Below are 49179 nucleotides of genomic sequence, written 5' to 3'. Positions count from 1 at the left end.
AAATGCAGGTCAAGAGATACGGAGGTCCAGGGTGCGCCAGGCGCCTTGGGTCGCCGCCAACTGGAGGCCGCAGCGCTTCCGCCTTCGGACTCGCGCCGGAGGATCGTCTAGCTAGCTTCCTGGCATCGGTTCGCGCGGTCGGCGAAATTGCGGTGAAAGTGTTGCCCTGGCGACACTTACGTAACCAACCGGCCTTGATATAACGGTACTGGGTCAATAGGCCGCAGCACCTAGGGCAACGAGAGGGCTCTGATTATGAAGTTGAAACTCCTGGCAGGAGCAGCACTGGCCGCGGTGTTCTCCGCGACTGGCGCGGCTGCGCAAGTCGGTTGGTACGGCGCTGTCGATCTCGGCTACCACTGGCCGGAAAGCATCGAGGCCACTTCGTCGAACAACGCGGCGAACGGCGCTCCCTATCAGTGGGACTTCAATCAGGAAAAAGACTGGGCCGGCTTCGCTCGCCTGGGCTATCAGCTGAATGACAACTGGCGCGTCGAGCTCGAGCTCGGCTACCGCGGCGGCGACATCGATTCGGTCCGTGGCGAAGCCGGCACGGGTACGATCACCGGCCTCTGCACCCCGGGCGTGACCCGCACCGCGACGGCTCCGGATTGCGGCTCGCCGGACGGCGACGCCACGTCCTGGACCGTGATGGGCAACGTCCTGTTCGACCTCGCGCCGAACGCGGCCATCAACCCGTTCATCGGCGTCGGCCTCGGCGTGAACCACGTCAAGCTTGAGACGATGGGCCAGTTCTCGAACGTTCCGGGCGCCTTCACGGCGGCCAACCCGGCGATCCAGAACCTGACCATCGACGACAGCGACACGGTCTTCGCCTATCAGGGCATCGCCGGTCTCGCCTGGCGCGCGACCGATCGCCTGAACGTCGACCTGACCTACCGCTACCTGGCGGGTTCGGACCTCGACTTCGCCTCGGAAGGCAGCAACGCCGGCATCCAACCCGGCGTGTTCAGCGGCGAATACCGCGACCAGTCGGTGACGCTCGGCCTGCGCTACTCGTTCGCGCCGCCGCCGCCCCCGCCGCCGCCGCCCCCGCCGCCCCCGCCGCCTCCGCCCCCGCCGCCTCCCCCGCCGCCGCCGCCTCCGCCGGCTCCGGCGTTCGAGGCCCGGCAGTTCATCGTGTACTTCCCGTTCGACCAGTACATCCTGACGCCGGAAGCCCAGCAGGTGGTTTCGGAAGCTGCGAACTACGCCCGCGGCGGCAACGCCACCCGCGTCGTGGTCGTCGGTCACGCCGACACCTCCGGTTCGCTGGCCTACAACGTCCGCCTGTCGGAACGCCGCGCCAAGGCGGTGGCCGATGCGCTGGTCGGCGCCGGCATCAACCAGACCTCGCTCTCCGTCGACTGGAAGGGCGAAACCCAACCCGCGGTCGCCACCGGCGACGGCGTGAAGGAACCGCTGAACCGTCGTTCCACGATCGACATCAATCCCTGATCTCGATCGCCGACGGTTTAAGTCGGAACGTTAGCGGGAGCCCGGCCGAAAGGCCGGGCTCTTTGCTTTTGGGCCTTCGGGGTCTGCACGCTGCCCCGGCCGGCCCCTCCGCGCGTTGAGACGGCAAGGAAGCGTCATGTCGTTCGACCGGCTGGATGATCTGAAATTCGCCGACGAGCGCGCGGCGGTCGCCGCCGCCCTCCAGGCTGCGCCGCTCGGCGTGGATGAGCGCGCGGCGGTCCAGCGTGAGGCCGAGGCCCTGGTCGGGGCCGCCCGCAAGGATGCCCATCGCCAGGGCGTCGTCGAAAGCTTCCTGCAGGAATTCAGCCTCTCGACCCGCGAGGGCCTGGCCCTGATGTGCCTGGCCGAGGCCCTGTTGCGCACGCCGGACGAGGAGACCCGCGACAAGCTGATCGCCGAGAAGATCTCGTCGGCCGACTGGGCCAGCCACGCCGGCCGGTCCGGCTCCCTGCTGGTCAACGCCTCGACCTGGAGCCTGATGCTGACCGGCAAGCTGATCGAGCCGGACGACGAGGCGCGCCGCGACCTGCCCGGCTTCGTCCGGCGCCTGGCCGGTCGACTGGGCGAGCCGGTGATCCGCAAGGCGGTCGGCGCGGCGGTGCGGATCATGGGCGAGCAGTTCGTCCTCGGCGCGACGATCGACAGGGCCCTGCGCCGCGCCGCGCAGGAAGGATTCGTGTGCTCCTTCGACATGCTGGGCGAGGGGGCGCGGACCGACGCCGACGCCGAGCGCTACGAGGCCGCCTACGCCGCCGCCATAGCCGCCCTGGCGCGGCAGGCCGCGGGGCAGGGCCCGGAGGCCGGCCACGGCATATCGGTCAAGCTCTCGGCCCTGTCGCCGCGCTACGAGGCGCGGCGGGGCCCGGCGGCGCTCGCCGATCTCTACCCCCGCGTCCTGCGTCTCGCGGTCCAGGCGGCGCAGGCCGATATCAACTTCACGCTCGACGCCGAGGAGGCCGACCGGCTGGTGGTCTCGCTGCAGCTGCTGGCGCGCCTGGCAGAGGCGCCGGAGCTCGGGGCCTGGCGCGGCCTCGGCCTGGCGGTGCAGGCCTACCAGACGCGCGGCCCGCAGGTGATCGAGGCCGTGGCCGGAATCGCCCGCGCCTGCGGCCGGCGGCTGATGGTGCGGCTGGTCAAGGGCGCCTACTGGGACACCGAGATCAAGCGGGCGCAGGTCGCGGGTCTTCCGGCCTATCCGGTCTACACGACCAAGGCGGCGACCGACCTTTCCTATCTGGTCTGCGCGCGCGCCCTGCTTAACGCCGCGCCCCACCTCTACGCCCAGTTCGCGACCCATAACGCCCACACCCTGGCGGCGGTGCGGCTGATGGCCCGGCAGGCCGGCCTGTCGCCGGAATTCCAGCGCCTGCATGGCATGGGCGAGGCGCTCTACGACGCCGCCCGCGTCCGCTACGGCGACTTCCCGTTGCGGGTCTATGCGCCGGTCGGCAGCCATGAGGACCTGCTGCCCTATCTTGTCCGCCGGTTGCTGGAGAACGGCGCCAACACCTCCTTCGTCCACGCGCTGCTCGATGAGCGGACGCCGGTCGCCAAGGTGGTCGCCGACCCCATCGCCGCGGTCGAAGCCGCCGGCGGCGCGCCGCATCCCAAGATCCCTCGCCCGCTCGACCTCTACGGCCCCGCCCGTCGGAACTCGCGCGGCCGCGACCTGTCGATCGCCGCCGAGCGCAACGCCCTGGCCGACGCTGTCGCCGCGCTGCCGGCGATCGACGCCGGCCCGATCCTCGGCGGTCGGCTGTCGCCCGGCGGCCCGGCCTCGGACCGCCTCTCTCCCTCCGACCTGTCGCGCTCCGTCGGCCGGGTCTCCGACGCGGTCCCGGCCCAGGTCGACGCCGCCTTTGCCGCCGCGCGCGCGGCGCAGTCTGCCTGGGACAGCCGCGGCGGGGCCGAACGGGCGCAGATCCTGCGGGCGATGGGCGAGGCGCTGGAGACCAACGCCGATCACCTGATCGCCCTGTGCGTCCGCGAAGCCGGCAAGACCCTCATCGATGCGATCGCCGAGGTTCGCGAGGCCACTGACTTCTGCCGCTACTACGCGACCCTCGCCGAGACCCAATTCACCCACCCCGAGACCCTCAAGGGTCCGGTCGGCGAGACCAACCGCCTGTCCTTGCGCGGCCGCGGGGTCTTCGCCTGCATCAGCCCGTGGAACTTCCCGCTGGCGATCTTCACGGGCCAGATCGCCGCGGCGCTCGCCGCCGGCAACGCCGTGCTCGCCAAACCGGCCGAGCAGACCCCGATCGTCGCCGCCGAGGCGGTGCGGCTGTTCCACGTGGCAGGCCTGCCGCCGGACCTGCTGCACCTGCTGCCCGGCGATGGGGCGACCATCGGCCAGGCCCTGGTGACGCATCCAGGCTGCGACGGCGTCGCTTTCACCGGCGGTACCGAGACCGCCTGGGCGATCAACCGGGCCCTGGCCGCGCGCCAGGGCCCCATCGTGCCCTTCATCGCCGAGACCGGCGGACTGAACGCCATGTTCGTCGACACCACCGCCCTGCGCGAACAGGTGATCGACGACGTCCTGCTCTCCGGCTACGGCTCTGCCGGCCAGAGGTGCTCGGCGCTGCGCCTGCTGTTCCTGCCGCGCGATACCGCCGATTCCCTCATCGAGGGGCTGATCGGGGCCATGGACATCCTTCAGGTCGGCGATCCCGCCGATCCCGCCACCGACGTCGGCCCGGTCATCGACGCCGAGGCGCTCGCGGCCCTGGAGGCGCACGTCCAACGCCTGTCGCGCGAAGCCCGGGTCCTGCACCGGATCGCCGCCCCGACGGGCGGCCACTTCTTCGCCCCGACCCTGGCCGAGATCCCCGACGGCGGCTTCCTGGCCAGCGAGGTGTTCGGGCCGATTCTGCACGTCGTCCGCTACGACCCCGCCGACCTCCCGGCTGCGGCCGTTCCGGTGGCGAACGCGCGCTATGGACTGACGCTCGGCGTCCACAGCCGCCTCGAATCGTTCGCGCAGGCGGTGCAGCGCGCCGTCCCGGCCGGCAACGTCTATGTAAACCGCTCGATGACCGGCGCTGTCGTCGGGGTGCAGCCGTTCGGCGGCGAGGGGCTGTCCGGCACCGGGCCCAAGGCCGGCGGCCCCCACGCCCTGCTTCGCTATGCGGTCGAACGGGCCGTCAGCGTCAACATCGCGGCCCAGGGCGGCGACCCCGGCCTGCTGAACCTCGACGTCTGAACGGTGGATCACGGTCGCGTGAGCTGTGGATAGGCCGGCAAGCCCTGTACCTCGGCGCGGCGAGGCGCGTTAACTTCTGATTAGCGAAAAACCTTGGGGACGAGCCGGCGTCCTCATTGACGATTCAGTAGGACAAGTGTCCCCATATGTGGGTCGTCCGGGCTGTGACGGCACAATATATAGGGGCTGAGGCGGTGAGGGAGAGCCACCGTCTCAAGAGCATGGGTTCAGGGACATGAGTGAAGCGGCGAAGGTTGAGACGGCTCAGGCCGAGGCGGCCCAGAGCGCCGAGCGGAGCGGATTGCGCCCTGAGCGGCCGCAGCTCCAGCTGGTTCGGAAGGTCGAGGTCGACCGGTCCCGCGACGCCCTGCTGACCGATTTCGGCAAGACCACGCTCGAAGACCGCTACCTGCTGCCCGGCGAAAGCTACCAGGACATGTTCGCCCGCGTGGCGACGGCGTTCGCCGACGACGCCGAGCACGCCCAGCGGATCTACGATTACATCTCGAACCTGTGGTTCATGCCCTCGACGCCGGTGCTGTCGAACGGCGGCGCGGCCCGCGGCCTGCCCATTTCGTGCTTCCTCAACGCGGTGCCGGACAACCTCGAAGGCATCGTCAACGTCTGGAACGAGAACGTCGCCCTGGCGTCCAACGGCGGCGGCATCGGCACCTACTGGGGCGGCGTGCGCTCGATCGGCGAGAAGGTGAAGGGCGCCGGCCAGACCAGCGGCATCATCCCGTTCATCCGCGTCATGGACAGCCTGACGCTGGCCATTTCGCAGGGCTCCCTGCGTCGCGGCTCGGCGGCCGTCTACCTCGACATCCACCACCCGGAGATCGAGGAGTTTCTCGAGATCCGGAAGCCGTCGGGCGACTTCAACCGAAAGTCCCTGAACCTGCACCATGGTCTATCGATCACCGACGAGTTCATGGAAGCGGTCCGCGACGGCGCCATGTTCGGCCTGCGCTCGCCCAAGACCGGCGAGGTGATCCGCGAGGTCGACGCCCGCTCGCTCTGGCAGAAGATTCTCGAGATCCGGCTGCAGACCGGCGAGCCCTACCTGATCTTCTCCGACACCGTGAACCGGGCCATGCCGCAGCACCAGCGCGAGCTCGGCCTGTCGGTCCGTCAGTCGAACCTGTGCTCGGAGATCATGCTGCACACCGGCAAGGACCACCTGGGCGCCGAGCGCACGGCGGTCTGCTGCCTGTCGAGCGTCAACGCCGAGAAGTTCCTCGAGTGGCGGGACCACCCGACCTTCATCGAGGACGTCATGCGCTTCCTCGACAATGTGCTCGAGGACTTCATCCAGCGCGCGCCGCCCGAAATGAAGAACGCCGTCTACGCCGCCAAGCGCGAGCGGTCGGTGGGCCTGGGCCTGATGGGCTTCCACTCGTTCCTGCAGGCCCAGAACGTGCCGTTCGAGAGCGCCCTGGCCAAGTCCTGGAACATGCGGCTGTTCAAGACCCTGCGCCGCCAGTGCGACGCCGCCTCCCGCACCCTCGCCGCCGAGCGCGGCCCGTGCCCTGACGCCGCCGAGCGCGGCGCCATGGAGCGCTTCTCGCACAAGCTGGCGATCGCCCCGACCGCCTCGATCTCGATCATCTGCGGCGGCACCAGCGCCGGTATCGAGCCGATCCCGGCCAACATCTACACCCACAAGACCCTGTCGGGCTCCTTTGCGGTCAAGAACCCCTACCTGGAGCGAATTCTCGACGAGAAGGGCCAGAACACCGCCCAGGTGTGGGACACCATCCTGGAGAAGGAAGGCTCGGTTCAGCACCTCGACTTCCTCAGCCAGGACGAGAAGGACGTGTTCAAGACCGCCTTCGAGATCGACCAGCGCTGGGTGGTGGAACTGTCGGCCGACCGTACGCCGGACATCTGCCAGTCGCAGTCGGTGAACCTCTTCCTGCCCGGCGATATCGACAAGTGGGACCTGCACATGCTGCACTGGTCGGCGTGGGAGCGCGGCTGCAAGTCGCTCTACTACCTGCGCTCCAAGTCAGTGCAGCGGGCCGCCCACGCCGGCGGCGACGCCCCGGCCGCGGTCGTCGAAATGTCCACCGCCGGCAAGACTGACTACGAGGAATGCCTCGCCTGCCAATAATAGCTAAGGGCTTAACTACATTAAGCTCTTGCGCCCGGCGGCCGCGTCAGCCAGCCTCATCCCAAGGAACCCATTTCCTGTTTGCGGCTTAGCTTGTCCGTGGAACAGTAGGGCTTGAAACCACGCGCTACGACGTGGTGTGGGAGAGACGAGGATGCGGTCGCTGGCTGGGCTGGCCATCGTCCTGACTTGTGGCCTGGCCACGACTGCCGCGGCGCAGGCCCGGCCTGCCGACCGCGTGCATCACGAACTCACCCGCGCCGCCTTCGCCCCCGGCGCCGACGCTCCGGCGCTCGACCGGATGCTGGAACGTGACGAGTTCCTCGACGGCCACGCCATCCGCTGGAGTTCCAGCGAAGTCCGTCTCTCCGACCTTGGCCGCGGCGGCGCCGTCGACTCGCTGCGGGTCAGCATCGCCGGCGTCGTCGACGCCCCCGGCGCCCTGCGCCCCGACCGCGCCGAGTTCGACGCCCGGGCCTACGACGTGACCCTGATCCGCAGCTGGCCCGGCGCGGTCAGCTTCGGCGGCAAGAAGTTCGCCCTCGACGTCTCGCCCCACGCCGGCGTCGGCGTCGGCAACCGCGGCGGCTCGGCCGAGGCCGGAGCCGAGGTCCGCCTGGCGCCCAAGAGCCGCGAGGAACGCGCCGTCGAGCAGCTCAAGGACCTTGGCGTCGGCGACGGGGCGGCGTTCGGCGACCGCGGCCGCTGGTACCTGTTCGCCGCCGCCAGCGGGCGGGCGGTCGGTCTCAACATGCTGCGCAACGACAGCGGCTGGGACCGGGCCGGTTGGACCACTGACGCCACCTCCTCCCTGATCGGCGACGCTCATATCGGGGTCGGCTGGCGCAAAGGTTCGGTTCAGACCTCCTTGGGCGTCGTCCACCGCGAGGTGCGCGGCGAGAACATGATCTTCGGCCAGAAGACCCAGGACGACACCGTCGCCGCCTTCTCTTTCTCGATCCGCCCGGGCCGTTAAGCCGGCAGCCGATCCCAGCCGTCGACGAACGGGTAGCGCTCCGCCCACAGCGCGGCGAGCCGCGGGTCCGAATCGACGCGCCGCGCGACCTCGGCCAGCCGCGGCGCCGCCTCGCCGAACCGCTGCCGCCGCGGCCGGAACCGCGAGACCACCGTCACATACAGGTCCAGCATGGTCAGCTCGTCCCCGAGGATGTAGCGGCCCGGGCGCGTCTGCGCCTCCATCGCCCGCCAGCAGTCGGCGATCCGATCTTCGATGTTCTGGTTGATGGCGGCATGCTGCCCGGCGTCTGGGACAAGCCGAAAGGGGTCGTCTTTCAGCCAGTAGTGGGCGTAGATCGCGCTGGAGACATAGGCCATCCAGCGCAGGAAGGCGCTGCGCCGCGGGTCGTCCGGCCCCGGCGCCAGACCAGCCCTGGGATGCAACTCGCCCAGCCGGATCAGGATCGCCGCGCTCTCGGTCATCACCTCGCCCGAGGCAAGCACCAGCGCCGGCACCTGGCGCATGGGATTGACCTTGGCGACCGCCTCGCCGTCCGGCGGCGCGTCATCCTCGAAGCTCACCGCCTCGATCACCTCGAAGGGCGCGCCGATCAGCGTCAGCGCCGCCTCGACCGCGACGCCGCCCGACCCTTCGGCGCTGTAGAGGCGGTATCCGTCGGCCATATTTCCGTCCCCAATCTAATTCACAACATGTTGGGCGAATGCGCCAACTTGGCGCTAGATGTTGTCCTAAATCGGCGCCTATCCTGCGGCTCGCTAACGAAACCCGCGCGTAGGGAATTCCGCTCCGTGACCACGTCCAAGACAAGAGCCCTGCCAGGCCTGCTCACGCCGTCCTACGCCTACAAGCCGTTCCGGTATCCCTGGGCCTACGACTTCTGGAAGAAGCAGCAGCAGGTCCACTGGATGCCCGAGGAGGTTCCGCTCGGCGAGGATCTCAAGGACTGGGCCTCCAAGCTCAACGACCGGGAACGCAATCTGCTCACCCAGATCTTCCGATTCTTCACGCAGTCGGACGTCGAGGTGAACGACAACTACATGGAGCGCTACAGCCGCGTCTTCAAACCCACCGAGGTGAAGATGATGCTGGCGTCGTTCTCCAACATGGAGACGATCCACATCGCCGCCTACGCCCTGCTGCTCGAAACCATCGGCATGCCGGACTCGGAGTTCACCGCCTTCCTCGACTACCAGGCGATGCGGGACAAGCACGACTACATGCAGGCGTTCGGCGTCGACACCGACGCCGATATCTGCCGGACGCTGGCGATGTTCGGGGGCTTCACCGAGGGCCTGCAACTGTTCGCCAGCTTCGCCATGCTGATGAACTTCCCGCGCCACAATAAGATGAAGGGCATGGGCCAGATCGTGAGCTGGTCGGTGCGCGACGAGAGCCTGCACTGCGAAGGCATCATCAAGCTCTACCACGCCTTCAACAAGGAAACCGGCGCGGTCACCAAGTCGGTCGCCGACGACATCGTCGACTGCTGCAAGACGGTGGTCGGCCTCGAGGACAAGTTCATCGACCTGGCCTTTGAGGCCGGGGAGATCCAGGGCATGACCCCCGACGACATCAAGCGCTACATCCGCTTCATCGCCGACTGGCGCCTGAAGCAACTCGGTCTGCCGCAGGTCTATGAGATCGGCGCCGAGAACCCGCTGCCATGGCTGCAGAGCCTGCTGTCGGGTGTCGAGCACGCCAACTTCTTCGAGGCGCGGGCGACCGAGTACTCGAAGGCGGCGACCAAGGGTCAGTGGCACGGCCAGGACGGCGTTTGGGCCAGCTTCGATTCTATGCTGGCCAAGCGCGAAACCCCGAGCCTGCCAGCGGAGTAGGGGCGATGACGCGGCTGGCGCAGCGGCCGGAGGGCTATTTCGAGATCGAGCCCCGGCCGACGCCGGACGAACTCGCGGCCTACTATCGCGACAAGTACTTCGGCGCCGACCACGGCGGCACGCCCTACGCCCACGGCTATACGCCCGAAGAACTGGAGCATAAGCAGCTCCAGCCGGCGGAGACCGAGCATGTCTGGGGCGCCCGCGCGCCGGGCCGGATGCTGGAGGTCGGGGTGGGCGAAGGCTTTACCCTGGCCTATTTCGCCGCCCGTGGCTGGGACGCGACCGGCCTGGATTTCACCGACGACGGGATCCGCGAATTCTTCCCGCAGATGGCGGAGAAGCTGACCGTCGGCGACGCCTTCGCCCTGCTGGATCAGGCGATCGAGGCGGGCCGGACCTACGACCTGCTGGTCTGCAACAACGTGCTCGAGCACGTCATCGACCCGATGGGCCTGCTCGACCGGCTACGGGCCATCGTCGCGCCGGGCGGCCTGCTGCGGATCGCCGCCCCCAACGACGGCTCCTGGCTTCAGGGCGAGATCGTCAGCCGCGGCCACGGAGCGCCCGAGTTCTGGCTCGCGCCGCCGGACCACCTCAACTACTTCAACACCGACACCCTGCCGCGCGCGCTGCAGGCGCACGGCTGGGAGGTGGTCGAGCACCTCGGCGAGTTTCCGGTCGACATCTTCCTGCTCAATCCAGACACCAACTACCTGCGCGAGAAATCGCTCGGCCGGAACTGCCACTTCACGCGCGTCGCCTTCGAGATGGGGCTTTGGCGCGAGCGGTCGCTGGGGGCGGTGATCGAGTTCCGCCGCGGCTGCGCCCGGGCCGGCGTCGGCCGCAACCAGACCATCTACGCCCGGCCGGCCGGCTGAGGCCGATGGCCGTCCTGATCCTCAGCGCCGCGGCCAAGGTCCTGCTGGTCCGGGCCTTCCGCGACGCCGCCGCGGTGCGGGGCTGGCCGGTGATCGCCGCCGACATCGCCGTCGACAGCGCCGCGCTGTTCGAGGCCGACCAGGCCCTGATCCTGCCGCGCAGCGACGATCCGGCCTTTGCGCCGGCGCTCCTCGACGTCTGCCGCCGGCATGCGATCCGGCTCGTCGTTCCGTCCCGCGACGGAGAACTGGCGGTCCTCGCCGACCTCAAGCCACAGCTCGCGCAGCTCAGCGGGGTGGTGCTCGTCCCCTCCGCCGAGGCGCTGGCCATCTGCCGGGACAAGCGTCGCTTCGTGGAGTTCTGCCGCGCCCAGGGCTTTGAGACGCCGCGGACCTTCGCCGACGGGGAGCCGCCGCAATTCCCGGTCTTCGTGCGGCCCGCCGAGGGCTCCGGCGGCGCAGGCGCGCGGCGGGTCGACCGACCGCAGGATCTGCCGGATCGGACAGGCCTGCTGGTCCAGGCGCTGGAGACCGCGCCGGAGTTCACCGTCGATGTCCTCTGCAGCCTCGACGGCCGCCCGCTGCAGGCCGTCGCCCGGCGCCGCATCGCGGTGCGGACCGGCGAGGCGGTGAAGTCGCAGGTGGTGGATGCGCCCGACCTGACCAACCCCGCTCTGCGCCTCGCCTCGGCGCTCGGCCTCATCGGCCACAATGTCGTGCAGGCGTTCTGGGAAACGGGACGCCCGCCGCGCTTCATCGAGGTCAATCCGCGATTCGGCGGCGCGTCGAACCTCGCGATCCGCGCTGGCCTCGCTTCGCCCGAGCGGATCCTCGCCATGCTCGCCGGCGAGGCGGACCGTCCGCGGGACATCGCCTACGGCCTGACCATGCTGCGCTATGCCGAGGACCGTCTGGTGACGGAGGCCGAGCTCGCGGCGATCGGCCGATGAGCCCGCGCGCCCTGCTGATCGATCTCGACGACACGCTCTACGACGAGCGGAGCTACGTCCTCTCCGGCTTTCGCGCCGTCGCCGCGGCCATCGCCGAGGCGTTCCCGCACGTCTCCGCCGACGGAATGTCCGCCGATCTCGCGGCCCGCCTCGACGCCGAGGGGCGCGGCAAGCTGTTCGACGGCGCCCTGGCCGCCGCCCGCATCGACCCGACGCCGGACCTCATCGCCCATCTCGTCGGCACCTACCGCGACCATCACCCAGATATCGCGCTCTGGCCCGGCGTCGCGGCGACCCTGGCCGAGCTGCGCCAGCGCCACCGACTCGCCATCGTCACCGACGGCCTGCACCTGATGCAGCGGCGCAAGGCGGAGGCGCTGGGGCTCGCGGGCCTGGTCGACGCCCTCGTCTTCTGCTGGGAGCACGAGGCGCCCAAGCCGCATCCGACCGGCTACCGCATGGCCCTGAAGAAACTCGAGGCGGCAGCCGGCGACGCCGTGGTGATCGGCGACAATCCGCTGCACGACATGGCCGGCGCCCAAGCGATCGGTGCGAAGTCGATCCGCGTGCGCACCGGAAAGTTCGCCAAGGTGGACCCGGGCCGATTCCCGCCGGATGCTGAGGCGCCAAGCTTCAACGACGTCCCTGCCGCGCTTGCGCGGCTGGCGACCGGAGACCCGTCGTGACCCCGCCCGCCGTCGCCATCGCCGGCCGCCCGATCGGCCCCGGCCATCCGCCCTATGTCGTCGCCGAGATGTCGGGCAACCACAATGGCGACATCGGCCGGGCCCTCGCCCTGATCGACGCCGCCAAGACGGCCGGCGCGAATGCGGTGAAGCTTCAGACCTACACCGCCGACACCATCACGATCGACCACGACGGCCCGGCCTTCCGCGTTCACGGCGGCCTGTGGGACGGCCGGCGGCTGTACGAGCTCTACCAGGAGGCTCACACCCCCTGGGACTGGCACCCGCGCCTGTTCGAGCATGCCCGCGCCATCGGCATCGACATCTTCTCCTCGCCATTCGACCCTACCGCGGTGGCGTTTCTGGACGGGCTCGGTGCGCCGGCCTTCAAGATCGCCTCCTTCGAGTTGATCGACCTTCCGTTGATCGAGCTCTGCGCCCGGACCGGCAAGCCGCTGATCATGTCGACCGGCCTGGCCGCGCCGACCGAGATCGCCGAGGCGGTGGCCGCGGCGCGCGGCGCGGGATGTGACCAGATCATCCTGCTCCACTGCACCAGCGGCTATCCGACCCCCGCTTCACAGATGCACCTGAAGACGCTGCCGCATCTGGCCGAGCAGCACGGCGTCGTCGCCGGCCTGTCCGATCACACGATGGGCGTCGCCGTATCGGTGGCCGCGGTGGCGTTGGGAGCGTGCTTCATCGAGAAGCACTTCACCCTCGACCGGGCGGAGGGCGGGGTCGATTCCGACTTCTCACTGGAGCCGCCGGAACTCGCCCGGCTGGTCGCGGACGCCCGCACCGCCTGGGAGGCCCTGGGCGAGGTCCGCTATGACGAGGCGGCCTGCGAAGCATCGAGCCGCGACCACCGGCGCTCGCTTTACGTGGTCGCCGACGTGGCGGCCGGCGAAGTGCTGACGGCGCAGAACGTGCGCTCGATCCGCCCAGGTTTTGGCCTGCCGCCCAAGCACCTTCCTGAGATCCTGGGTCGTCGCGCGGCCCGCGCGCTCAAGCGTGGCGAGCCACTCGACCTGTCCATGTTGGCGCCAGCGGTCCCCTAGGCGGAGTTCCCGCCCGGCTAGGGAGGGGGCTCAGGCATCGGCCTCCAGCCGGCGGAAGGGCAGGGCGCGGATGTCGTCCGAGGTGAAGGCGGGCTTCAGCGGATAGAGCTCGGCGTAGACCCGTTCGACAAAGGCGTAGTCTTCCGGCGTGTCCACCGTCCAGCGCAGGGCGCTCTCGTCATAGAGCTGCACCAGCTCCGCCTGGGTGAAACGGCTGCCGGGCGCGTAGAGGTAGGGGGTGACGTGCTCCCGGTCGTAGGGCGCGTCGGCCTCGGCCGCGGCGGCCAGCAGCGCCTTGCGGGTGAAGGCCTCGACGTCCAGGCCTCGGGGATAAGACCGCCGTCGCCCGTTCGAGGCGTAGTCGACGCCGAGCCGGGCCCGCAGCCGCACGCAGGCGTCGATCACCTCCGGATCGGCCAGCGGACAATCGGCGGTGAGCCGCACGACGTCGCCGTCGATCCCCAGGGCGGCGATGCAGCCGGCGTAACGTCCGAGCACATCGTGGAGGGGGCCGCGGTAGACCTCCACGCCGACCGCCGCGAGGTGCGCCGCCAGGGGATCGTCGGAGACTTCCTCGCTGGTCGCGACCACCAGACGGTCGAGGGTGGCGCAGCGGCGCAGGCGCTCGATCTGCCGCTCGACCATCGGCCGGCCGGCGAGCGGCTTCATCACCTTGCCAGGCAGGCGGGTGGAACTCATCCGCGCCTGCAGGATCGCCGTCGCCATGCCGCTTCCTCCGAGCCGGGAAGCATCCGCCGATTCTCTAGCCCTCGAAGATCCAGCCGCCGCCGAGATCGCCGAGGTTGACGCCGGAGAGCACCATCCGGGCTTCGTCCATCTCGATGACCACGTCGGCGCCGGCCTGCGAGACCGAGTGCCGCGTCCCCGCCGCCAGCATCACCCGGTCGCCTTCCCAGGCGTGGAAATCGGTGACCCGGTCCAGCCCTGCGCCCGCGAAGGCGTGGAAGATGTCGGCTCCGCCGCCGCCGGTGACGACGTCGTCGCCGCGGTCGCCGGACAGCCAGTCGGCGCCTTCGCCGCCGCTGACCAGGTCGTCGCCCTGACCGCCGCGCACGATGTCGGCGCCGTCGCCGCCCTCCAGCGTGTCCTGGCCGAGGTTGCCGTAGACGATGTCGTCGCCCGTGCCGCCGTCCAGGCGATCCTGGTCCTTGCCGCCCACGACCCAGTCGTCGCCGGCGGCGCCCGTCAGGGTGTCGTCGCCGACGCGGCCGGTCAGCCGGTCGATCCCGGCGCCGCCGTTGATGGCGTCATTGCCGGCATGTTCGAAGGTAAAGGGGGTGTCGTAGTCGTGAAACAGGCTGATGTATTCGGTGATCGGCGTGCCCATGAAGTCATGGAAGACGTCGGAGCCGCCCGTTTCCAGCCACGACTTGAGCGCCCAGACCCCGGCCAGGTGGGCGCCGGTCATCAGGCCGGAGGCGCTGAGCTCGACGCCGGCGATGGTCTGGCCCTCGTACTTGTCGAGCCCGAGGTCCGCGAGGTCCTGGCGGATGTGGCCGTACCAGTCGCGGACCGCCTGCTCCTGGGCCGAGGTCGAGGCGAGGAATTCCGCCTTGCTGTGGACGCCGAAGCCCGCGGCCTTGGCGGTCCAGCCGCCCGCGAAGTCGATCGCCCCGCTGCCGTCGTGGCCGCTGTAGAACCCGACTGCGCTCAACGCCTCTTCGCCGAACTGGTAGCGGCCGAGGTATCCCGGATGGCTGACCCATCCGTAATCGCCGCCGGACTCGCGTTGGCCAAGCGCCTGGAACAGGTTGTCGTACGTGCCTCTGGTCACGCCGCTCTCCTTGCAAATTGTCAGTGCGGCGTGCTGGCCGCCCCCGGGACGGCGCGAACTCAGCGGGGTGCGCAGGCGAGAATGTGTCGCTCGCCTGACCCTTTCGGGTTCAATGGTCGAGCTGGTTTAGGGCCCGACGGGGCGGTAGCGCCGGGCTGGCCTGGCCTTCAGGTCGGCCTTCGCGGCCTTCGCGGCCTGGGCGCCGGCGGCGTCGGGCGGGCTGTCGTTGGTCGATTTGTACTGCACGGAGAACAGGCCGCAGGCTTCCGGGAAGCCCTCCGTCGTCACGGCCCGGATGACGTTGCGAATACTGACCTTCACCCGCAGCTCGCAGACGTAGGGCTTGCCATCCGCGACCACCGCCCGCCGCCACAGGTACTGGGGCTCGCCGTCGATCGTCAGCTTCTCGTCCCACTGGCCGTAGAGGTTGAGGGCGGTGTCGAGGCCGCGTCCGTTCAGCGCCGTCGGCGGATCCACCACCTCCATGGTCGCGCAGGCGGCCAGGGCGAGGGCCGGAGCCAGAATGAAGCCGAGGCGAAGGGCGCGGCGAGCCATGCCTTCGCCATACACCCACTCGGGCGCCGGCGCCGGGGACTTCCGATTGCGGCGTGTCGTCGCTGTAGTTGAGTTTCGCCTCAGGCCTCGGGCGGCAGCAGGCGCTCGTAGGTGCGGCGAATCGCGCCGTAGCACTCGCAGGTGTACTGCTCGAGCGCCGGGCGGTCGATGATATCGACCACGCCGCGGCGATAGCGGATGACGCCCTTCTCCTGCAGGCTGCGGGCGACGGCGGTCACGGTGGTGCGCTGTACCCCCAGCATGTCGGCGAGGAATTCCTGCGTCAGGGCGACCGTGTCGCTGGAAATCCGGTCGTGGCAGGTCAGCAGCCAGCGGCAGAAGCGGGCCTCGACCGAATGCAGCGCGTTGCAGGCGACCGACTGGATGGCGTGGCCGAACAGCGCCTCGTTGTGGTTGTCGACCAGCCGGCGCAGCTCGACGCTCTTTTCCCAGGCCTCATGGAGTGGCGCGACGCTGATCCGCGCCGCCCGCACCGGGGTCTGGACGATAGCCCGCAGCAGCGACTGGCGGGGCGAGACCGCGGCCATGAGGCCCAGCGCCCCTTCGGGCCCGATGGTCGCGCTCTCGATGGCCGCGCCGTTCTCCATCAGGGTCATCAGCGAGACGACCCCGTCGTGCGGGAAATAGACGGTCTCGATGGGGTCGCCCGGATCGTAGAGCAGCCGGCCGCGCTCCAGGTCGACCTGGACGAGGTGCGGTGCAAGCAGGGCGTAGTCGTCGGAGGGTAGCGACGCCAGCAGACGGTTTCGCAACGCGGAGTTTGACCTTTGCATCGGGGTTTCGAAACGTCGCCGTACGGCTTCGGTTTCAAGTTATCGATGCATAGGATCCGAGACTGTCGAGAACTCGACACTAAACGTGAAACTTATTCAGTAAGAGCAAAAAACAAGTGGAGCGCTGTGGATATTCGGTGATTTCCCAGTGCAATCAGAATGTCGGGCGGCCGACTCAACAATATCTGCGAGCCTTTCTCAGGGTCGAATCATCATTTGAGGGAGGCGGCGCGGGGAGGTCTCCCGCGCGCCGCCGGGCGTCTCAGTGCAGGTTGAGATCGGCGCGGTCGCCGAGGTCAGGCCGGGTCTTGGTGGCGTTGGCGCGGGCGATCTCGAACGCGAAGCGCAGCGGTCCGGCCTCGGTGACCCATACCTGGGCGTCCTCGCAGTCCAGACACAGCAGGGTCAGGCGCGGGTCGTCCTTGCCCTCGGGGTACCAGGCGGCGACCACCGGGCTCCAATAGCGCTCGATCCGCTCGGGGTCGTGGCGCACAGTGAGATGGCCGCCGATGCAGGCCTGCAGATCCTTGCCCTGGTAGACGAACATCGCGTGGCCGCCGGTCGCGCCGACCGTTTCCGCCAGGTCGGTGTCCTTGTAGGTGAAGAACCACACCTGATTGGCGTCACGCTCCACATAGGCGGTCATCGGCTGGAAGTGCTGGTCGTCGCGCATCAGGCCCAGCATGCCGGTGCGGTGGTCTTCGATGTCCTTCCACAGCCGCTTTTCGATGGCGGCGGGGTCATGATGGTCGGCCATGGATCGGCTCCAATCGGGTTGAGGGGGACGTCCCCTGAACCCGATCCGCCGGTCACGGTTCCGGACGCCCGGGCTCAGCGCCGGGTCGGCGGCGGGTCGGCCCTGGGCCGCTCCACCAGCGCCGGGGCTCGCCGCAGCCGGGTCGCCTGTTCGTAGTCATGGGCCATGGCCAGCAGGTCGCCCTCGCTCCACAGCCGACCGACGAACAGCAGGCCGAACGGCGCGCCGGACCGGTAATAGCCGGCCGGAACGGTGACGCCCGGGAAGCCGCCGATGTTGATCTCCGAGACGGTGGTGTCGGCGATCTCGCCGCGGGCGAACAGCGGCGGGGCTTCGGCGCGCATCTGCGGGAAGACCAGACCGTCGAGCCGGTGGCGGGCCATCACCGCATCGAAAATCCGCAGATGCGCCTCGCGCACCGCGCGAAAGCCGCTGAGGTCCGGAACGCGGGTCGGATTGGCCAGGACCTGCTGGAAGCCCGGCAGGTCGCCGAGGTAGCTGAATGACTTGCCGGCGCCGAACGGGCTGGTCCCGGTCCGCGCTTCGAGTTCGCGTAGGGAATGCACCGCCGCCGAGGGGCCAAGCCGCCCGAGGTAGGCGTTGAGGTCGTAGGGCGCGGATTCCTCCCCCCTGGCATCGTATCCGGCCAGGGACGAGGGCTGCGGCAGCTCGGCGAACCCCGAGCCGTCGAAGGGATCGCGCACGACGGTGGCGCCCTGCGCCTCCAGCACGGCGACGGCGCGCGCGTAGAGCGCCTCCGTCTCCGGCGACATCGGCGCGTTCTTCCGCCAGCCGGGACCGTAGAGGCCGATACGTTTGCCGCGCAGGGCGGTGGCGCTGAGCGCGGCGACGTAGCCGCCCGCTGGGACCTTGCCGATCGCGGCCACCGTCTTGGGGTCCTCGGCGGTGAACCCGGCCAGGACGTCCATCGCCAGGGCGGCGTCATGGACCGTTCTGGCGTGCGGCCCGACAACGTCGCGGGTGCTGCCGCCGATCGGAAAGACCCCGGTGTTCGGAACCAAGGCGAAGGTCGGCTTGACGCTGACGAGACCCTGCGCCGCCGCCGGGTTCTGGATCGAGCCGCCGGTCTCTTCGGCTAGCCCCAGCACCGCGAAGCTGGCGGCGACCGCGGTGGCCGTGCCGGCGCTGCTGCCGCCGGGCGCGCGGCTCGGCGCGGCGGCGTTGTAGGTCGGGCCGGCCCAGCTGTCGTTGGCGTTGGTCGCGCTCAGGCTCAGCACCGGGACGTTGGTCTTGCCGAGGATCACCGCCCCGGCGGCCCGCAGGCGGGCGACGACCGGCGCGTCGGTCTCGGGGATCAGGTCGACGCCGCCGGCCCGGGCGCTCAGCACCTTCCAGCCGGCGGTGGTCGGCAGACCCGCGACGTCCATGGTGTCCTTGACCACGACCGGCACGCCGGCCAACGGGCCCAGCGCCTCGCCGGCGCGGCGGCGGGCGTCGATGGCGTCGGCTTCGGCCAGGGCCGCCGGGTTCGGCGTGATGATGGCGTTGTAACCGGGGTTGTAGCGGGCGATCCGCGCCAGGAAGGCCTCGGTCAGCTGGCGGGAGCTGTAGGCCCCGGCCCGCAGCGCCGTCGCCGCGTCCTTCGCCGTCAGTTCGACCACGTCGATCCCGGCCGCCGCCGAGGGCCCCGCCGAGGCGCCCAGCGCAGCAACGACGGCGACGCAAGCCAACGCCCTTCTCAGCCCCATGACCCGACCTCCCCGGAACCTTTGGGCAGAGGTTAGGCGCGGCGGGGTCAGGAAAGCCAGCGCCGAGGATGGCGCCAGCCCAGCGCCCGCACCTCGCCCGCCTTCAGCCCTAGCGCGGCCATTCTCATTGGCGTCAGTCGGCGCAGCGCCTCGACCGGCTCACGGCCCCCCACTGGACTTGCGGCCACAGGCCCGTCGGTCAGGGCGTGGTCGACCGCCGTCCATTCGGCCTTGGCGCGGTCGTCATGGCCGACGGCGTAGTAATGGCGCAGCGGCTCGGCCCCCGCCTGCTCGATCATCACCCCGATCACCCAGCCGCCGCTCACGTCGTGTTCCTCTCGCCCGCGAACAGGCGGGATGCGCCCTGTAACCCAGGTTTCCGCGCACGAAAAACCCCTCCGCCGGGCCGGCGAAGGGGCTGGAGCTTTTCGGCCGGCTGCGCCGGGGTCAGTTGTAGGCGACCACCACGTTGAAGGTGCCGGTGTAGGCGCCCGAGGCGGTGGTGTTGGCGACCGGGATCGAGCCGCCGACGCCGAAGGTCAGGTTGCCGGTGGTGCCCAGGGTGCCGGACAGCAGTTGCGGGTTGGTGACCGACATGTTGAGGGTGACCAGGATCGTCTCGGAGCCGCCGGTGCGGGTCATGCTGAAGCTGGTCGGGATGTTGACGTTGAAGGACTGGCCGCCTTCGCCGGTGACCGTGTAGGTCGCGCGGCTGGCCGCCGCGTTCGGGCCGTTGGCCAGCAGGGCGACGGCGCCCGTCGAGGTGCGCTGGCCGTCGGTATTGGCGATCGCCACGGTGCCGGAGCCGGAGACCGGACGCACGATGGTGCCGAACGACAGGTCGGTGTTCTTCGTCAGGTTGATCGGCTGGAAGATCGTGGCCGTCGACGTGGTCGTCTGGCTCGACGTCGCCTGCGCCTGGGCGCCGGTGGCGACGGCCGCCGCGGCGAGGGCGCCGGTCAGGCCGAGGGTCAGGTTGCGGATCTTCATCATGGTGGTCTCGCGGGAGGTTCGCTTTGTATCTACGCTGACTTGGCGCAGGTCATGAAGGTCCCGAGCCCGCTCTGCTCCTGGAAAACACGTTTCAGAACAGAACATATCTGACCCTGGCCTTACGCTTGCGAAAGAAGCCTTGCAATACGGGCGCCAGGGATTGCGCTGAAAGAGCGCACATTGTTTGGCGAATTCACAACCTGCGAATGAAAATCGCCAGATCTGCGCAACTGGAAGGTAAAATGAGCCTCGACAAGCTTAACGGCGGCTCAGTCGAAGATCGGCGCGAATATCAAGTCGGGACCGTGAGGTCCTAAGTCGTGACAGCGGTCTTCGGGACCGGCGTCGGGTCGGCGCTGGCTTCTTCCAGGGCCTCGACGACAAGGTTCAGCTGCGGCGGCGTCGCCCGGCCTTCCAGCGTCTGGAACATCGTCTTGAGGTCGGCGTCGAGTTCCGCTTCGTGACGGGCGCGATTGGCGGCCCGCAGCTTCGACCAGAGCACCACGCCAAGACCCGCGGCAAGAGGCGCGCCTGCGGCCGCCAACACGGCGGCGATTTGGAAAGGCGAGGCGAAACCGCTCATGAACTTGCCACCGGCATCGAGTTTAACCCAAGCCCAGTCTCTCTTCCTGCGCAATACCAAATGAGCCCGCTTTGGCGCCTTTTCGCCACGATGCGGCCAAGCCTGGGTTGTGCAAGGTCAGTGCGGCTCCGGGCCGGCGTGGTCACGCACCACCTTGGCCATGCCGTCCACCGTCTGGGCGGCGGTCCGCAGAGCGGTTTCGCCCACCAGGCTTCCGGACGCCTCGGCCAGTTGGCGCAGCTCGTTGGCGATCCGGGCGAGATGCCGGTGGACGTCGTGGTCCGTCAGGGGCGGCGGTCGGCTCATGCCTCCCCCTCGCACAGCCTGTCTCGGGCGTCACCTGTCCCGCGGCCGGCGGCGGGCGAGCCGCGTCGCCCCAAGGTTGAGCTTGAAGGCGCCCGGCGTTTGGGTATGTTCCCCGCGGGGACGCGCCGAACGACGTCCCCTGGGGCGGGAACCGTGGTGGAAACACAGGAAACTCCGACGGATCGGGCGGGCCGCTATCTGCGCATGGCCGACCGTATCCGCAACCTGGCCTGGGCGGCGAGCGAGCCCACGGCCAAGGAGGCCTGCCTCGACCTCGCCATGCAGTGGACGTTCCTCGCCAACGAAACGCGCCGGCGGCGTCCGGCCAACGACTCCTGACCCCTCAGCGCGGCTCCCGGCGGCTCATCAGGCCGACGACGGTCTCATAGTTCCTTACCGCCAGCGCCAGGATGGCGTCGCGCGCCGGCGTCACGGCGAGGTAGCCCTCGGCGGTGTAGCGGACGTCGTTGCCTTCGCGGACCAGCCAGCCGGCCTTGACCAGCTCCCCGACCTTGCGCCGCACCGTCTCGCGCGGGATGCCGGTCGAGTCGGCTATGGAGCGGATGTTGATGCCGAGCGACGGCAGCACCGGGGTCTCGCCCCGGCGTAATCCGCCCGGCGTCAAGTCCGCGAACTCCGGGTGCTGGCTGGTGCGCACACCGACGGTGAGGATCAGCAGGATCTTGTCGGCGTCGCCGCCCACCGTCTCCCGCGCAATGGTAATGAAGTTGAGCAGCGGCTGCGCCAGGTCTTCGGCGATCGTGGGATAGGCCGCAGCCACCTGCGCCAGCATCGCCGCACGGGTGGGTCGCGCCATTCCGATCTCCGCAGAGCAGCGCCCGCGCGGCGCCCGCGTCAAAGAGGAATATAACGACGATACGTCAAACCGCGACGTCGTTCTTAACAAAAGAGCCCCGGGCCCGCGGCCCGGGGCTCTCCAACTCGCCCTAAGACGGGTTGTTTAGTGGTTCGCCGGAGCGGCCGGAGCGGCCGGAGCGGACGGGCTGGTGTTCGGGGTGTTGGCCGTGGTGGCGCCGCCGTCGGCGTTGCCGGCTTGTTGCTCCACCGCGTCCGCCTGAGCGTTCAAGGCGGTTTCGGCGGCTTCGTTCGGCGTCGCGGCGGCTTGGGCTTCCAGGGCGTCGGCCTTGGCTTCGGCTTGCTTGTCGGCTTGGCTTTCGCAGGCGGCGAGGCTGAGGGCCGCGCAGCAGGCGGCCAGAATCGCGGAGGTCACGCGCATTGTGGATCTTCTCCTTTGGTAGGTCCCCAATGGAGCTTCAGCGCACGAAGGGACGGTTGGTTTCCTGCGGATGCAAGTTTTCGTGAACGCCGTCGCAACCGCCGCATCCTGTCATTTGTTTTGCCCGCATGACGCACGAGGTGCTGCGGCGCATCTACATGGTCGCCCCGAACGGCGCAGGCTGGGCTGTATTGCGCGGGGCGAGAACGGTTCGCCTCTGCCGGACCCGGACGGAGGCCCGCCAAATGGCCGTGGCCTTCGCGGCGGCGGCGATCGCGGCTGGCGAGCGCGCCGGCTATATCGACCCCGACCTGGTGGACGAAATCTCCTGAAGGCCTGGAAGGCCTCCTCCGCAACGGTGCTATAAGCGCGCGATGCGTCTTCTGAGCGACCTGAAGCCGGCGGCCTTCGCCGCCGCGCCGTGGACGGCCGCGGTGGCGGTCTTCGCGTCGGGCGCGATGATCCTGGCGTCGGCGGCGACGCCCTCCGTGCCGGTGCGCTTCATGCGCTTGCTCGAGATCACCCCGGTCTTCCTTATCGAGATCAGCCATTTCGCCGACAGCGTGCTGGGGCTCGCCCTGGTGCTGGTGGCGTTCGGCCTGCGAGCCCGGCTGGACGCGGCGTGGGCGGCGACGATGGTGCTGCTGCTCGCCGCCGCCTCGTTGTCGCTGCTCAAGGGCTTGGTGTGGGAAGAGACGGCGATCCTCGTGGCCCTCGCGGCCGCCCTGGCGCCGTTCCGGGGGGCGTTCCCACGTCCCGCGCGCCTCAGTCGGATGGAGATCACTCCCGGCTGGCTGATCTCGGCCTTCGCCATGCTGGCCGGCGCTGGCATGCTCGGCCTGTGGTCCTACCAGAACGCCGACTACGGCGAGATGCCCTGGTGGCGGGTGATGGCCGACGAGGACGCCGCCCGCTCGATGCGCGCCTGGACCGGGGCGGCCATCGCCCTGCTCGCCTTCGGCGTCTGGCGGCTGTTCGGTTCGGCCGCGACCCCGAAGGTGGTCGGCGACAGCGATCCGGAATTCGAGCGGGTCCGCGAGATCCTCGCCACCGCCGAGACCGCCGAGCCGGGCTCGAACCTCGCTCTCCTGGGCGACAAGCGGTTCCTGTTCTCGGCCAGCGGCGCGTCGTTCCTGATGTTCGGGGCCCGCGGTCGCAGCTGGATCGCCCTCGGCGCGCCCGTCGGCCGCGTCGATGAGCGGATGGAGCTGCTCTGGCGGTTCCGCGAACTGGCCGACTCCCACGCCGCCCGGCCGGGGATCTACGGCCTCGTCGCCGACGACCTGCCCGACATCGTCGAGCTCGGCTTTTCGATCCAGAAGGTGGGCGAGGCCGCCCTCGTGCCGCTGGAGACGTTCCGCATCGAGGGCCGCCGCCGCGGCAACCTGCGCCGCGCCTGGCGCAAGTCGGCGGAGGAGGGGTGCACGTTCGAAGTCCTGACCGGTGAGGCCGTGCAGGCCGTGCTGCCGGAACTCAAGGCCATCTCCGACGAATGGCTGGCCCAGCACGCCGGCGGCGAGAAGGGCTTCACCATGGGCGGGTTCCACCCGGCCTACGTCGCCGAATTCCCCATCGCCCTGGTGCGCGACCAGGGCCGGCCTGTCGCCTTCGCGACCCTCTGGACCACCGCGGCGCGCAATTCCTTCTCCATGGACCTGATGCGCTATGGCGAGGCCGCGCCGCGCAACATCATGGACTACCTCTTCGTCGAGCTCATCCAGTGGGGGCGCGAGCAGGGCTACCAGGCCTTCGACTTCGGCATGGCCCCGCTGGCCGGCCTCGACGACCGCCCCCTCGCGCCGATGATGTCCCGGGTCGGCAAGCTGCTCTTCGAGCGAGGCGAGGAGATCTACAACTTCCAGGGCGTGCGCCGGTACAAGGACAAGTACGACCCGCTCTGGCAGCCGCGCTACGCCGCCGCGCCGCGGCGCTGGGCGATCCCGCTGCTGCTGGCCGACGTCGGGCTGCTGTCCTCCGGCGGCATCGCCAACCTCGCCAAGCGTCCGAAGCGCGAAGCGCCGCGCGAGCCGGGACGCGAGCCCGATCCGCAACCCGCGCTCACCGGCTAACGCCCGGTGGTGATCCCGAGCAGGTTCACCAGGTGGACGACGATGATCAGCAGCCCGGCGGCGGCGGTGACCATGATCGCCCGCCAGGGGATCAGCCGCGGACCCCGGAGCGGATCCGGCGCCCGCGCGCCGCGCCAGCCGGCGAACACGGCGATCGCCAGGAGGCCCAGCGCGATCGCAGCGGTGACGGGCAGGTCCATGTCGCAGTCCCTAGCGTCGCAACGCGAACGGCTGCGCCTGGAAGTTGAGCAAGACATCCACAGGAATGTCTCCAAACCCAATATGTAGCGTTAAGGCCGCGTTTACACCCCAAGGAATCGGTGGGAACCTTCATCGAAGGTACTGGAGAGATTCGATGACCGCGGGCGCGCCCTGGAGCGTCAAGGGGATCGACCCCAAGGCGAGGGAGGTCGCAAAGGATCTCGCCCGCCGCTCGGGCATGACCCTCGGCGAGTGGCTGAATCGCGTCATCCTCGAAGATGATGTACCTGAGGACGTGACCTCCGAGGACCATTTCACCGACCGCACGGTTCGTCCGTTCGAGAGCCGGCCCCGGCTGGTGGCCTCGGCCGGCCTGAACGCCGCCGGGTCTCGGGCCGACGACCTGTCGCGTATCGCCTACGCCCTCGATCGGTTGACCGACCGCATCGAGTCCTCCGAGACCCGCACCAGCCTGGCGATCTCCGGCGTCGAGCATTCCGTCCGCGCCGCCGTCGCGCGTATCGAGGCGGGGGAGCGCGAGCATCTTGCGGTCGCCGCCCGTCTCGACGCCGAACAAGCCCGCTCCGGCGAGCGCCTGCGCCGACTGGAGGCCGAGCCGGCCGGTCCGCGGTCCGCCGAGGCTCTGGCCCTGATCGAGGCGCGCCTGGGGCGGGTCGAAGGCCTCGGGGGCGGCGATCCCGCGCCGTTGATCGACGAGGTCGTGCGCCGGCTGGGCGAGCGGCTGGCCGACGCTGAAGGCCGCACCGCCGGCGCCTTGGAGAGCCTGCGCGGCGCCCTGGCGGCGCTCGACCGCCGCCTCGGCGCGGTGGAAGGCGGGGACGAGGCCGAACGCCGGCTCGAGGCGCTCGCCGCCGGCCTGACCGAACGGGTGGAAGCCGCCCGGGCGGAGATCGCCGAGCGCCTGGCCGCCACCGAGTCCGGCCGCATCGACGAGCGGTTCGCCGAGCTCGCCAGTCAGGTCGAGGCCGCCGAGCGCCGTTCCGCTCAGGCCGTCGAGCGGATGGGGCGCGAACTGATCGGCGTCGCCGAGGCGTTCAACCGCCGCCTCCAGACCTCCGAAGTTCGTAGCGCCAAGGCGATCGCCGACATCGGCGGCGAAATGGCCCGCATCGCCGGCGCCGTCGAACAGCGACTGAGCCGGACCGAGACCGCCCAGGCCGACGCCCTCGACAAGCTGGGCGCCGAGATCGGCCGCATCACCGAGCGGCTCACCGACCGGATGCAGCAGTCCGAGCGTCGGGCCGCCCAGGCCATCGACGACGTCGGCGATCAGGTCGCCCGGGTCACCGAGCGGATCGAGCAGCGTCACGAGCGGATCTCCAACGACCTGGCCGAGCGCCTGCGCGAGAGCGAGGCGCGGACCGCCCGACTGCTCGAAGACGCGGCTGAACGTCTGCAGCCGCGCGCCCCGGCCGCGCCGGAGGCCGACGCGCCGATCACCGGCGCCGCCGCCTTCGGGCCGGAACTGTTCTCGCGCGCCGAGTCGCTGGAGCCGGCCGCACCGTTCATGCCGGCCCGTATCGAGCCGGCCCGGATCGAGTCCGCGCGCGCCGAACCGGCGCCGATTGACGCCGACTTCGCGCCGATCCCGGAACCGGAGGAGGACGTCTTCGGGCTGGAGGCCCCGGCCCCGCCGGCGACGGAAGCCCCGCTCGGCGCCCGGCCGCTGTCCACCCGCGAGGTCATCGACCAGGCCCGTGCCGCCGCCCGCGCCGCCGACGGCGGCCGCCCACGGATGCAGGTCAAGGCGCGCGCCAACTGGCGGGCCGCGCCGAAGCCGCAGTTCGGCAAGCCGCAGGCCGCCAAGCCGGCGACCCGCTCCAGCCGGGCGGCCGGCTCGACCCTGCAGACCGCCTTCATGATCGCCGGCGGCGCCGCCTTCCTCAGCGTCGGCGCGGCCGGCATGGTGCTGATGAACGCCAACAGCGGTCAGGATGTCGTCGAGGCCTCGCCGTTCGAGACCCCGCCGCGCGCCGCCGTCGCCATCGCGCCGCAGCCGCTCAGCGCGCTTGCTCCCGGCGCTCAGGCCCCGGCGGGCGCCGAGGCTCCGGCAGGGGCGCCGGCGGCGCCGCAAGCGGCCGCGCCGGCCCAGCCGCTGTCGGCTCAGTACCTGACGACGCTGCGGCAGCTGGAAGACGGCGAGCCGGGCGCCCTGGCGCGGATGAAGTCCCTGGCCGAGGCGGATTATGCGCCGGCTCAGTTCTATATGAGCAAGCTCTATGAGACGGGGGCGCACGGGGCGGTGAAGAACGCCGCCGAAGCCCGTCGCTGGGCGGCCCGCAGCGCCGTCAACGGCGAGGCGCGGGGCATGCATAACCTGGCGCTCTACTATTTCGAAGGCGCGGGCGGCCCGCAGGACCTGGCCGGCGCAGCCCGCTGGTTCCGCAAGGCGGCTGAGCTTGGCGTGGGCGACAGCCAGTACAACCTCGGCCTCCTCCATCAGGCCGGCAGCGGCGTGCCGCGCGACCTGACCGAAGCCTACAAGTGGTTCACCATCGCGGCCGCCGGCGGCGACGCGGCGGCGCGATCCAGCGCCGTCGACCTGGAAAAGAAGCTCACCCCGGCCCAGCTCGCCGCCGCCGACAAGGCCGCCGCCGAGTTCCGGCCGCAGGGCCAGCTGGCGGCGGGACGCGGCCCGGCCGTCTCCCTCGCCGCCGCGCAGCGGATCCTCGGCCGGCTCGGTTACTACAAGGGGCAGCCGAGCGGGGCGGCGTCGCGCGAATTCAGCCTGGCGGTCGCCGCCTACCAGCGCGATCAGGGCCTGGCCGCCACCGGCGCGCTCGATCCGAACACGACCCAGCGGCTGTCGGTCTTCACGCGCTGAGGACCTTCGCCGCATCGTGGGGGCCGCCCACGGCATGAGGCGCTGACGGTTGGATATCTACCTGCCTATCGCCGAGACTTCGGTGAACGCGCCGCTGCTGGTGGCGCTGGGGGCGCTCGTCGGCTTCATCTCCGGCCTGTTCGGCATCGGCGGCGGTTTCCTGATGACGCCGATGCTGGTGTTTCTCGGCATTCCGCCCGCCGTGGCCGTGGCCAGCATGTCGAACCACGTCGCCGCCTCCTCGGTGTCGAGCGTCGTCGCCTACAGCCGCAACCGGGCGGTCGACTGGCGGATGGGCGGGGTGCTGGCGGTCGGCGGGATCGGCGGGGCGATCGCCGGGGTCGAGCTGTTCCGCTGGCTGAGGCTGCTCGGCCAGGCCGACCTCGTCGTGGCGCTGTCCTACCTCATCTTCCTGGGGATCATCGGCGGCCTGATGCTGACGGAGTCGCTGAGAGCCATCCTGCGCCGCCGTCGCGGCCTGCCGCCGCCGCCGCGCGGCGATCGCCGGCCGCTCTGGCTCTACGGCCTGCCGCTCAAGATGCGGTTCCCGCGCTCGCGCCTCTACGTCAGCGTCATCCCGCCGCTGGCGCTGGGCGGTTTCGTCGGCGTGCTGTCGGCGGTGATGGGGGTCGGCGGCGGCTTCGTCCTGGTTCCGGCCATGGTCTATCTGCTGCGAATGCCGGCCCGGGTGGTGGTCGGCACCAGTCTCTTCCAGATTATCGTCACCTCGGCCCTGACCGGCGTCCTGCAGGCCGGCCGCAACCAGACCGTCGACGTGGTGCTCGCCGCCCTGCTGCTGGCCGGCGGCGTGCTTGGCGCCCAGCTCGGGGCGCGGGCCTCCACCCGGTTCCGCGCCGAGGAGCTGCGCGCGATCCTGGCGCTGATCGTCCTGGCGGTCGGTCTGCGCATGGGGCTCGGCCTGTTCATCCAGCCGGAAGAGCCGTTCGTTCTGATGCAGGGCGTTCTCGGATGATCGCCGAGGCCCCACCGCCGGCCGTCTCGGCGGCCCTGACCGAGACCCGGGTTCAGGTCAGCTCCAGCTTCCGCGGCGCCCGTATCGTGCTCTACGGCGCCGTGTTCGATCCCGCCCGCCGGCCGACCGACGTGGTGGTGATCGTCCGCGGCCCGGAACAGCCGGTGCGCATCGCGCGCCGGGTGCGGACCGCGGGCCTGTGGGTCAACGGCCGGCCGGTGGTCTTCGAGGGCGCGCCGGGCTTCTACATGGCGGCCTCGACCCGGCCGCTCGAGGAGATCGCCCGGTTTCGCGTCCTGAGACGGCTGGGCGCCGGGCTCGACCACCTGCCGATCCGGGCCCCGGCCGAGCAGCGGGTCGAGACCCGCTACGGCGTCCGCGACGTGGTGGTCAGCCGGCTGGGCTCCGATTACCTGCTCTGGCGGCAGGCGGTTGTGCGACTGAAGCAGCAGACCGGCCTCTATGCCGAGAGCGGCCGCGGCGTGCGGTTCGTCGACCGCGGCCTGTTCCGCGCCGAGATCGCCCTGCCGGCCCAAGCGCCGACGGGACAGTACATGGCGGACATCCTGCTGTTCCAGAACGGCGAGCCGGTCTCGACACGCAGCCGCACCCTGAATGTCGAGAAGGTCGGTATCGAACGGACGCTGTACGTCCTGGCCCACGAGCGGCCGTGGCTCTACGGCCTGGCCTCGATGCTGCTGGCCCTGGCCGCCGGCTGGGGCGCGAGCTTCGTCTTCCGGCGCGATTAATCGGGCCCGAGCGAGCGCCAGCCGACCGCATGCACCCGCGCCGCGCCCAGTGCGCCGGCCAGCGGCGGCCGCGCGAACAGGCCGGCGAAGGCGGCGTCCCGCACGTTCAGTCCGCCGGCGTAGGCCCCGAAGGCCGGCAAGATCGCCCGCTCGCCGTCGGTCACGAAGCAGCGCCGCCGGACGCTGCCGCGGCTGGCCCGCACCTTGGCCGCCGGGTGCAGGTGGCCGGCGATCTCGCCCGGTTGCTGGCCGGCCTGCGGCTCGTGGCGCAGGGTCAGGCCACAGATTTCGATCTCGTCGACGGCCTCGCCGGGCAGGGCGCTCGGGCCGTCGGCGTCGTGGTTGCCGATCACCCAGATCAGACGCCGCCCGGCGGCCAGCTCGCGCAGCCGCGCTGCATCGTCGGCCGCGAGCCGCTCCTCCGACTTGCGGTCATGGAAGGTGTCGCCCAGCAGCACCACCGTCCGCGCCGCCAAGGCAAGGACCTCGCCCTCCAGTCGCGCCAGGGTCTCGCGGGTGTCGTATGGCGGCAGCATCTGGCCGCGCGCCGCGTAGGACGAGCCCTTCTCCAGGTGCAGGTCGGCGACGATCAGCGCCTGTTCGGCCGCCAGCCACATCGCCCCGGACGGGCGCAGCGTGACCTCGGCCCGCCGCACCGCGGTGCGCAGGGAGCCGCAGGGGCTGCTCGCGAAATCGTAGGCGTGGCTCAACTCGGACACCTCAACTGAGCGCCTCGGCGATCAGGTCTTCCTCGGCTTCGGCCAGGATCATCTCGCCCGCCGCGCCCGGGGACCGTTCCTTGCCGATCTCCAGCAGGATGGGAACCGAGAATGGCGACAGGCGCGCAATAGCCGCATGGCGGATGCCGCCGCGGATCCGCGCCAGCATCTGCCCGAGGCGCGCCACGTCGATAAGACCGGTCGCCGCGTCCTCGCGCGCGCAACGCAGCAAGAGGTGGTCCGGCTGGTGGCGGCGCAGCACGTCGTAGATCAGGTCGGTGGAGAAGGTGATCTGCCGCCCCGTCTTCTGCTCCCCGGGGAAACGACGCTCGATCAGGCCGGCGATGATCGCGCAACCCTTGAAGGCCCGCTTCATCATGAAGCTCTCGTTCAGCCAGGCCTCGAGGTCGTCGCCCAGCATGTCCTCGCTGAACAGTTCGTCGAAATCGAGGTCGTCCAGCGGCTTCAGCGCCCAGATCGCCAGGGCGTAGTCGTTGCAGACGAAGCCCAGGGGCGCGGCGCCGGCCCGCTCCAGGCGTCGGGTCAGCAGCATGGCGAGCGTGGTGTGCGCCAGCCGCCCGTCGAAGGGATAGCAGACCATGAAGTGCCGCTTCCCGCGCGGGAAGGTCTCCAGCAGCATCTCGTCGGCCTCGGGGATGATCGACCGATCGCGCTGCGCCTCCAGCCACTCGCGCACGTCGGCCGGCAGCACCCGCCAGTGCGCCTGGTCGTACATCAGCTCGCGGACGCGCTTGGCGAGGTAGGTGGAAAGCGCGAACTTCGAGCCGCCCCAGGAGGGCATCTTCGGGTCGCGGTCGTTGGCCGGGGCGACCAGGACGTCAAGGTTGGTCACCTCGACCAGTCGCCAGGTCTGGCCGGCGAAGACGAAGGTCTCGCCGGGCTCCAGCATCTCCAGCATGCCTTCCTCGACCTCGCCGATCTTGCGGCCGCCCCGTCCGCCTCGGCCGGCCAGGCGCACGGAGAGGGTGGCCGGCGAGATGATCGCCCCGACGTTCAGTCGGTGCCGCTGGGCGGTCTGCAGGTTCCGCACCCGCCACAGGCCGTCGGGCCCCTTCACGATCCGGCGGAAGCGATCGTAGGTCTTGAGCGCATAGCCGCCGGTCGAGACGAAATCGACCACCTGCTCGAAGTCCTCCCAGGGCAGGTCGCGGTATGGGCCCGCGGTGCGGACCTCGTCGTACAGTTGTACGATATCGAACGGTTCGGAACAGGCGCAGCCCATGACGTGCTGCGCCAGGACGTCCAGCGCGCCGATGCGCGGCGGATCGCCGTCCAGCCGGTTCTCGGCGATCGCCTCGCGGGCTGCCTGGCACTCGAGCATCTCGAAGCGGTTGGCCGGCACGAAGATCGCCCGGCTCGGCTCGTCCAGCCGGTGGTTGGCGCGGCCGATCCGCTGCACCATCCGGCTCGCCCCTTTCGGGCTGGCCAGCTGGATGACGAGATCGACGTCGCCCCAGTCGATGCCGAGGTCCAGCGTCGAGGTGCAGACAACGGCCCGCAGCTCGCCGCGCGCCATCGCCGCCTCGACGCGCCGCCGCTGCTCGGCCGCCAAGCTGCCGTGGTGCAGGGCGATCGGCAGGGCGTCCTCGTTCAGCCGCCACAGCTCCTGAAACGCGAACTCGGCCTGGAAACGGGTGTTGACGAACACCAGAGCCGTCTTGGATCGCTTGATGACCTCATAGACCTCGGCCATGGCGTGTTGGGCGGTGTGCCCGGCCCACGGCACCCGGCCCTCCGACAGCAGCACCTCGACGATCGGCTCGGCCCCGCCGGGGCCCCGAACCAGGTCGATCGAGGCGGGCCCGCCGCCGCCGCCCATCCAGCGCTTGATGATCTCCGGATCGTCGACCGTCGCCGACAGTCCGACCCGGCGCATGTTGGGCGCGAGCTGCTGCAGCCGCGCCAGATCGAGGGCCAGGAGATCGCCGCGCTTGGAGGCGTGCAGCGTGTGGATTTCGTCCAGCACCACGCACGACAGGCTCTCGAAATAGGCCCGCGCGCCTTCCCAGGCGCACAGCAGGGCCAGCTGTTCCGGCGTCGTCAGCAGGATGTCCGGCGGCTTCAACCGCTGGCGCTGACGGCGCGAGACGCCGGTGTCGCCGGTGCGGCTCTCGGCGGTGACCGGAAGCGCCATCTCCATGATCGGCGCATTCAGGTTCCGCTCGACGTCCACCGCCAACGCCTTCAGCGGCGAGATGTAGAGGGTGTGCAGCCCCGGCGCGGTGTTGGACGGCGGCCGTTCCGAGAGCTCGATCAGGCTCGGCAGGAACCCGGCCAGCGTCTTGCCGCCGCCGGTCGGCGCGATGAGCAGGGCGTCCCGGCCGGCCCGCGCCCGCTCGACCATCGCCAATTGGTGGGCGCGCGCGCTCCAGCCCCGCTCGGCGAACCAGCGGGCGAACCTGGGCGGCAGAAGGTCGGAGGTGGGGACCGCTGCGTCGGCCATCCCTCTGCCTATAGCATGTTCCCGTTCCGTTTCGAGCCGCGATGCACAGCAGGGCTTGCGTCGGCGGCGGCGCTGCGCAAGCGTCCCGCCCGATGGAATTCGACCTGATCGTCTATGGGGCGAGCGGCTACACCGGCCGGCTCGTCGCTGAGCACCTGGCCCGCAACTACGGCCAGGGCGGCGATGTCCGCTGGGCGATGGCCGGCCGCGACGCCGAAAAGCTGGCCGCGGTCCGCGACGAGATCGGCGCGCCGCCCGAAACGGCGCTGCTGACCGCTGCGGCCGACGATCCGCAGGCCCTGGCGGCGATGGTCCGCCGCACGCGCGCCGTGCTCACCACCGTCGGTCCCTACCAGCTCTACGGCGACGCCCTGATCGCCGCCTGCGCCGCGGCGGGGACCGACTACCTCGACCTCTGCGGCGAGCCGCTGTGGTTGGCGCGCACCGTGGTCGCCCATCATGAGACGGCGAGGGCCAGCGGCGCCCGGCTCTGTCACGCCTCGGGGTTCGACAGCATCCCCTTCGAACTCGGCGTCTATCTTTGCCAGTCGGAGGCCCGCGCGCGGTTCGGCGCGCCGGCGCCGCGGGTCAACGGGCGCGTCCGGGCGATCCGCGGGGGCCTGTCGGGCGGAACAGCGGCCAGCGGCGGGGCGACCATCGCCGCTATTCAGGCCGACCGGGCGCTGCTGCCGGTCATGCTCGATCCCTTCGCCCTGACGCCCGGCTTTCGCGGGCCGCCGCAGCCGAACGGCCAGACGGTGGAGGTCGACCCCGACCTCGGGCTCGAGGTCGGGCCGTTCATGATGGCGCCGATCAACACCAAGATCGTCCACCGCTCCAACCTGCTGATGGGCCACCCCTACGGCGCGGGCTTCCTCTACGATGAGCGGGCGATCGTCGCGGAGGGCGCCAAGACCGAGTTCGACCTCGTGGGGGCCCCGAAGCCCGGCGAGGGGCCGAGCGCAGCCGAGCGGGACGCCGGCTTCTACGATCTCGCCTTCACAGGTCTGTTCGACGATGGCCGCAAGGTCCGCATCGGCGTGCATGGCGATCGCGATCCGGGCTACGGCTCGACCTCGAAGATCGTCGCCGAGGCGGCGCTGTGCCTGATCCTCGAACCCCTCGACATTCCGGGCGGCGTCTGGACCCCAGGCGCCGCCATGCGCGAGCGTCTCGTCGCGCGACTTGCGGCCAAGGCGGGACTGAGGTTCGACGTAGAGGCATGATGCGCCCGCTTGTCCTGACCCTGTCCGCGCTGGTCGCCTGCGCCTGCTCGCGCACGACCGAAGCGCAGCCGGCCTCGGCCTTCCCCAAGCCGGATCGGCCGGTCGCCGCCATCGTCAGCCCGGCCTGGACCAGCGGCCCCGACCGCGACCAGGCCGACGAGACCGGCCAGCTGGTCCGCGGCCTCGGCATTCGCCCCGGCATGTCGGTGGCCGATATCGGGGCTGGATCGGGCTATCACACCGTGCGGCTGTCGGCGGTGGTCGGTCCCGACGGCCGTGTCTTCGCCCAGGACATCTTACCCCGGCACCTCGAGATGCTGCGCACCGAGGTCGCCCGTCGCGGCCTGTCGAACGTAGTGGTGGTCGAAGGGGCGCCGGACGATCCGCGGATCCCGCGCCGGGTCGACCGGGCGATCCTGGTCCACATGTACCACGAGATCGAGAACCCCTACGCCCTGCTTTGGAACCTGGCCAATGCGCTGAAGCCGGAAGCGCGGGTCGGTGTGATCGACGTCGACCGCACCCCGGACCGCCATGGCACGCCGCCGGCCTTGCTGAAGTGTGAGTTCGAAGCGGTCGGCTACCGGCAGGTCCGCCAGATCCGCCTGACGGGCGGCGGCGGCTACCTGGCGGTGTTCGCGCCGCCGCGGGCCGGGCGTCGGCCCGAGCCCGACAAGATCAAGCCCTGTGCGGCCTCGCCGCCTTAATCATCTGTGATCTCGTCCGACGCGAGCGACTGAACAAGCTCGACCAGTTTGCGCCGCAGCTTGGGGTCCTCGATCTTCGGGAACGACGCGGCCAGCTCCAGACCGTCGGTTGTCATCAAAAAGGCGTGCGCGCCCAGCGACTTGGTGCTCGCGTCGCTGTCCTCGGGCAGGCCTTCGTAGAAATAGTTGATCGGCGCACGGAGCGCCCGCGCCGTCTCCCACAGCTTCGAGGCGCTGACGCGGTTCGAGCCGCGCTCGTACTTCTGAACCTGCTGGAAGGTGATGCCCAACGCCTCGGCGAGCTTGTCCTGGCTCATGCCGAGCTCCTTGCGACGCATGCGGATGCGCAAGCCGACGTGGCGGTCGACGGGGTGAGCGTCGGCGTCGACAGGCGTGGCGGTCGCGAGATTCGGCTTGAACGGCTTGGTCATGGTCTGAGACGCCCCAGATGGTCCCCGCTGCCGCTGATGCGGTCAGCTGTATCTGTAGTGGAGCATCCAACCGGCGGTTGAAGTCCAACCCTACCCATTTTGGGGGCGGATGAGGCCGGGTGCGGCGAGCTGACGCAGTAAATTTATCCCGTCAGCGTGATCGCAGCCGGGCATCGAGTCCCAGGCCTCGATGACGCCGGCGCGAGACAGGGAGCCGTACATGCGGGTCAGGTTGGTGTGGTTGAGGGTCATCAGCCCGATGAAGCTCGAACTCGCCAGGACTTCGGCTGGCGCGACGAGGCCATTGCGATGGCGTTGGCAGAAGCCCTGCTCCACAAGCCGCAGGGCGTAGCGGCGGGCCGTCTCCGGCGGCACGCCCAGTCGCGCGCCGATCGCCGACATACGCGCCGGCCGGCGCTCCTCGTCGGGCAGGAAGCTGCTGATCCCAGGCCGGTCGCCGCCGCGGTCCTGATCGGGCAGGTGGCCGGTGTTGGACCGCACGACCTCGAACATCACCAGGCCGCCGATGACGTCGCCGAAGATCCGCGACACCTCGTCGACGAGCCGCAGCGCGTACTCCGACGAGGCCCGGCGGGCCAGGATGTAAGGCGCCGCTGGCGCAACCAGCCGGCGCTCGGCCGCGGGCAGGGGCGGCAGGGGCGCGCCTGTTGCAACCGTCCGTAGAAGGCCCGGGTGCAGTCGTGGATGCCCTTCACGACCACGGCGGCGTGCGGAGTCAGGTTGATGCTGTGGGGAACGTAGACCCCCCGCTCCGTCTGCCGGCAGAGGCCCCGCGCCGCCAGGCCCGCGATGCGGCGGCGCACAGTCTCGTAAGGCATGCGTAAGGAGGCCGCCACCGCGCTGGCGCTGGTGGGCCGCCGTAACGTGTCAGGCGGCGTCTTTTCGTGGTACTCGCGCGACAGAGCGCGGTCCTGCAGCAGCGGTGCAAGGTTCGCCTGCAGAATCGCCATGAGGATCAGGGTATCGGCGAGAGTTTCCCCGTTCCTCGACACGCGAACCATATCGAGCAGGAAGTCGATAGACAGGCGTGCGACGAGTCGGATCTCGGAAAGCGGCAGAGAGTTCAGACTCATGGTTCGCCGACGACTGTTACGCTGACGGCGTTTCGCACATGTTTTGACGCTGTAAAAGCGAGCGCTGGTTGAGCGGCGCTCAGGCTCTGGGGGGAAGTCGGCGGCTCCGCATCGGCGTCAGGGGGGTGCCAGGGGTGTGGCGGAGCCGCCTTTTCCGACCGCGCCGATCGGGGGGTATCGCGCGGTCGTGAGGATAACGACGATGCGCGGAAACCGTTCCCGCTAACTGTTTGGACGGCCGGACAGCCCGAGGACGGCGGCTCCGGCGAGAGCGGAGGCGAGCGATCCGACCAGCACGCCGAGTTTCACTTCCGCCTGAAGCGTCGGTGCATCCGGGAAGGCCAGCAGGCCGATGAACAGGCTCATGGTGAAGCCGATCCCGCACAGCAGGGCCGCGCCGTAGACCTGAGCCCAGGACGTGTCTTCCGGCGCGTCGGCCCAACCCAGCCGAACCGCCGCCCAGGCGGAGGCGAAGACGCCGACCTGTTTGCCGAGGAACAGGCCCAGCGCCACGCCCATCGTCACCGGGGCGACCAGGGCGTCGGCCGGCAGGGCGAGCAGGCTGATCCCGGCGTTCGCTAGGCCGAACACCGGCACGACGAGGAACGCCGACCAGGGGTGCAGGGCGTGTTCCAGGCGGTGTAGCGGCGACGCATGGGCGTCGGGCGCCGCCTTCGAGCGATCCAGCGGCACGGTCATCGCCGCCGCCACGCCCGCCAGGCTCGCATGAACTCCGGATTGCAGCACGCAGACCCAGAGCAGGGCCGCACCGAGCATGTAGGGCCACAGGCGCCGGACGTTCAGCCGGTTCATCGCCGTCATGCCCGCGAGGACCGCGCCAGCCGCCCCCAGCCAGGGCAGGGAGAGCTCGGCCGTATAGAAGAGGGCGATGATCGCGACGGCGCCGAGGTCGTCAATGATGGCCAGCGCGGTGACGAACACCTTCAGCGACACCGGCGCCCGCCGTCCCAGCAAGGCCAGCACGCCGAGAGTGAAGGCGATGTCCGTCGCCGCCGGCGTCGCCCAGCCGCGCAGCGCGCCCGGCGTGTCCCGGGCGATCAGCAGGTAGATCACCGCGGGGATCACCATCCCGCCGAGCGCGGCGAGCCCGGGCAGCACCCTTCGCGGCCAAGTCGACAGCTGGCCATCGACCAACTCCCGCTTCACTTCCAGGCCGACGACCATGAAGAACACGGCCATCAGCCCGTCGTTGATCCAGTGCAGCACGCTCAGCGGGCCGACATGCCGTTCAAGCAGGCCGAAGTAGCCGGCCGCCAGCGGCGAGTTGGCGATCAGCAGGCCAGCCGCCGCCGCCGCCATCAGCAGGATGCCGCTCGCCGCCTCGCCCCGGAGGAATTCTCGCATGGCCGAACGGGGGCGCGTGGCGGTCATCGGATCTCCAGAAGTCTGCCCGGCCCCTGTCATATCATCGCAGCCGGGGTTGTCTTCGCGGTTCGCTTTTCGTTCCGCGCCGACTCCGCTAATCTCCGGCGGTGACCGCCACCCCGCCCGCCCTGTCCCTCGCCCCCGCCCTGGTGGTGCTGCCCGGGCCGCGGGCGGCCGTCGGCGACGGGGCCGGCGCGCGTCTGGTCCGGGGGCCGGAGGCGCGCGACCTGATCGAAAGCGCGCCGGTGCTGCTCGCCCACGCTGCGATGACGGCCCGCCGACTCGGCCTCAATCCGCCGCCGCGCAGCCCGCGCATCTTCGACGCCCTGGAACTGTTCGCTTTCGTCCGCCCGGCGCGGTACTGCGCCCCGTCCGCGGCCGGCCTCGCCCAGGCCCTGGGGTTGCCGGAGCCCAAGGGCGCCGAGGCCCAGGCGCAGATCCTGTCCCACGCTTGCGATCTCCTCCTGGCCGAACTCGCCGCGACGCCGGAGCCGTCTCGCGAAGAGTCTCTGGCCATCGCCGAGACCCTGTCCCGGGCGGGCTGGGCATGGGGCGGCTCGGTTGTCGGCGCCTTGCGCAGCGCCCCGGTGGGCAACCAGTTCCGCTCGTCAGGCCTCGACGTCTGGAGCCGGCTTGTCGAATGGGAGGGCGAGGCCCCGCCGGGCGAACCGGGCTCGCGCGCCGTTCAGCCCGAGGAGGCCGCCCAGCGTCTCGCCGCCCTGCTGCGCAACGCCGGCCTCGATGAGGCCCGCCCGGTCCAGGCCGAGTTCGCCGGCGAGGCCGCCTTCGCCTTCCAGCCGCGCGACCGCGAGGGCGAGCCGCGGATGATGTTGGCCGAGGCCGGAACCGGCACCGGCAAGACGCTCGCCTACCTCGCGCCGGCCTCCCTGTGGGCCGAAGCCAACGGTCCGGCGGTCTGGGTCTCGACCTACACTCGTGCGTTGCAGCGGCAGATCGAGCGCGAGAGCGCCGCCCTGTTCCCCGATCCGAAGGTGCGGGCCAGGAAGGCGGTGGTCCGCAAGGGACGCGAAAACTACCTCTGCCTGCTGAACTTCCAGGACCAGGCCAACCAGGCTCAGCTCGGCGCCGCCGACCTCGTCGGCCTCGGGCTCACCGCCCGCTGGGCCCGGGCGACGCGCGACGGCGACATGACCGGCGGCGACTTTCCGGCTTGGCTGCCGACCCTGTTCGCCGTGCCGCCGGCCGCTCAGGCCAGCGCCGCCAACCTCGTCGACCGACGCGGCGAATGCATCCACGCCGGCTGCCAGCACTATCGGACCTGCTTCGTCGAGAAGGCGGTGCGCGGCTCGCGCCGGGCCGACGTCGTGATCGCCAACCATGCTCTGGTCCTGACCCAGGCGGCCTTCGACGGCGCCCGCGCGGCGCGCGGCTCCAAGGCCGATAACGAGACGACCCAGCTCAAGCGGATCGTCTTCGACGAGGGCCACCACCTGTTCGACGCCGCCGACAGCGCCTTCTCGGCCGCCTTGTCGGGAGCCGAAAGCGCCGAGATGCGTCGCTGGATTCGTGGGCCCGAAGGCCGCGGCCGCCGCGGCCGGGGTCTGGAGGCGCGGCTGATGGACGTGCTTGGCGACCATGAGGACGCCCAGCAGGCTCTGGTCGACGCCACCCGCGCCGCCGCCGTCTTGCCGGGCGAGGGATGGTCCGGGCGCATCGCACCGCCGAACGGCGAGGTGAAACCGGTCGGCCCGATCGAGACCTTCCTGGTCGTCGTGCTCGAACAGCTCCGCGCCCGCGCCGCGCCGTCGGAAGTCGGGATGGAATGCGCCGCTCGACCGGCGCCCGATCGGGTTCGTGAGGCCGCCCGCGAGGCCGCCGCCGCTCTGTCGCGGATCGAGGCCCCCCTGCTGGCGCTGGCCCGCGCGCTGGAGGACGTCATGGACGCGGAGGCCGCCACCCTTGGCGGGGCCGAGCGCGCGCGCATCGAGGGCGCTCTGCGCGGCCTCGACCGCCGGGCGCGAATGACCCTGCCGGCCTGGCGCGCCATGCTGCGCGCCATCGACGAGGATTCCGAGGACGATCCCGATTTTGTCGACTGGTTCGACGCCACCTTCCTCTACGGCCGGGTGGTCGACGCCGCCTGCCGCCGCCACTGGGTCGATCCGACCGAGCCGCTGACCAACGCCGTCATCGCCCCGGCCCACGGGGTGCTGGTCACCAGCGCCACCCTGGCCGACCAGACGCTGGACGATCCCTTCGCCCTGGCCGAGATGCGCACGGGGGCCGCGCGCCTGCCTGAGCGGCCGAAGACCCTGCGGCTAGCCTCGCCCTTCGACTACGCCGCCCAGGCCCGCTGCCTGGTGGTCACCGACGTCGGCCGCGACGATCCGCGCCAGGTCGCCGCCGCCATGCGCGAGCTGTTCCTGGCGGCCGGCGGCGGCGGGCTTGGCCTGTTCACGGCCATTCGCCGGCTGCGCGCCGTGCACGAGCGGATCGCCGCGCCGCTCGCCGACCGCGGCCTGGCCCTCTATGCCCAGCACGTGGACCCGCTGGAAGTCGGCGCCCTGGTCGACATCTTCCGCGCCGAGCAGGACGCCTGCCTGCTCGGCACGGATGCGGTGCGCGACGGCGTGGACGTGCCGGGCAGGTCCCTGCGGTGCCTGGTGTTCGACCGCGTGCCGTGGCCCAGGCCAGACATCCTGCACAAGGCCCGCCGCCTGCGGTTCGGCGGCAAGGGTTACGACGACGCCATCGCCAGGGGCCGTATCGCCCAGGCGTTCGGCCGGTTGATCCGCCGGGCCGACGACAAGGGTGTCTTCGTGATGCTCGACGCCGCGGCCCCCACCCGCCTGTTCAGCGCTCTGCCGGACGGCGTCGAACTGCAGCGCGTGACCCTGGTCGAGGCCATCGAACAAACCACGGCCTTCCTAAGCTCGGCGACCGGCGCTACTCAGCCGCCATGAACAGCCTTGGCCTTGTCGGGTTCGGACAGTTCGGCCAGCTCGCGGCCGGGGTGCTGAAGACCCATTTCGATGTGCGGGTCTCTGACCCGGCGCCCGAGGCCCGGGCGCGCGCCGAAGCGCTCGGCGTCGGCTTCGGCCCGCTGGCGACGGTCGCGGGCTGCGAGATCGTGGTGGTCGCCGCGCCGGTCGCCGCCATGCGCGAGCTCTTCGCGGCCATCGCCCCGCACCTGCGCCCCGGCGCCCTCGTCATCGACGTCGGCTCGGTGAAGGCGCTGCCGGCCCGCTGGATGGTCGAGCTGTTGCCGGCCCACGTGGACATCGTCGCCACCCACCCGCTGTTCGGCCCGCAGAGCGTGGCGCGGGACGGACTCGCCGGCGGGCGGTTCGTGGTCTGTCCGGTGCGCGGCGAGCGGCACGACTGCGTCGCCGACTTCGGTCGAAAGCTCGGGCTCGACGTCACGGTGACGACGCCGGAGGAGCACGATCAGGAGATGGCCTACGTCCAGGCCCTGACGCACCTCATCGGCCGGACCCTGGTCAATCTGAAGATCCCGAACGAGCGGCTGGCGACCCCGTCCTACCAGCACCTGCTCGACCTCTGCGGCCTGATCGGCGCCGACACCTTCGAGCTGTTCGCCGCCATCCAGCGGCAGAATCCCTACGCGCCGGAGGTGGTCCGCGCCTTCGTCGACCAAGCCCGCACCTTGCTCGATCGCGTCGAGGCGGAGGCGAAGCTCTGATCTCCGCGCCTCCCCGCGGCGCGGGGAGGGGGAGAGCCGGGCATCAGGCCTCTTCGGTCTCGGAAGCCGGGCCTTCGCCGGCTTCGAAGCTGCGTGGCGCGCGGCGGCGGCGGGGCTTGCGCACCGGCTCGTCGGAGGCTTCCGGCCGCGGCTCGGTACGGGCCTGCAGGAAGGCCGGCGCGTGGCTTTCACCACCCTCGGCGTCGCGCAGCACCGGGCCGGCGCGCTCCTCGGTCTCGGCGGCGATCGGCGCCTCCTCGCGGTCGCGACGTTCGAAGCGCTCGCGACGCTCCTCGCGCGGCCGTTCATCGCGGTCGCGGTCACGGTCACGATCCCGGTCGCGCGGGCGGTCGTCGCGATCCCGCGGGCGTTCATCGCGCGGACGATCGTCACGGGGGCGATCTTCGCGGGGTCGATCGTCACGGGCCCGGTCGTCACGGGCCCGGTCGTCACGGTCGCGGCGGTCGTCGCCGCGCGGACGATCGTCGCGGTCGCGGTCACGATCGCGGTTGCGGTCGTCGCGGTCACGCCAGCGGTCGCGGCGGCCGCCGTCGCGATCCCGGTCGCGGTCGTCGCGGCGGCCTTCGAAGCGTTCGCCCCGATCCCGGTCGCGGCCCTCGCGGTCGCGGTTCTCGCGTCGCGGCTCGCGGGCCTCGGCGTCCTCGGTGGTGGCGGGCTCGGCGCCTGCGCCGGCCGCGGCGGCCTCGTCGGCGGCTTCCGCCAACGCCTGGGCGCCCTCGTCCTCGAAGTCGATGTCGAAGCCGGAGCTGAACTGGTCGCGGCCCAGGATCTCGCTGGCCGGCCGCTGCGGCTGCATGGCGCGCAGCAGGCGGAAATAGTGCTCGGCGTGCTGCAGGTAGTTCTCGGCCAGCACCCGATCGCCGGCCGAACCGGCGTCGCGCGCCAGCTGCTGGTACTTCTCGAAGACGTGCTGGGCGTTGCCCCGCACCTTCACGCCGTCGGGGCCGTTCGAGTCGAAAGCACGGTTGGCGTTCTGCTGTTGGGGCTTGCCCCCGCCGCCACCGCCGCGGTTACGCCCGCGCTGACGCTTCATACCCTTGAAATCTCTCATTATTCGATAACCGTTTGGCTCTTTCCTGAGCGGTCCCGAGGCCTTCGGCGGCCTTATGTCGGGTTCGGGCGGCTGGCCCGGCCGGAATGTTGAAGACGCTTCGTGTTCCCCGTCTTCCGCCCGGAAGATCTCAGCGAGAGTCCTTCTTGAGGAGAAGTGTCGCGCCTGCCGGAGCGGCGGCCGCCCTCGTCGGGCGCGTCTGCCTTGCCGGCCTTATTGGGTGGAGACGAGATTGATGTAGCGCCTCAGGACATCCTTTCCAAGGGGTTTTTCGAACCGGTCACAACGCGGTCGCGGTCCGAAAGGTCGCGGATCGTCCGCACATTGCTAGCGCCCGCCTCGCGGAACAGCGCCTCGACGGCGTCCTTCTGGTCGTAGCCGATCTCGATGGCGAAGAACCCGGTCGGCTTCAGCACCCGCAGGATCTCCGGCGCCAGGACGCGATAGGCGTCGAGCCCGTCGGCCCCGCCCTCCAGGGCCAGACGCGGCTCGTAGTCCCGCACCTCGGGCTCCAGGGTCTCCAGCACGTCGGTGGCGATGTAGGGCGGGTTCGAGACCACGATGTCGAAGCTCGCGTCGCCGAGGCCCGCCGTCCAGTCGCCGCGCAGCAGCGCGACCTGGCCCGCCAGGCCGAGATGGGCGGCGTTGTCGCGGGCCACCGCCAGGGCTTCTTCCGAGACGTCGATCCCCAGGCCCTTGGCGGCCGGCCGCTCGGCCAGCACGGCCAGCAGGATGGCGCCCGAGCCGACGCCGAGGTCGACCATGGAGAAGGCCTCGTGCTCGGAGGTCTGCTTCAGCACCTCGTCGACCACCACCTCGGTGTCCGGCCGCGGCGTCAGCACGTCGCGGTTCACCTGCAGCATGATCTTCCAGAAGCCCTTGCGGCCGAGGATGTGGCTGACCGGCTCCCGCTTCACCCGCCGCGCCAGATAGTCCTCCAGGGTTGCCGTCTGCTCGGCCGTCAGCGGGCGGTAGGGATCGGTGACGATGTCGCTGCGCGTAGCGTCGGCGGCGGCCTCGACCAGCATGCGGGCGTCGATCACAGGTCCGCTGATGGCCGCGGCTTCCAGGGTCTTCTTGGCGTGGGTCCAGGCCTGGACGAGGGTCAGGGTCATCAGGCGGTCTCCAGGCTCGCGTCGGCGCTCTCGCCCGCCCGCACCTCACCGGCGCTCACGACCGTGCAATAGAGGCCGCAGTTCATGTGGCCGTAGTTGTCGAACAGGCCGCGCACGATCTCCTGGTCGCGGCAGGCGGTGACCGGGTTCACGTGCGTGGCGGCGCAGCGGACGATCTGGTCGAAGACCTCGACCCGCGCCGATCCGACCGACAGCTCGCGGCCCGTCCAGTCGTTTTCGATCCAGGCCGGCCAGCCCTCGACGTAGATGTTGCCGCGGAAGCGCAGCGGATCGAGCTCTACGCCCATCCGCGCCGAGAGGTCGCGCACGCTGGCGAGGTTGATGATCGACAGCTGGCCGTTCGGATGGTCGGTGTAGCGCTTCGGCCCCTCGGCTTCGACGACGCGCAGGGCGTTGCGGACGTCCTCGCCCAGAAAGGCGCGGAGCCAGGCGGCGAACGCCTCGCGATCGGCCGGATCGGACAGACGGCCGGAGAACGGCGCACAGTCCTCGGCCGTCGCGCTCAGTTCGCCGGTGGCGTCGTCCAGCCGCGTCCGCACGGCGGCGACCCGCGGCGTCGAGGCGAGGACCGCGAACTTCTGCTTCGGCACGAAGTCCGGCGTCTTGCCCGGCCGCGGGGGGCCGTCCTCGACCGCCCACAGCCGGTCGAAGGCGATGCCGACCCCCGGCGTCAGGACGATTTCGTCGACGGCCTCGGGGGTGAAGCCCTTCACGGGATAGCGGAAGAGGGATGCGATGCGCCCGACCATGCCCGCCTGTTGCCGCATGCGGCCGCTTCCCACAAGCGGAACGGAAGCCGCAGGCGGGGGGTTTTCGCTTCAAGCGGCGCCTTTGGCGGAGGCAGCAGGGGAGGGGGCGTGAGCCGTAAGGACCGAACTGAAACCCGCCCCGCGCGCACAGGCGGTCTGGGCCGCGTCGCGTTCGGCGTCGCGCCCTGGCTCGGCCTGGCCGCCATGACCGCCCTGTGGATCCAGACGACCCGCAGCCGGCCGGAGGGCCTGTCGAAGGCGGAGGTCGCCGCTCCCGACCATTTCGAACAGATCGAGCCCGGCCGTGGCCGGCTGGCCGCCTGGCCGCACCAGATCCCGCCGCGCGGCTGGAAGGACATCGCGTGGCGCGTCTACCGCGAGTGCAACCACGACCGGCTGACCTTCCTGGCCGGCGGGGTGACTTTCAACGTCCTGATCGCGCTGGCCCCGGCGGTGGCGGTGTTCGTCTCGCTCTACGGCCTTATCTCCGACGTCGCCGCTGTCGAGAGCCAGCTCGGCCAACTCGCGGCCTTCGTACCGCCGGACGTCCTCTCCATCGTCGGCGAGCAGATGACCCGGTTGGCCACCCAGCGCCCGGCCGAGCTCTCCATCGCCTTCGTGATCTCGTCGGTGCTGTCCCTGTGGACCGCCAGTCTCGGGGTCCGAGTCCTCGTCGACGCCCTCAACATCGCCTACGACGAACAGGAGCGGCGGCCCTACGTTCTGCGGGTCATCCTGACCTACAGCTTCACCTTCTCGGCGCTTCTGTTCATGGCCGCGGTCACGGCGCTGCTGGTCGCCGCGCCCCTGGTGCTGGACGAGATCGGGGCCGGCGGCCTGCTGATCCCGCTGCGCTGGCTGGCGCTGTTCGGCCTTGTCGCCGGGGCCTTCGCCATCCTCTATCGCTATGGACCCTCCCGGCGCCGGGCGCAGTGGCGCTGGGTGGTGGCCGGCGCGATCGTCGCCGCCGCCATCTGGATGGGCGGCTCGCTGGGCTATTCCTGGTACGTCAACAACGTCGCCCGCTTCCAGATCACCTACGGCTCCCTCGGGGCGGTCGTCGGCTTCCTGGTGTGGATCTGGTTCTCGGTCATCGCCCTGCTGCTCGGGGCCGAGATCAACGCCGAGGTCGAGCACCAGACGGCCCTCGACACCACGGTCGGAGAGCCCAAGCCGATGGGCGTGCGCGGCGCGGTCGTCGCCGACAGCGTCGGCCTGGCCTTCGTCGGCGTCCGCAAGGGCGTCGGCATCCTTTGGGCCACCAGCCGCCGCCAGGTGGGGAACCTGGTGCGAAGGCCTCCTGCGCCAGGCAGAGGCGCCTAGCCCAGCTCGTCCTCCAGGGCCGCCAGCCGCGCCGCCTGATCCTCGGCGATCAGCGGCTCGATGACGTCGTCCAGCGCCTCGCCCTCCATCACCTTGGGCAGGTTGTAGAGCGTCAGATTGATGCGGTGGTCGGTCACCCGACCTTGCGGGAAGTTGTAGGTGCGGATGCGTTCGGAGCGGTCTCCGGAGCCGACCTGGCTCTTGCGGGCGTCCGACCGGGCGGTGTCCAGCGCTTCACGCTGCATGTCGTAGAGCTTGACCTGCAGGGCCTTCAGGGCCCGCGCCCGGTTCTGGTGCTGCGATTTCTCGGAACTGGTCACCACGATGCCGGTGGGCAGGTGGGTGATGCGCACGGCGGAGTCGGTCTTGTTCACGTGCTGGCCGCCGGCCCCGGACGAGCGGTAGGTGTCGATGCGCAGGTCCTGCTCGCGGATCTCGATCTCGACATCTTCCGGCTCCGGCAGCACCGCCACCGTCGCCGCCGAGGTGTGGATGCGCCCCTGGGCCTCCGTCGCCGGCACGCGCTGCACCCGGTGGACGCCGCTCTCGAACTTGAGTCGGCCGAACACCCCGTCGCCGCTGACCGAAGCGATGATTTCCTTGAAGCCGCCCATCTCGCCTTCGGAGGCGCTGTCGATCTCGACCCGCCATCCGCGGCCCTGGGCATAGCGCTGGTACATGCGGAACAGGTCGCCGGCGAACAGGGCCGCTTCGTCGCCGCCGGTGCCGGCCCGCACCTCGATGATCGCCGAGGCGTTCTCGTCCCGGTCCTTGGGGGCCAACAGCAGGGCCACCTCGCGCTCGAGCCGTGGCAGCCGCTCCTTCAGCGCCGATAGTTCGTCCTGGGCCAGGGCCGCCATCTCCGGGTCGCCAGCCGCCATGGCCTCGAGCTCCGGCAGCTCGTCGCGCGCGCGGGCCAGGCTCTGCACCGCCTCGGCCACCGGCCGCAACTCGGCGTGCTCCTTTGACAGGCGAACGATCTCGCCGCCGTCCGTGGCCGCGCCCATGCGGGCTTCGATCTCACGAAAACGGTCGAGAACCTGGTCGAGCCGGGCCTGGGGGAGTCGCAACGAACAGCCTTCCGGAATTGCGGGAGCCTCCTCTAGCGCCTGGGATCGGCGATGCCAAACCCCGCCGAGCGCCCCCAACCTGAGCCGTCCCGAGAACGCCGGTCGGAACGCAAGGCGCAGGTTCAGAGTTTGAGGGCGCAGGTCCTTTCAGGAGAACTTCAAATGGCGACCGAACGAGTGACGGAACGCAGTGATGGCCTGACCAGCGAACGCGTCGTCGAACGCGACGCCGGCGGCACGACCTATGTGGAACGCGGCGGTTCGGGCATGGGCGGGGTCTTGATCGGCATCGCGGTCCTGGCCCTGGTGGCGATCGTCGCCTTCTTCCTGCTCAGCTCCAACCGCCAGGAGGCGATCCGCACCGACGCGGTGAGCAGCGCGGCGTCGAGCGTGGCCGACAGCGCCGCCGGCGCGGCCGATGCGGTGGGCGACGCCGCCCGCTCGGTCACCCCCGCCGCGGACTAAAGGCGTTCTCCCGCCCCGACGGGAGCGATGGTGGAAGTGGGAAAGCCGCCGGCTAGCGCCTGCGGCTTTCTCTTTGCGTAGTTAGGCGCCGATCAGGCCCGCACGCCGTTCAACGCGCCGGCCCCGAACGGTCCCAGCTTGACCGAGCCGCTCATCTTGTCGCCCTCGACCTTGGCCTCGAACTCGAGGGTCAGCGGCATCGGGCTGGTGATGTCGCTGGTCCAGGTCAGGGTGTCGCCGGCCACCTGGCCCTGGATGGTCTGCGAGCCCAGCAGCGCGCTCGAGATCTCGCCGGTGAAGGTATCGCCGCTGGTGGTGATGTTGGCGTTCGCCTCCTGCGGTCCCATCGGGGTGTTGATGCTGATCTTCCAGGCGCCGTCGGCGGACATGCTTGGCTCTCCAAAGAGTGACAGGTGCGTCAGCTAACCCCGCCGGCGCGCCCCACGCCAGCCCTCATCGAGAACGGCGTAAGAAAATGGGCGACCCTTGCGAGGTCGCCCATTGGCCGTTCGGACCGAGCGTTTACTGGACCGTCGAGTCCGCACCGGTGGCCGGGGCGGCGTCGGGGACCGCCGTGTCCGGCGCGATGGACGGCGCCGGCGTTACGGTCGGCGTCGTGCTCGGCGCCGGGGTGAGGGCGGCCGGGGTGTCGGTCGCCGCGGTTGGCGAGGCCGCCGTGTCGCCGCCGTTCACGCTGGAATAGGGCATGGGGCCGGTCGGCAGGGTCGCGCTCGCGCTGGCGTCCAGGCCGACGTCGGCCGCGGCGGCCGCTGTCACGGCCGGGCGGTTGCGCGGCGCGGCGGTCGTCCGCACCGGCGCCGGCCTCCGGGCGTCGGCCTGCGCCTGGGTGGCGCTGGTCGCCCGCGGCGGCGGGGCGGCGGTGGCGCTCAGGGGCGCCGTCGTCGCCGCTTCGAGGGCCGCCAGTTCCGACGGCTCGCCCGGCGAAAGTTCCGCCACGCCCCGGTCCCGCGGCTGGCTGGCGTAGAACCCGGCCGCGGCCAGACCGCCCAGGGCCACGACGCCGGCGGCCAGCGCCACCGCCGGGCTGTTCGGGCGCTTGGCCGCCACGGTCCGCGTCCGCGGCGGCGTCGCGTGGAGCGCCTCCGAGCGGGGGGCGGTCTCAGTGGTCATGTCGGAGTTCAGCGCCGGTTCGTAACGCGGCGCCATCGCGGGGCTGGCTTCGGCCGCCACGGCCGCGGGCGCGGCTTGGGTGGCGCTCACCGGCCGGGCGCCGCGGCGCTTCTTGCCGGATCGCTCCCAGACCGGCGTGGCGGCGAACAGGGAGCCATCACCCTCGGCGGCGCGCGTCGAATCCGAGTCCAGCGCCGGCTCCGTCGAGACGGAGGCAGTGGAACCGGTGGGCGTCAAGCCTTGCGGAGTGCTGGTATAGTTCATGGACATCGCGTCCCTCCAATCTTGTGGAGGTGAAATCGCGACGGCTCGGCTTGGGTTCCAAAAACGTGACCGCCAGCTTGGCTATACGCCCACGTGGAAACATGACGTTGTCCACCTCGAATACATCTTAACCTCTGAAATATTTCGCTCATCTGTCAAAGGGACGCGCTGGCGATATCAGTGACTGCCTTTGCGGTGGGTTCATCTGCCTACAAAAGACCTTAATTCGCGTGGCGCTGCCGACCTGCGGCCAAAATTCCACCCGGCCTTCCTTGACCGGGCGCGCGTGCGCCCGCCAAGGTCCAAGGTTCAGGTCCGGAGGGGATGGATGCGGCTCAAGGCAAGGCTGAAGCGCGAGTGGCGTTTCCTGCGCGGTCTGCGGCGGACCCTGAACCGGGTTAAGTCGATCGCCCCGGACAGCCCGAACCTGATCTGCGACGACCTCCAGACCGCCGCCGCCAAGTGGCGCGAGCGTCCGGCCATCACCTTCGAAGGCCGCACGGTCACCTATGGCGAGATGGACGCCATCGCCAACCGCTTCGCGCATTGGGCCAAGGGGCTCGGCCTGCGCCGTGGCCAGACGGTGGCGCTCTTCATGCCCAACCGGCTGGAGTACTTCTGCGTCTGGTATGGCCTGTCGAAGGTCGGCGTCGTCACCGCCCTGATCAACAACCAGTTGCAGGGCGCCGCCCTCGCCCACTGCCTGAATGTCTCCCAGGCCAGCCACGTGATCGTCGACGCCGAGACCGCCGCCGCCTTCGCCGCCGCCCGGTCGCTGGTCGAGAAGAACCTCCAGGAGTGGATTCTCGGCCATCCTCAGCCCGGCCAGCGCGACCTTGGCCAGGCGCTTAAGAGCTGCAGCCAGCTACCGCCCGACCGCATCGCCCGTGAGGATGTCCGGGCCCGCGACACCGCCCTGCTGATTTTCACTTCGGGCACGACCGGCCTGCCGAAGGCCGCGAAGATCACCCACATGCGGGCCCAGCTCTACATGCGCGGCTTCGCGGGCTCGACGGACGCCAAGGCCAGCGACCGGATCTACGTCGCCCTGCCGCTCTATCACGCCACGGGCGGCCTGTGCGCCATGGGCGCCGCCCTGCTGAACGGCGGCTCGGTGGTTCTGCGCCGGCGCTTTTCGGCCAGCCACTTCTGGGAGGAGGTGACGGCCGAGGGTTGCACCATGTTCGTCTACATCGGCGAGCTGTGCCGCTACCTGGTCAACGCCCCCGAACATCCGGATGAGACCCGCCACAAGATCCGCCTGGCCTTCGGCAACGGCCTGCGCCCGGACGTGTGGCCACAACTCAAGCAGCGCTTCCGCATCCCCGAGATCCTCGAGTTCTACGGCGCGACCGAGGGCAACGTCTCGATGTTCAACTTCGATGGCCGCGAGGGCGCCATCGGCCGCGTGCCCAAGTGGCTGCGCAAGCGCTTCAACATCCGGGTCATCCAGTTCGACGTCGAGGCCGAAGCCCCGATCCGCGGCGCCAACGGGTTCTGCATCGAATGCGGCCCCGGCCAGA

At 70.5% G+C, this 49179-nt stretch carries 47 protein-coding genes; 22 read left to right on the top strand and 25 right to left on the bottom strand.

The genetic code is table 11. From position 1 onward, the window contains the following. Positions 1–255: 255 nt before the first annotated feature. The 4 genes from ACILRF_RS01070 (at position 256) to ACILRF_RS01055 (ending at position 7773) form a co-directional block, all read left to right on the top strand. Positions 256–1458 carry an OmpA family protein gene (locus tag ACILRF_RS01070; RefSeq protein ID WP_395670411.1) on the top strand — a complete coding sequence of 401 codons (1203 nt, stop codon included), beginning with the start codon at positions 256–258 and terminating at the stop codon, positions 1456–1458. A gap of 136 nt (positions 1459–1594) precedes the next feature. Then, positions 1595–4684, top strand: a complete 3090-nt coding sequence (gene putA / locus ACILRF_RS01065) for a bifunctional proline dehydrogenase/L-glutamate gamma-semialdehyde dehydrogenase PutA (protein WP_395670410.1) — start codon at positions 1595–1597, stop codon at positions 4682–4684. A gap of 235 nt (positions 4685–4919) precedes the next feature. Next, a complete protein-coding gene (locus ACILRF_RS01060; RefSeq protein ID WP_395670409.1) occupies positions 4920–6797 on the top strand; it encodes a ribonucleoside-diphosphate reductase subunit alpha in 1878 nt (625 codons plus the stop codon). A gap of 154 nt (positions 6798–6951) precedes the next feature. Further along, a complete protein-coding gene (locus tag ACILRF_RS01055; RefSeq protein WP_395670408.1) occupies positions 6952–7773 on the top strand; it encodes a lipid A-modifier LpxR family protein in 822 nt (273 codons plus the stop codon). Here ACILRF_RS01055 and ACILRF_RS01050 read toward each other — a convergent pair. Continuing rightward, positions 7770–8438 (bottom strand): glutathione S-transferase family protein, encoded by a 669-nt coding sequence (locus tag ACILRF_RS01050; protein ID WP_395670407.1) that lies wholly within the window; start codon positions 8436–8438, stop codon positions 7770–7772. The two genes, ACILRF_RS01055 and ACILRF_RS01050, sit on opposite strands and share 4 nt — an antisense overlap. A 126-nt stretch (positions 8439–8564) precedes the next feature. Between ACILRF_RS01050 and ACILRF_RS01045 the strand changes: the two genes are divergently transcribed. Genes ACILRF_RS01045 through pseI form a run of 5 tightly spaced genes read left to right on the top strand, consistent with a single transcriptional unit; the run spans position 8565 to position 13189 of the window. Beyond that, a complete protein-coding gene (locus ACILRF_RS01045; protein WP_395670406.1) occupies positions 8565–9611 on the top strand; it encodes a ribonucleotide-diphosphate reductase subunit beta in 1047 nt (348 codons plus the stop codon). Between the two features lie 5 nt (positions 9612–9616). Beyond that, positions 9617–10492, top strand: a complete 876-nt coding sequence (locus tag ACILRF_RS01040; RefSeq protein ID WP_395670405.1) for a class I SAM-dependent methyltransferase — start codon at positions 9617–9619, stop codon at positions 10490–10492. A 5-nt stretch (positions 10493–10497) separates the two neighbouring features. After that, positions 10498–11442 carry an ATP-grasp domain-containing protein gene (locus ACILRF_RS01035; RefSeq protein ID WP_395670404.1) on the top strand — a complete coding sequence of 315 codons (945 nt, stop codon included), beginning with the start codon at positions 10498–10500 and terminating at the stop codon, positions 11440–11442. Continuing rightward, entirely contained in the window at positions 11439–12128 is a 690-nt protein-coding gene (locus ACILRF_RS01030) for an HAD family hydrolase (RefSeq protein ID WP_395670403.1), read from the top strand. The genes ACILRF_RS01035 and ACILRF_RS01030 overlap by 4 nt, the downstream gene beginning before the upstream one ends. Then, positions 12125–13189 (top strand): pseudaminic acid synthase, encoded by a 1065-nt coding sequence (gene pseI / locus ACILRF_RS01025; protein ID WP_395670402.1) that lies wholly within the window; start codon positions 12125–12127, stop codon positions 13187–13189. Before ACILRF_RS01030 ends, pseI begins: the two co-directional genes overlap by 4 nt. Positions 13190–13219: 30 nt before the next feature. Here pseI and ACILRF_RS01020 read toward each other — a convergent pair whose 3' ends face one another. The 10 genes from ACILRF_RS01020 to ACILRF_RS00975 form a co-directional block, all read right to left on the bottom strand. Next, the gene (locus tag ACILRF_RS01020) at positions 13220–13915 is read right to left on the bottom strand and encodes a cytidylyltransferase domain-containing protein (protein ID WP_395670401.1); all 696 of its coding nucleotides are present in this window, start codon (positions 13913–13915) and stop codon (positions 13220–13222) included. Positions 13916–13952: 37 nt separating this feature from the next. Then, positions 13953–14984, bottom strand: coding sequence for a calcium-binding protein (locus tag ACILRF_RS01015; protein WP_395670400.1), 1032 nt, complete (start codon positions 14982–14984; stop codon positions 13953–13955). A 126-nt stretch (positions 14985–15110) separates the two neighbouring features. Beyond that, on the bottom strand, positions 15111–15539 hold the full coding sequence (locus tag ACILRF_RS01010) for a hypothetical protein (RefSeq protein ID WP_395670399.1): 429 nt from the start codon (positions 15537–15539) through the stop codon (positions 15111–15113). An 80-nt stretch (positions 15540–15619) separates the two neighbouring features. After that, a complete protein-coding gene (locus ACILRF_RS01005) occupies positions 15620–16312 on the bottom strand; it encodes a Crp/Fnr family transcriptional regulator (RefSeq protein WP_395670398.1) in 693 nt (230 codons plus the stop codon). A gap of 283 nt (positions 16313–16595) precedes the next feature. Then, complete coding sequence (locus ACILRF_RS01000; protein WP_395670397.1) at positions 16596–17090, bottom strand: pyridoxamine 5'-phosphate oxidase family protein; 495 nt, start codon at positions 17088–17090, stop codon at positions 16596–16598. A gap of 74 nt (positions 17091–17164) precedes the next feature. Next, entirely contained in the window at positions 17165–18799 is a 1635-nt protein-coding gene (locus ACILRF_RS00995; protein WP_395670396.1) for an amidase, read from the bottom strand. 47 nt (positions 18800–18846) lie between these two features. Continuing rightward, the gene (locus tag ACILRF_RS00990) at positions 18847–19125 is read right to left on the bottom strand and encodes a hypothetical protein (RefSeq protein WP_395670395.1); all 279 of its coding nucleotides are present in this window, start codon (positions 19123–19125) and stop codon (positions 18847–18849) included. Positions 19126–19246: 121 nt separating this feature from the next. After that, positions 19247–19789, bottom strand: coding sequence for a DUF4402 domain-containing protein (locus ACILRF_RS00985; protein ID WP_395670394.1), 543 nt, complete (start codon positions 19787–19789; stop codon positions 19247–19249). 316 nt (positions 19790–20105) lie between these two features. After that, positions 20106–20375 carry a hypothetical protein gene (locus ACILRF_RS00980; protein ID WP_395670393.1) on the bottom strand — a complete coding sequence of 90 codons (270 nt, stop codon included), beginning with the start codon at positions 20373–20375 and terminating at the stop codon, positions 20106–20108. A gap of 117 nt (positions 20376–20492) precedes the next feature. After that, positions 20493–20681 (bottom strand): hypothetical protein, encoded by a 189-nt coding sequence (locus ACILRF_RS00975; RefSeq protein WP_395670392.1) that lies wholly within the window; start codon positions 20679–20681, stop codon positions 20493–20495. A 204-nt stretch (positions 20682–20885) separates the two neighbouring features. Between ACILRF_RS00975 and ACILRF_RS00970 the strand changes: the two genes are divergently transcribed. Beyond that, positions 20886–21020 (top strand): hypothetical protein, encoded by a 135-nt coding sequence (locus ACILRF_RS00970; RefSeq protein ID WP_395670391.1) that lies wholly within the window; start codon positions 20886–20888, stop codon positions 21018–21020. A 4-nt stretch (positions 21021–21024) separates the two neighbouring features. Here the strand turns inward: ACILRF_RS00970 and ACILRF_RS00965 are convergent, their stop codons facing one another. After that, the gene (locus tag ACILRF_RS00965; protein WP_395670390.1) at positions 21025–21498 is read right to left on the bottom strand and encodes a hypothetical protein; all 474 of its coding nucleotides are present in this window, start codon (positions 21496–21498) and stop codon (positions 21025–21027) included. A 144-nt stretch (positions 21499–21642) separates the two neighbouring features. Beyond that, complete coding sequence (locus tag ACILRF_RS00960; RefSeq protein WP_395670389.1) at positions 21643–21918, bottom strand: hypothetical protein; 276 nt, start codon at positions 21916–21918, stop codon at positions 21643–21645. 128 nt (positions 21919–22046) lie between these two features. Here ACILRF_RS00960 and ACILRF_RS00955 point away from each other — a divergent pair, with 128 nt between their 5' ends. Further along, positions 22047–22250, top strand: a complete 204-nt coding sequence (locus tag ACILRF_RS00955; RefSeq protein WP_395670388.1) for a hypothetical protein — start codon at positions 22047–22049, stop codon at positions 22248–22250. 42 nt (positions 22251–22292) lie between these two features. Further along, the gene (locus tag ACILRF_RS00950; RefSeq protein WP_395670387.1) at positions 22293–23987 is read left to right on the top strand and encodes a GNAT family N-acetyltransferase; all 1695 of its coding nucleotides are present in this window, start codon (positions 22293–22295) and stop codon (positions 23985–23987) included. Here ACILRF_RS00950 and ACILRF_RS00945 read toward each other — a convergent pair. Continuing rightward, complete coding sequence (locus ACILRF_RS00945) at positions 23984–24187, bottom strand: hypothetical protein (protein ID WP_395670386.1); 204 nt, start codon at positions 24185–24187, stop codon at positions 23984–23986. The two genes, ACILRF_RS00950 and ACILRF_RS00945, sit on opposite strands and share 4 nt — an antisense overlap. Before the next feature lie 155 nt (positions 24188–24342). Here ACILRF_RS00945 and ACILRF_RS00940 point away from each other — a divergent pair, with 155 nt between their 5' ends. From ACILRF_RS00940 to ACILRF_RS00930, 3 genes are read left to right on the top strand one after another with little or no spacing between them, the layout of a single operon-like run. Beyond that, the gene (locus ACILRF_RS00940; RefSeq protein ID WP_395670385.1) at positions 24343–27033 is read left to right on the top strand and encodes a peptidoglycan-binding protein; all 2691 of its coding nucleotides are present in this window, start codon (positions 24343–24345) and stop codon (positions 27031–27033) included. Between the two features lie 49 nt (positions 27034–27082). After that, positions 27083–28006, top strand: coding sequence for a sulfite exporter TauE/SafE family protein (locus ACILRF_RS00935; RefSeq protein ID WP_395670384.1), 924 nt, complete (start codon positions 27083–27085; stop codon positions 28004–28006). After that, positions 28003–28755 carry a TIGR02186 family protein gene (locus ACILRF_RS00930; RefSeq protein ID WP_395670383.1) on the top strand — a complete coding sequence of 251 codons (753 nt, stop codon included), beginning with the start codon at positions 28003–28005 and terminating at the stop codon, positions 28753–28755. Before ACILRF_RS00935 ends, ACILRF_RS00930 begins: the two co-directional genes overlap by 4 nt. On the opposite strand, the gene pdeM is transcribed toward ACILRF_RS00930, so the two are convergent. Next, positions 28752–29465, bottom strand: a complete 714-nt coding sequence (pdeM, locus tag ACILRF_RS00925; RefSeq protein ID WP_395670382.1) for a ligase-associated DNA damage response endonuclease PdeM — start codon at positions 29463–29465, stop codon at positions 28752–28754. The genes ACILRF_RS00930 and pdeM overlap by 4 nt on opposite strands. Before the next feature lie 10 nt (positions 29466–29475). Beyond that, a complete protein-coding gene (locus ACILRF_RS00920) occupies positions 29476–31938 on the bottom strand; it encodes a ligase-associated DNA damage response DEXH box helicase (RefSeq protein WP_395670381.1) in 2463 nt (820 codons plus the stop codon). 92 nt (positions 31939–32030) lie between these two features. Here ACILRF_RS00920 and ACILRF_RS00915 point away from each other — a divergent pair, with 92 nt between their 5' ends. Both ACILRF_RS00915 and ACILRF_RS00910 read left to right on the top strand, forming a co-directional pair. Next, positions 32031–33164, top strand: a complete 1134-nt coding sequence (locus ACILRF_RS00915) for a saccharopine dehydrogenase family protein (protein ID WP_395670380.1) — start codon at positions 32031–32033, stop codon at positions 33162–33164. Further along, positions 33164–33871 carry a class I SAM-dependent methyltransferase gene (locus ACILRF_RS00910; protein WP_395670379.1) on the top strand — a complete coding sequence of 236 codons (708 nt, stop codon included), beginning with the start codon at positions 33164–33166 and terminating at the stop codon, positions 33869–33871. The genes ACILRF_RS00915 and ACILRF_RS00910 overlap by 1 nt, the downstream gene beginning before the upstream one ends. On the opposite strand, the gene ACILRF_RS00905 is transcribed toward ACILRF_RS00910, so the two are convergent. The 3 genes from ACILRF_RS00905 to nhaA form a co-directional block, all read right to left on the bottom strand. Beyond that, positions 33868–34302, bottom strand: a complete 435-nt coding sequence (locus ACILRF_RS00905; RefSeq protein WP_395670378.1) for a helix-turn-helix domain-containing protein — start codon at positions 34300–34302, stop codon at positions 33868–33870. The two genes, ACILRF_RS00910 and ACILRF_RS00905, sit on opposite strands and share 4 nt — an antisense overlap. Before the next feature lie 90 nt (positions 34303–34392). Beyond that, positions 34393–34854: an ArsR family transcriptional regulator gene (locus tag ACILRF_RS00900; RefSeq protein ID WP_395670377.1), complete on the bottom strand. Its 462-nt coding sequence runs from the start codon at positions 34852–34854 to the stop codon at positions 34393–34395. A gap of 764 nt (positions 34855–35618) precedes the next feature. After that, positions 35619–36788 (bottom strand): Na+/H+ antiporter NhaA, encoded by a 1170-nt coding sequence (nhaA, locus tag ACILRF_RS00895; protein ID WP_395670376.1) that lies wholly within the window; start codon positions 36786–36788, stop codon positions 35619–35621. 101 nt (positions 36789–36889) lie between these two features. Between nhaA and ACILRF_RS00890 the strand changes: the two genes are divergently transcribed. Next, positions 36890–39706 (top strand): ATP-dependent DNA helicase, encoded by a 2817-nt coding sequence (locus tag ACILRF_RS00890; protein ID WP_395670375.1) that lies wholly within the window; start codon positions 36890–36892, stop codon positions 39704–39706. After that, on the top strand, positions 39703–40446 hold the full coding sequence (locus ACILRF_RS00885; protein ID WP_395670374.1) for a prephenate dehydrogenase/arogenate dehydrogenase family protein: 744 nt from the start codon (positions 39703–39705) through the stop codon (positions 40444–40446). Before ACILRF_RS00890 ends, ACILRF_RS00885 begins: the two co-directional genes overlap by 4 nt. 43 nt (positions 40447–40489) lie before the next feature. Here the strand turns inward: ACILRF_RS00885 and ACILRF_RS00880 are convergent, their stop codons facing one another. The 3 genes from ACILRF_RS00880 to ACILRF_RS00870 all read right to left on the bottom strand — a co-directional run bounded on the left by ACILRF_RS00880 (position 40490) and on the right by ACILRF_RS00870 (position 43421). Beyond that, complete coding sequence (locus ACILRF_RS00880) at positions 40490–41518, bottom strand: DUF4167 domain-containing protein (RefSeq protein ID WP_395670373.1); 1029 nt, start codon at positions 41516–41518, stop codon at positions 40490–40492. 245 nt (positions 41519–41763) lie between these two features. After that, a complete protein-coding gene (gene prmC, locus ACILRF_RS00875) occupies positions 41764–42633 on the bottom strand; it encodes a peptide chain release factor N(5)-glutamine methyltransferase (protein WP_395670372.1) in 870 nt (289 codons plus the stop codon). Then, a complete protein-coding gene (locus tag ACILRF_RS00870) occupies positions 42633–43421 on the bottom strand; it encodes an MOSC domain-containing protein (RefSeq protein ID WP_395670371.1) in 789 nt (262 codons plus the stop codon). The genes prmC and ACILRF_RS00870 overlap by 1 nt, the downstream gene beginning before the upstream one ends. 90 nt (positions 43422–43511) lie before the next feature. On the opposite strand from ACILRF_RS00870, the gene ACILRF_RS00865 reads away from it, so the two are divergent. Further along, a complete protein-coding gene (locus tag ACILRF_RS00865) occupies positions 43512–44726 on the top strand; it encodes a YihY/virulence factor BrkB family protein (protein WP_395670370.1) in 1215 nt (404 codons plus the stop codon). Here ACILRF_RS00865 and prfA read toward each other — a convergent pair. Next, a complete protein-coding gene (gene prfA / locus ACILRF_RS00860) occupies positions 44723–45796 on the bottom strand; it encodes a peptide chain release factor 1 (RefSeq protein ID WP_395670369.1) in 1074 nt (357 codons plus the stop codon). The two genes, ACILRF_RS00865 and prfA, sit on opposite strands and share 4 nt — an antisense overlap. Before the next feature lie 162 nt (positions 45797–45958). On the opposite strand from prfA, the gene ACILRF_RS00855 reads away from it, so the two are divergent. Continuing rightward, on the top strand, positions 45959–46261 hold the full coding sequence (locus ACILRF_RS00855) for a hypothetical protein (protein ID WP_395670368.1): 303 nt from the start codon (positions 45959–45961) through the stop codon (positions 46259–46261). A gap of 92 nt (positions 46262–46353) precedes the next feature. Here the strand turns inward: ACILRF_RS00855 and ACILRF_RS00850 are convergent, their stop codons facing one another. Beyond that, the gene (locus ACILRF_RS00850) at positions 46354–46650 is read right to left on the bottom strand and encodes a hypothetical protein (protein ID WP_395670367.1); all 297 of its coding nucleotides are present in this window, start codon (positions 46648–46650) and stop codon (positions 46354–46356) included. Between the two features lie 133 nt (positions 46651–46783). Then, positions 46784–47662, bottom strand: a complete 879-nt coding sequence (locus ACILRF_RS00845; RefSeq protein WP_395670366.1) for a hypothetical protein — start codon at positions 47660–47662, stop codon at positions 46784–46786. A gap of 322 nt (positions 47663–47984) precedes the next feature. Here ACILRF_RS00845 and ACILRF_RS00840 point away from each other — a divergent pair. Beyond that, positions 47985–49179: AMP-binding protein (locus tag ACILRF_RS00840; protein WP_395670365.1), on the top strand; the 1195-nt coding region annotated here is incomplete at its 3' end.

Origin of the sequence: Phenylobacterium sp., from assembly GCF_044236515.1 — a bacterium.
GTDB lineage: Bacteria > Pseudomonadota > Alphaproteobacteria > Caulobacterales > Caulobacteraceae > Phenylobacterium.
The sequence above is the reverse complement of the archived record's forward strand: the minus strand, read 5'-3'. Positions and strand labels throughout refer to the sequence as shown.

What these genes read in the sequence shown, in the direction of transcription:
- ACILRF_RS01070 (WP_395670411.1), top strand. Translation starts at nt 256, where the DNA reads ATGAAGTTGAAACTCCTGGCAGGAGCAGCACTGGCCGCGGTGTTCTCC.
- putA (WP_395670410.1), top strand. Translation starts at nt 1,595, where the DNA reads ATGTCGTTCGACCGGCTGGATGATCTGAAATTCGCCGACGAGCGCGCG.
- ACILRF_RS01060 (WP_395670409.1), top strand. Translation starts at nt 4,920, where the DNA reads ATGAGTGAAGCGGCGAAGGTTGAGACGGCTCAGGCCGAGGCGGCCCAG.
- ACILRF_RS01055 (WP_395670408.1), top strand. Translation starts at nt 6,952, where the DNA reads ATGCGGTCGCTGGCTGGGCTGGCCATCGTCCTGACTTGTGGCCTGGCC.
- ACILRF_RS01050 (WP_395670407.1), bottom strand. Translation starts at nt 8,438, where the DNA reads ATGGCCGACGGATACCGCCTCTACAGCGCCGAAGGGTCGGGCGGCGTC.
- ACILRF_RS01040 (WP_395670405.1), top strand. Translation starts at nt 9,617, where the DNA reads ATGACGCGGCTGGCGCAGCGGCCGGAGGGCTATTTCGAGATCGAGCCC.
- ACILRF_RS01035 (WP_395670404.1), top strand. Translation starts at nt 10,498, where the DNA reads ATGGCCGTCCTGATCCTCAGCGCCGCGGCCAAGGTCCTGCTGGTCCGG.
- ACILRF_RS01030 (WP_395670403.1), top strand. Translation starts at nt 11,439, where the DNA reads ATGAGCCCGCGCGCCCTGCTGATCGATCTCGACGACACGCTCTACGAC.
- ACILRF_RS01020 (WP_395670401.1), bottom strand. Translation starts at nt 13,915, where the DNA reads ATGGCGACGGCGATCCTGCAGGCGCGGATGAGTTCCACCCGCCTGCCT.
- ACILRF_RS01010 (WP_395670399.1), bottom strand. Translation starts at nt 15,539, where the DNA reads ATGGCTCGCCGCGCCCTTCGCCTCGGCTTCATTCTGGCTCCGGCCCTC.
- ACILRF_RS01000 (WP_395670397.1), bottom strand. Translation starts at nt 17,090, where the DNA reads ATGGCCGACCATCATGACCCCGCCGCCATCGAAAAGCGGCTGTGGAAG.
- ACILRF_RS00995 (WP_395670396.1), bottom strand. Translation starts at nt 18,799, where the DNA reads ATGGGGCTGAGAAGGGCGTTGGCTTGCGTCGCCGTCGTTGCTGCGCTG.
- ACILRF_RS00985 (WP_395670394.1), bottom strand. Translation starts at nt 19,789, where the DNA reads ATGAAGATCCGCAACCTGACCCTCGGCCTGACCGGCGCCCTCGCCGCG.
- ACILRF_RS00980 (WP_395670393.1), bottom strand. Translation starts at nt 20,375, where the DNA reads ATGAGCGGTTTCGCCTCGCCTTTCCAAATCGCCGCCGTGTTGGCGGCC.
- ACILRF_RS00975 (WP_395670392.1), bottom strand. Translation starts at nt 20,681, where the DNA reads ATGAGCCGACCGCCGCCCCTGACGGACCACGACGTCCACCGGCATCTC.
- ACILRF_RS00970 (WP_395670391.1), top strand. Translation starts at nt 20,886, where the DNA reads ATGGCCGACCGTATCCGCAACCTGGCCTGGGCGGCGAGCGAGCCCACG.
- ACILRF_RS00965 (WP_395670390.1), bottom strand. Translation starts at nt 21,498, where the DNA reads ATGGCGCGACCCACCCGTGCGGCGATGCTGGCGCAGGTGGCTGCGGCC.
- ACILRF_RS00960 (WP_395670389.1), bottom strand. Translation starts at nt 21,918, where the DNA reads ATGCGCGTGACCTCCGCGATTCTGGCCGCCTGCTGCGCGGCCCTCAGC.
- ACILRF_RS00955 (WP_395670388.1), top strand. Translation starts at nt 22,047, where the DNA reads ATGACGCACGAGGTGCTGCGGCGCATCTACATGGTCGCCCCGAACGGC.
- ACILRF_RS00950 (WP_395670387.1), top strand. Translation starts at nt 22,293, where the DNA reads ATGCGTCTTCTGAGCGACCTGAAGCCGGCGGCCTTCGCCGCCGCGCCG.
- ACILRF_RS00945 (WP_395670386.1), bottom strand. Translation starts at nt 24,187, where the DNA reads ATGGACCTGCCCGTCACCGCTGCGATCGCGCTGGGCCTCCTGGCGATC.
- ACILRF_RS00940 (WP_395670385.1), top strand. Translation starts at nt 24,343, where the DNA reads ATGACCGCGGGCGCGCCCTGGAGCGTCAAGGGGATCGACCCCAAGGCG.
- ACILRF_RS00930 (WP_395670383.1), top strand. Translation starts at nt 28,003, where the DNA reads ATGATCGCCGAGGCCCCACCGCCGGCCGTCTCGGCGGCCCTGACCGAG.
- ACILRF_RS00920 (WP_395670381.1), bottom strand. Translation starts at nt 31,938, where the DNA reads ATGGCCGACGCAGCGGTCCCCACCTCCGACCTTCTGCCGCCCAGGTTC.
- ACILRF_RS00915 (WP_395670380.1), top strand. Translation starts at nt 32,031, where the DNA reads ATGGAATTCGACCTGATCGTCTATGGGGCGAGCGGCTACACCGGCCGG.
- ACILRF_RS00910 (WP_395670379.1), top strand. Translation starts at nt 33,164, where the DNA reads ATGCGCCCGCTTGTCCTGACCCTGTCCGCGCTGGTCGCCTGCGCCTGC.
- ACILRF_RS00905 (WP_395670378.1), bottom strand. Translation starts at nt 34,302, where the DNA reads ATGACCAAGCCGTTCAAGCCGAATCTCGCGACCGCCACGCCTGTCGAC.
- nhaA (WP_395670376.1), bottom strand. Translation starts at nt 36,788, where the DNA reads ATGACCGCCACGCGCCCCCGTTCGGCCATGCGAGAATTCCTCCGGGGC.
- ACILRF_RS00885 (WP_395670374.1), top strand. Translation starts at nt 39,703, where the DNA reads ATGAACAGCCTTGGCCTTGTCGGGTTCGGACAGTTCGGCCAGCTCGCG.
- ACILRF_RS00880 (WP_395670373.1), bottom strand. Translation starts at nt 41,518, where the DNA reads ATGAGAGATTTCAAGGGTATGAAGCGTCAGCGCGGGCGTAACCGCGGC.
- prmC (WP_395670372.1), bottom strand. Translation starts at nt 42,633, where the DNA reads ATGACCCTGACCCTCGTCCAGGCCTGGACCCACGCCAAGAAGACCCTG.
- ACILRF_RS00870 (WP_395670371.1), bottom strand. Translation starts at nt 43,421, where the DNA reads ATGCGGCAACAGGCGGGCATGGTCGGGCGCATCGCATCCCTCTTCCGC.
- ACILRF_RS00855 (WP_395670368.1), top strand. Translation starts at nt 45,959, where the DNA reads ATGGCGACCGAACGAGTGACGGAACGCAGTGATGGCCTGACCAGCGAA.
- ACILRF_RS00850 (WP_395670367.1), bottom strand. Translation starts at nt 46,650, where the DNA reads ATGTCCGCCGACGGCGCCTGGAAGATCAGCATCAACACCCCGATGGGA.
- ACILRF_RS00845 (WP_395670366.1), bottom strand. Translation starts at nt 47,662, where the DNA reads ATGTCCATGAACTATACCAGCACTCCGCAAGGCTTGACGCCCACCGGT.